Origin of the sequence: Nocardia sp. 852002-20019_SCH5090214 (assembly GCF_001665865.1) — a bacterium.
GTDB classification, from domain to species: domain Bacteria; phylum Actinomycetota; class Actinomycetes; order Mycobacteriales; family Mycobacteriaceae; genus Nocardia; species Nocardia nova.
On the sequence record NZ_LZMK01000045.1, the window covers coordinates 113,998 to 170,339 of the forward strand.

The following is a 56,342-nucleotide window of genomic DNA, read 5'->3' on the forward strand; positions in this document are numbered from 1 at the left end:
GAAGGATAACCAGACGAAGTCGTTGTGCATCCATTGCAACAAGTGCATGCCGACGATCTTCTACGACACGCACTGCGTATTGGCCGTGCCGCAATCGGCCGCGCGATGACCATGCGTCCGCTCGACTGCGAGCAGTGCGGCCAGCGCGTGCTGATCGAGAAATTCAGTGCGGCGCACACGTCTGTCCAGTGGACCGGCGAGGCCGGACGATGCCCGGTGATCGCGGCCCAGGGCCGGGGTGTGGGGCATCAGGAACGCGGCTGCGATGTCCTGCGTCGCCGGATCGACCGCGCGGTGCGCGAACACGCCCTGCCGGAATCCAGAATTCAACTGCCGACCGGTGACGATATCCCGCGGCTGCACTGAGAAACGCGCGCCGGGTGAGCCCGCGACCACGCGGGCGCACCCGGCCTGAGCGCTTACGAGACGGAGTCCGATTCTGCTGCGGGCAGCGCCTGTTTGCACCATGCCAGCTCGGCTTCGCCGAGAGTGCCGAGTTCCATGGCACGTCGGCACCACTCGGGAACGAGCCGGACGAATTCGGCGGGATCGTAGATATCTTCCTCTTTGGAAAACTTTCCATTCCCGGCGTAGGTCAGAATGCTGATGTTGTCGGCGCCCATCTGTGAGCCGTCACCCGGATCGCGCATCAGATTGTTCAGCTTCACCACGATCACACCGTTGACGTCGTCGATCAGATGCCAATAATCGGGAAACGAGGTCATCGCGGAACCCGGAAACTGCGCGAGGGTAGGCTCGGCCCACGCCCAGATGGCGTCGGGTCCTTTCAGAACTCCGACCATTTGCTCGTGATATTCGGCGTCGGGGGTGAACAGGTCGACGAATTCGCGCCAGCTGCCCGTGCCCGAGGCCGCGCGGGTGACCGTCGCATGCCAGGTCTGAAACGCCGATTCCAGTTCTTCTCTGCTCCACGTGTTACTCATGTCCGGACGCTAACCGGGCACCGGACGGTGCGACAGAAGCCGTTTCCGCTCAGCGGAATTCGCGGGCTCTCCCACTGAATGGAAGACCACGTTCGACTGCCGTTCGCGCGAATCTAGGTTGGGGCAATCCGTCCCACCCCTGAGAGTGGAGTTCCGAATCATGGCGAAGAAGCCGATGCCCCCGCTCACGACCGCCCACGAGGTGATTGTCGACCTACTGGTCGTCGGTTCCGGCACCGGTATGGCCGCGGCGCTGGCGGCCCACGAACAGGGGCTGTCGAGTGTGATCGTCGAGAAAACCGCTTATGTGGGTGGTTCGACCGCGCGGTCCGGTGGTGCGTTCTGGATTCCGGGTAACTCCAGCCTGCCCGATTCGGACCCCGATCTGGCCGAGGCGCGCGCATATTTGCGGTCGGTCGTTGGTGATACCGCTCCTGCCGAGCGTGGGCAGGCTTTCCTCGATGCCGGTGCCGCGGCGGTCGAGATGCTCGAGCGGACCACGCCGATGCGATTCTTCTGGGCGAAGGGCTATTCGGACTACCACCCGGAGGAGCCCGGCGGCCGGGCAGAGGGCCGGACGTGCGAGTGCCGCCCGTTCGATGCCTCGATCCTGGGGGAGCAGCGTCCGCGGCTGCGTCCCGGTGTGATGGAGGCACCGGTGCCGATGCCGGTCACCGGCGCGGACTACAAGTGGATGAATCTTGTTGCGCGCAAACCGATCAAGGCGTTCTCGCGCATTCTGCGGCGGGCGGCCCTCGGTATCGGCGGCATGGTGATCGGACGCGAATATCTGGCCGGGGGACAGGCTTTGGCAGCGGGTCTGTTCGCGGGCTTGCTGCGAGCGGGAATTCCGGTGTGGACCGAGACCAGCCTGGTCCGGCTGATTCGTGACGGCGACCGGGTCGCCGGCGCGGTGGTGCGCCAAGGTGATCGTGAGGTCACGGTGACCGCGCGGCGAGGGGTGGTGCTGGCCGCCGGAGGCTTCGATCACGATATGGCCGCGCGGTACAAGTTCCAGTCGCCGCGGCTCGATGCCGACGCCAGTCTAGGATCCGAGGGCAACACCGGTGACGCCATCACTGCGGCCCAGGAACTCGGTGCCGGGACCGCGCTGATGGATCAGGCATGGTGGTTTCCCGCTTTCGCGCCACTGCCCGGCGCGGCGCCGCTGGTCATGCTCGCCGAACGCTCGCTGCCGGGCTCGTTCGTCGTCGACCAGACCGGCCGGCGCTTCGTGAACGAGGCGATGGACTACATGTCGTTCGGACAGGCCCTGCTGTCGCGGGAGCGGCGAGGAGATCCGGCCGAACAGATGTGGCTGGTATTCGATCAGCGCTACCGCAACAATTACATCCTTGCCGGACAGTACTTTCCCCGCCAGCCCCTTCCGCAGGCCTGGTTCGAGTCCGGTATCGCCCACCGTGCCGACGATCCCGCTGCACTCGCGCGGGCTATCGGGGTACCCGAGGACGCGTTCACCGAGACCTTCCAGAATATGAACCGCTACGCCGAGACCGGAACCGATCCGGAATTCGCGCGCGGGGCAAGCGCCTACGACCGTTATTACGGCGATCCCACCGTTTCGCCGAACCCGAATCTGGCACCGCTGCGGAAAGCCCCGTACTACGCGGTCAAGATGATTCTCAGCGATCTGGGCACCTGCGGTGGGGTGGTCGCCGACCAGGACGCGCGGGTCCTGCGTGAAGACGGCGGCGTCATCGAAGGGCTGTACGCGATCGGCAACACCGCCGCGAACGCCTTCGGCGCCAGCTATCCCGGAGCCGGGGCGACCATCGGCCAGGGGCTGGTCTTCGGGTACATCGCCGCGCGCCACGCCGCGCAGGAGACGACCGAGCCGGCCTAGACGACAATGGTGAAAAGCGCTCCACTCCAACGCATATCGATGAAAACGATCGGCGCCGGCAGCCAGCACGGGCCGCCGTCGACCGATCCGGAGGCGGCATGAACGACACGACCGAAGAGTGGCTGGGACTACAAGACAAGGTTGTGCTCATCACCGGAGCGGGCCGCGGCCGAAGTGCCGCACACGCGCACCGATTCTCGATGCCCGGCGCCCGGGTCGTACCGGGCGACACCGGACAGGAGCAGCAGTAATGGCCCGCGCATCGGAAAACAACGGACTGGGGGCCTCGGACTACAAGGCGGTGCTGGGCCATTTCTGCAGCGGGGTCACCGTGATCACAGCGATCTCCGCCGGCAAACCCGTCGGATTTACTTGCCAGTCGTTTTCGTCACTGTCCCTGGATCCGCCGCTGATCTGTTTCTGCCCGGCCCGCACCTCCTCGACCTGGCCACATATCCGGGAATCCGGACAGTTCTGTGTGAACATCCTCGCTGCCGACCAGCAAGGGTTGTGCCGGCAGTTCGCGATGAGCGGCGCCGACAAATTCGCCGGAATCACCTGGCATCCCGCGGCGAACGGCGCCCCCAGGCTGGAGGGAGCGATCGCGTCACTGACCTGCGCGCTGGAGCGTGAGGTCGACGGCGGTGATCACACCATCGTGATCGGCCGGGTGATCGAAGCGGACGTGCAGCATGCGGGCCCTCCGCTGCTGTTTCATCGCTCCGCATTCAAACAGCTGGCCCCCGAACCCGATCCACGGTCCAGCACATGGATGCCACTGGACACCTGGCGGTGGGGGTGAGGCAGCACGGTTTTCGAGGAATCGAACTATGCATGCCTCATCGACGGTGTCGAACACCGGACTCTGCAACGCATCGGTCTGTCCGACGCACACCGCATGCGCACGGTACCGAATTCTTCTGTGCGGCAATCAGGTTCACGTATCCATCACCTCGGATTCGTGGTCGACGACCTCGCGTCGCCTACTCGATGGCCTCTGACGAGGACAACAGCGTCGCGGGGATGGATACGACCGCGCTGATACCGCCGTACTCGGATTCGGTCAGCCGCACCGACAGTCCGTGCTGTCCGGCGAGTGCGGCCACCACGAACAGGCCTAGGCGGAAGTCGCCTGTCAGTGCGGCGATGCCGAAATCCGGTGCCGCCGAGAGAAGCTCGTTGCGCCGCCCCAATTCTGCGGGCTCCATGCCGAGCCCTTGGTCGCACACCGCCAAGCGCACATCGCCACCGATCACACGGCCGTCGACGCGCACCCGCGACTGTGGCGGGGAGAACGCGGTGGCGTTGTCCATCAGTTCCGCCAGCAGGTGAACGACGTCGGCGACCACATGACCGGCGATTCGCACATCGGGCAGTCGGGTGATGTCCACGCGCTGGTAGTCGGTGGTTTCGGCCGCGGCGCTGCGCACGATGTCGAACAGCGACACCGGATTGCGCCAGCGCCGGGCGGGGCGTTCCCCACCGAGGATGATCAGGTTTTCGGCATTGCGTCTGGCGCGGGTCGCCAGGTGGTCCAGTGCGAACAGGGTCTGCAGATAGTTCGGATCGTCGGCGTCACGTTCTGCCTGGTCGAGCACCTCGAGCTGCCGGTGCACCACCAGCTGGCTCCGATGGGCGATGTTGACGAAGACAGCCCGGACGCCGTTACGGGTGGCAGCCTCCGAAGCGGCAGCCGATATCGCCGCGAACTGTGCCTGGTTGAAGGCGGCGGCCACATCCCCGATCTCGTCGGCGCCCGGATCGAGTCGGACGACTTCATTGTCGATCTGCACCTGCTCTCCACGGCGTAAACGGCTCATGATGGCGGGCAGGCGTCGCTCGGCCAGGTCGGTGGTGTCGGTGCGCAGGCGCACCAGCCGGCGAGCCAGCCGGTCCGCGGCGACGAGCGCGGCCGCGACCGCGATCACCGCGATGGCAACCGCCGCGAAAGCGGCGAGCATCGAGCGGTGCGAGATCCGGTCACCGGCCGCTTGCGCCGACACCCCGGCGGCGGCATTCTGCGCGCGCCAGAGTTCGAGTAGTCCGGATGTTGCGTGCGCGGCTGCTTCCGATGCGGCGTCGCCGACGATGCCGGCTCCGGGCGCGGCGACGATCAGCGCATCTTCGGCGGCGATGGTCGTGCGCCAGTCGCCGCTGTCGGACAACGCGCGCAGCCGATCTCGCTGCGGACCGGAAAGCTGCCATGCCAAGTGGTCCAGCGCGATCCGGTAGTAGCCGACCTCACGGGTGAAACGCTGCAGCTGTTCGGCGGTGAATCCGCGGGGTGTGGCCGCTGCGGCCAGCGCATGAGCCCGGGACATCGCCTCTACCGCGCGAAACATGGACAGCCCGGTACTCAATTCCCGCGCGGTGGCCGTATCGGGTGCGCGCTGCGCCGCGACGGCCGATCCGGTGGTGATGACCTCGACTGCTCGGTTGTAGTAATCGTAGGCATCGTCGGCGTTCAGCGTGCCGGCATCGATGCCCGAGCGGGTGGCGGGCAGCTTCGCGAGTACCGTCACGGAGTTGCCGAGGACGTCGCGGAATCCGGTGGGATCGATAGCGGCCAGCGCCTCGCCCATAGGAGTGAGGTCGGCAAGCGCGTGGTCGACGTGCGCGCGTGCCGATGCCAGAGTCGGGACCGGCTGTGCCCGCTGGGCGGCCACCATGGTCAGCTGCCGTTCCTGTTGCATCGCTTCGACCATGGTGACCACCGGCTCGAGTGCGCGACGGTTCTGGGCCGCCCAATCACGGGCGTGCTGGCCGGTTTGCAGGAAGTGACCTGCGGCGCCTACGGCGACGAGCAACAACGACATGCAGGGAATGGCCGCCACCGCGACGACGCGGGTGCGGATGCCGATCCGGGGCCTGAACACGGCCGAACGCTAAGGTGGCCACGTCTGCTCCCGGAGCCGGAATCCCGTTGAGCGGAAGTATTTTCGAAATCGCTTCCGGAATTGCTTCCGACCGCCTGTCACATGTGTGAGCCGCCGTCGATGCGGACTTCGGCGCCGGTGACGAAGTATGCGTCGGCGGAGGCGAGCATCGCGACCACCGCGGCCACCGCGTCCGGCTGGGCGAAAATGGCGCCGTCGGGAAGCGGCAGCATCGGCGCGGTCTTGCCGAACAGGGCGAAGTCGGCGTCGGCGGGTAGGCCAGGGCCCACGCTCTGCTTGGCTTCGCCGGTGCCGTCGGTCATACCCGACGAGATCGAGCCCGGCTGAACGGAATTGAAGCGGATACCCTGCTTGCTGAATTCCATGGCCAGCGCGTGGGTCATCGCCTGGACACCGCCCTTCGAGGCCGCGTAGGCCGACATGTACGGGTGAGCGAACTGCGCCGAGGTGGAGCTGAAGTTCACCACCGCCGGGCCGGTACCCTCGCGCAGCGCCGGCAGGGTTTCCCGGATCACCAGGAAGGTGCCGATGAGATTGATTCGGATCACCTGTTCGAAGTCGGCCACGGTGGTCTGCTCGAAGTGTGCCGAGCGCAGAATCCCTGCCGCGTTCACCAGCGCGTCGAGGCCGCCGAGCTCCCGGACCGCTTCGGCTACACCGGTTTTCACCGACTCCTCGGCACCGATGTCCATGACGACGGTGGTCAGGCGCTCTGCGTCGCCGCCTGCTTTGGCGTGCGTATCCTTCAGACCGGCGGCGCTGATGTCCGCGGCCGCGACCCGGCCGCCCTCGGACAGGATGCGCAGAACCGTCGCCTGTCCGATTCCGGATCCGGCCCCCGTCACCAGGACTCGGCGGTCGGCGTAGCGCTGCAGCGTAGTCATTGTGGTGGTACTCCTTTGTTCGTCACCGATGCGCTCAGCATGCTCAGGCGCAGCGATTGTTCAACAGGGTGATTTCACTGGCCGGGATACTGGTTGCGATGCGCCGCGATCCAGTCGGTGATTGTGCGTATCGTCGCAGCGAAGGCGGGATGGTCCGGCCGGTGTACTCGGTATTGCCGATGCTGTAAGCGACCGAAAGCGTTGAGCTGCGGAGAGGGTCGTCGTCCCGGTCGCAGGCGTATTACTTCCTGCCCCGGAGGACGTGCAGGTCGATAATGGTGACCACGCTTCCGCTGAGCGGGAAATTCGCTCAGCGCCTTCGTATCACGCCGGTAACGTCCGCCGGGCGAACAGATTCGGGAGGTCGCGAAACGCCGCACCCTGTCCGAGAGAAGCGCAGTGGAGCCGGCCGAAGGCCGCGCGGACACCTTGCGAGCCCGACATGTGATTCGCCCTGCCGCGCCGGCCGATGCGCAGCGACAGATGGAAGGAACTCCGATGGGCACGTCGACACAGCGGCACCCCCTGGAGACCGTTTTCGACATGCTGCTTGCCGAGCTGCGTACCCGTGGGATCGCCTGCAGCGAACCGACGGACCCGATCACCGACCCGGCATTCATCGCGCTGCTCACCGAAACCTATGCGATGGCGCCGCACGAGTATCCGGCCGATGCGCCGCTCGACGTCCCCGCCTCCCAGCCGGAATCGCATTACCGCCGGATGCCGCCGAAACTGCGCTGCTGCCGACCTTCCGGATTGGCGTTGCCGAGAGTCCGCTCTTCTCGCCTGACACTCACACCGGACGGAGTCGGACTCCGCTCGCGCAACTGCTGCGCCAGCCGAGATACTTGCGGGCTGGATCTCGCTGTGCCTTGAACGAAGGAGATTGCCGATGAGTATCGTTCAGAAGATTTCCACCCCCGCAACGGCACCGGAAAATCCGGATGCGGGACCGTTGGTGGTCGACGGCCTGGAAGGTCTGCGTGGTGCAGTCGGCGCTGTGCTCGGCCCTACGAATTGGGTCCTGATCGACCAGCAACGGATCGACGGCTTCGCCGAAGTGACGGGCGATCACCAATGGATTCATGTCGACGTCGAACGCGCGAAAAGCTCACCGTTCGGGTCGACGATCGCGCATGGATATCTCACGCTGGCGCTGTGCAATCTCTTTCTGCCGCAACTGATCAACGTTCGGAACGTCTCCATGGGGGTGAACTACGGTGCCGACCGCGTCCGGTTCCCGGCTCCCGTGCCGGCGGGGTCGCGCGTGCGTGGTAGCGGCGAAATCCTGGCGTGCACCGACGTGCCAGGAGGGGTGCAGGCCACTATCCGAGTGACTGTGGAAATCGAAGGATCAGCAAAGCCGGCATGTGTAGTCGACAAACTGAGCCGCTGGATCGAATGACGGCGCGTTGCACAACCGACGACCGCGGCAGCTGCGAGACCGGCGAAAAAGGATTCGGCAAGAAGTGAGGATGTATGCGGCTAGGTGGAAAAGTCGTTGCGGTCACCGGGGCCGGCAACGGGATCGGGCGGCAGGTCGTACTGCGGCTGCTCGCCCGCGGCGCCAGGGTCGCTCTGGTCGATCTGAACGGTGACTGGCTACAGCAGACCCGAGCGCTCGCCGCGGACCACGCCGATCGGATCTCAGTACACATCGTCGATGTCACCGACGTGGCGGCGGTGAACGCGCTGCCGGCGGCTGTCATCGCCGAGCACGGGCAGGTCGACGGGCTGATCAACGTCGCGGGTGTGATCCACCGGTTCGTTCCGGTCTCCGCCCTGGAACGCGGCGAGATCGAGCGCGTCGTACAGGTCAATTTCTGGGGCACGGTGAACATGTGCCTGGCGTTTCTCCCCGAGCTGCGGCAGCGGCCTCAGGCCGGACTGGTCAACGTGGCGAGTTTGGCAGGCCTGCTGCCCTTCGCGGGGCAGACGATTTACAGCGCGACGAAGGGTGCGGTCAAACAATTCAGCGAAGGGCTGTACCAAGAGCTCGCCGACACGGACGTCGCTGTCACCACCGTCTTCCCGGGCAACATCAGCACCGACCTCAGCCGTAATTCGGGAGTCGCGATGATCGACCCGGGTAACCGTAAAGTGCCGGCCACGACTCCCGAGCACACCGCCCGGCGCATCGTCGGCGGCATGGAGAAGGGGAAGTTCCGCGTCGTGGTCGGCCGGGACGCCGGCCTCCTGGACAGGCTGGTACGGCTTTCGCCGCGCTGGACGACGGATCTGATTTCCCGACAGATGAAGACCGTGCTCTGAGCCCAGTACCCGCGATCGACGATCTTCATCCATACGAATAGCGGTAACCCCCGCGGGCAGCCGACATTCCGACGGCGATTACGGTGAGAGACGGGAGGAAGACGGGAGCGCCGCCGCATCCTGCCCCCCGGGAAACCGCCTCTCACCAGGCAATCTACAAGCTACGCCCGATAATCAGCTTCATGATCTCGTTCGTCCCGCCATAGATCTTCTGGATCCGAGCATCCGTGAACACCCGTGAGATCGGGTATTCCGCCATGTACCCATATCCGCCGAACAGCTGGAGGCATTCGTCGGCGACGCGGCATTGTTGTTCTGTCAGCCACCATTTCGCTTTGGCGGCGGTGGGGATGTCGAGCTCGGCGCGGAGGTGTTTGGCGACGCAGTCGTCGAGGAAGGCCCAGGCGACCGAGGCGATGGTGTCGCATTCGGCGAGGGTGAATTGGGTGTTCTGGAAGTTGAAGATGGGTTTGCCGAAGGCCTGGCGTTCCTTGGTGTAGGCGACGGTCATCTCGACGGTCTTCTCGATCGCTGCCGCGGCGGCGACGGCCAGGATCAGACGCTCCTGCGGTAGTTGCTGCATGAGCTGGATGAAGCCGGTGCCCTCGGTGGCGCCGAGGAGGTTGGTCTTCGGGACGCGTACGGCGTCGAAGAACAGTTCGCAGGTGTCCTGGCCGTGCTGGCCGACCTTCTCGAGGTTGCGGCCGCGCCGGAAGCCGTCTCGGTCGGTCTCGACGGCGATCAGCGAAACCGATTCCGCGCCTTTGCCTTCGGAGGTCTTGGCGGCGACGATCACCAGATCGGCGAGCAGGCCGTTGGAGATGAAGGTCTTGGCGCCGTCGATGACGTAGTGGTCACCGTCGGCGACCGCGCGGGTGCGGATGCCCTGCAGGTCGGAACCGGTGCCGGGTTCGGTCATGGCGATGGCGGCGACGATCTCGCCGGAGGCCATCTTCGGCAGCCATGCCTGCTTCTGTTCCTCGGTGCCGTAGGCGTTGATGTAGTGCGCGACGATCGTGGAATGCACCGGGTTGCCGAGGCTGGGCGCCATGGCGCGGGTCTGCTCGATCGCGATCACGGCCTCGTGGGCGAAGGTGCCGCCGCCACCGCCGTACTCCTCGGGGATGGAGATGCACAGCAGACCCAATTCGCCTGCGCGGTTCCAGATTTCGCGGTCGACGTGGTGCTGGCGGCCCCAGCGATCCTCGTTCGGTGCGCACTCCTTCTCGAAGAAGCGGCGCGCCAAATCGGTGAGCGCGTCGAGATCTTCGTCCATCCACGGGGACCGATGCACCGGCACGGGGAAACTCCTCTGGTCGAATACAGTGTTCGTTCGCCAAGGTAGGAGCGCGCCGCGCGGCAGCCAATGACCGCAGCGCTCGATCTTGTGACCGGATCGCTCAGGGCGCGGCGGCGGGACCGCGATAGGAACCGGGGGAGCTGCCGGTCCAGCGCCGGAACGCGCGGGAGAAGGCGCTGGGTTCGGAGAATCCGAGCCGGCGCGATATCGCTGTCACCGTCTCGCCGCGCACCAGCGCCGCGATCGCGGCATCGCGCAGGATCTGTTCGCGGATGCGGCTGGGCGAGGTATGTTCCTCGCTCAATTTGCGCCGCAGTGTCGCGGGGCTGACGGACAGTTCGCCGGCGATCTGTTCGACACCGGGCCAGTGCCGTGGTCCGCCGCGCTCCAGGATCCGGCGCACCTGCGCCGCGGTGGACACCGAATCGTCGCCGCGGCCGATCACGGCCTCGGGGGCGTTGCGCAGGAAGCGCAGCAGATCGTCCTCGTCGCGCACGAGGGGTGCGGTGAGCAGGGCGGCATCGAACACCAGGGCCGGATGGGGCGCCGAAAAGTGCACGGGCGCATCGAAGATCAGGTCGTAGTCGTCGAGATCGTTGGGCGGATAGGGGACTTCGACGCGCAGCAGTCGCAGCGAGCCGCCCACCGACCAGTCCAGGAAGCGGTAGACGACCATCAGCATGGTGTCGATGATCAGGCTGTGTGGATGACGGATATCGCTGAGGTCGAACGCGATTCGCGCCTCGCGGGCGTCGGTGCTCAGCTGTAGCGGCGGAAATCCCGGCAGGGCCTTCTGGAACATCCGGAACCGGAGCAGTGCGGTGGCGAGATCGCGGGAACCGAGCAGGGCGAAGCACACCAGCCGGAAGGTGCCGCGCGGCATCGGGTGACGGCCCAATCCGAGTAGTTCGTCGTCGGTGCTGCGCCACAGTTGCTGCACCAGATGCACGGCTTGCCCGACGGTGACGCGGGCGCGGCCCTGGTTCAGCAGTTGCGGCGCGATGCCGGCTTCGGCGAGCAGTTCCCCGGTGTCCCACCCGCGCCGGCGCGCCAGGTCGACGATCGCGTGCACGCGCCCGATGGGCAGCGTGAAGGCGGTCGACGGCGGGGGCACTCGGCGACGCTATCAACGCCGCGTTCCGGCGCTCGTGACCGCCTCGGCGGCCGGATGTGCCGGGTTCGTCCGCGTGCACGACTACCATCGATCTTCCCGCCGTGGCGCGGGCGTTCCGGTGTCGGAAGGAGTGCGATGAGCCCTGCGACGATGGCCGCCTGGCAGGTGGTGCGGCCCGGTCCGATCGACGAATCCCCGCCGGTCCGCGCCCGGATCCCGATTCCCGAGCCGGCCGCGGGAGAGGTGCTGGTGCGAGTGCTGGCCTGCGGCGTGTGCCGCACCGATCTGCATGTCGCCGAGGGTGATCTGCCGGTGCACCGGCAGCGGGTGGTGCCCGGTCACGAGGTCGTGGGGGAGGTGGTGGCTGCGGGTGCCGGAGCGACGGCTGTCGCGCCCGGTGACCGGGTCGGTATCGCGTGGTTGCGCAGCACGTGCGGGGTGTGCGCGTACTGCCGCCGCGGCGCGGAGAATCTGTGCCCGAATTCGCGCTACACCGGATGGGACGCCGACGGTGGTTACGCCGAATATGCCACGGCGCCTGCCGATTACGTGTATCTGCTGCCTTCCGGGTATGCCGACGCGGAATTGGCCCCCTTGCTCTGCGCGGGCATCATCGGCTACCGGGCGCTGCGACGGGCCTCACTGCCGCCGGGGGGACGGCTCGGTATCTACGGTTTCGGCGGCAGCGCGCATCTGGCCGGCCAGGTCGCCCTGGCTCAGGGCGCCGAGGTGCACGTGATGACCCGCGACGCCGCCGCGCGGGAGTTGGCCCTGGCGCTGGGCGCGGCCTCGGCGCAGGGCGCGGCCGACCCGCCGCCGGTGCCGCTGGATTCGGCGATCCTGTTCGCGCCGGTCGGGGACCTCGTGCTGCCCGCGTTGGAGGGGCTGGACCGCGGTGGTGTGCTGTCGATCGCGGGTATCCACCTCACGGACATCCCGGTGCTGAACTATCAGCGCCATCTGTTCCAGGAGCGCGAGATCCGTTCGGTCACGGCCAACACGCGCGCGGACGGCCGCGAATTCCTGGAATTCTGCGCTCGGCACCGGATGCAGGTTCGCATCAACCCCTATCCGCTCGAATCCGCCGACCGGGCCCTGGCCGACCTGGCACACGGCCGATTCGCCGGGGCGGCTGTGCTGCTGCCCGGAGCCCGCTGACCGCACCCGGTACCATCGAATTGGAACGCGTTCTAATTCATGACCGGGCCGGCGGTGCAGGAGGTTGCGATGGCGGCGGAGCGGCAGACGGCGGGCAATGGTCGCGGGGCGGCCGGCGGGCGCTTCGGTACGCGCGTATCGGGCACGACCTCGGTGCCCGCGGGGCGAATGGTGGATCTGCCCGGGCGCGGGCGGACCTATCTGGTCGATATTCCGGGGCCCGAGGGCGCACCGACGGTGATCCTGTTGCACGGTCTGGTGACCACGGCGATGCTGAACTGGTTTCCGGCCCTGGCGGAGTTGTCCGAGCACTATCGGGTGGTGCTGTTCGACCAACGCTGGCACGGGCACGGAATCCGTTCGCCGCGTTTCGATCTCGACGAACTGGCCGACGACGTCGTCGCTGTCGCGGAGGTGACCGGCGTGGACCGGCCGATCCTGGCGGGGTACTCCATGGGCGGCATCGTCGCCCAAACGGTCGCGCACCGGCGCCCGGACCTCGTCGGCGGCCTGGTGCTGTGCGCGACGACTTACCGTTTCCGGGAGAAATGGCGGGAACGGCTGTTCCACGGCGGGATGGCGCTGCTCGCCGGGGTGATGACCGAGACGGCGGGTCGTAGAGTGGCGGAGGCGGCGACCAAACTGCCGCATGTGCCCGAAATATCCTGGGAGACAGGGCGAATGGATCGCTGGGCGCTGGCGGAGCTGCGCACTACCAGCGGGTGGGCGATGACTCAGGCGATCGCCGAATTGGGGCGCTTCGATTCCTCGCCGTGGCTGTCGAGCCTGCGGGTGCCCACGGGCGTGGTGATCACGACACACGACCGCGCGCTGCCGGTCTATCGGCAGCTGGAGATGGCGACAATGATCGCCGGCGCGGAGATTTTCCTCGTATCGGCCGGACATGCGGCATGTGTACTCGAGGCGGACGCCTTTGTCCCTGTGCTCCTCGAGGCCTGCGCGGCGGTGGCCGCTCGGCGGGAGAGCTGAGGCGCTCAGCGCTGGGTCTGAGCCGCCTTCAGTAGCGCGGAGATGCTGTCGTGTACGGCGTCGGCCATCCGGTCCGGATCGGGAACCAGTTCACGGCAGGCGATGAAGCCGAAATCGAGATCGCCGTTGGCCGACAGCACCGTGACGTTGAGGCCGGCGCCGTGGAAGACCGGGCCGAACGGGAACAGCGCGTCGATGCGGTAGCCGAGGAAGTACAGCGGCTGCTGCGGTCCGGGCACATTGGAGATCACCAGGTTGTGCACCACCGGATGCCGTTCGGCGAGTTTGAACGACGAATAGGCGCGCACCGCGATCCGGAAGGTGTTCGGCGGCGCGTATTCGGCCCAATCCTGCAGGAAGTCCGCGCCCAGGACTTCGTGTTCCTCCTTGGCGCCGACGTTGGCCTCCGCGATGAGCCGCAGCCGTTCCACCGGATCCTCGACGTCGGTGTAGAGCTGGGCGAACAGCGTCGACACCTTATTGACGCCGCGTTCGTGCCGTGTCGTCTCGTGGGTGGAGACGGGCACCGAGGCGATCAGCGAGGTGTCCGGTAATTCGTCGTGTTCGCTCAGGTATTGCCGGAGCGCCCCCGCGATGACGGTGAGGACGACATCGTTGATCTTCACGCCGAACGCCGCCCGGATCTCCTTGATATCGGCGAGCGGGGCGGTGGTGAAGGCGACGCTGCGATGACGGGTGATGGTGCGGTTGAACGGCGTGCGCGGCGCGGTGAACGGAATTGCCATGCCCTGTTTGTCGGCACGCCTGCGCTGCACCATCCCGCCGAGCTTGCCCAGCGTCTTGGGCACCATGCCGACCACGCCGAGTTTCGCCGGCATCCGCACCAGCCCTTCGGCCGCGAGGGCGAGATCGTTGGGTTCGGCGGACTTCGTGTCGGTGTCGGCCGGCGGATCGGGGTAGTGCACACCCGGCTCGGCATCGCACAGATAGGCCATCATGTTGGCGCCGGTGACGCCGTCGACGGCGGCGTGATGGTATTTCGACACCACGGCGACCTTGCCGTCGGCCAGGCCCTCGATCACCCACATCTCCCACAGCGGCCGGGCGCGGTCCATCGGCTGTGCGGCGATGTCGCCGACGAGTTCGGCCAGTTCCTTCGGGCCGCCGGGGGAGGGCAGCCCGAGGCGTCGGACGTGCCGGTCGAGGTCGAAGTCGTTATCGGTGACCCAGACCGGGTGGTCGAGGTCGAACGGGACCCGATGGACGCGGCGGCGCATGGAGGGGATCAGGTGCAGGCGGCGGCCCAGTTCCTCCTTCAGCGCGGTGAATTCGTAGTCGGTCCCGTCGGCGGGCGGGTCGAGAATCAGCAGCGCGCACACGTGCAGTAGTTGGGTGTCGGTCTCCAGGTACAGAAAGCTGGCATCCAGCCCGGTCAGTCGCTCCATACCTACAGACTATTAGAACACGTTCTAGTTTTGGCCGAAACGGCCGGGGAGTTCGGTCACATTCCGGTGGGTTTCGTGCCAGCGATCAGTTGCGAGACGGTCACGAAACCGTAACCGCGCGAACGGAGTTCCGCGACGATGCGCGGAATCGCTGCCGCCGCGGCCGACTGGTACATCGCATGCAACAGAATGATCGAACCCGGCCGGGCGCGGTTCACCGTCTTCGAGACTATGGCATCGGTGCTCGCCCCACCGGCGGAATCGGATTCGACATCCCACATCACGGTGGTGCGGTCGTGGTGCGACAGATACCAGGGGAGTGCGACCAGCTTCTTTCCGTAGGGCGGGCGGAAGGTCACCGGGCCGTGGTATCCGGTGCGCTCGATTTCGGCGTCGGTGCGCTCGACCTCGTCGCGGACCGTGGCCGGGGTGACGAAGACCAGCCGCGGGTGGGTGTAGCTGTGGTTACCGAGCTCGTGCCCGGCCGCCGCGATCTGCGCCCCGTAGTCGCGATGGGCCGCCAGGTCGCGGCCGACGAGGTAGAAGGTGGCCGGAACATGTTCGGCGGCAAGGGTTTCCAGAATCGCGGGGGTGCGGTCGGTGGGGCCGTCGTCGATGGTCAGCGCGACGACCTTTGCGCTGGTGTCGACGCGGTGGACCAAGCGGCCGGCGACCTGGAAGGTCCGCGAATTCATCAGGACGTAGGTGCCGATCGACAGCACTGCCGCGAGGACGACGACGATCGCGCCGCCGAGCAGAAGCCTGCGTTTCACCGGCGAAACCTACCACCGGACACCGGGTCCGGTGGTAGGTGCGGATCACCAGTGCAGGCCGGGCAGCCGGTTGACGATACGAGCCGCGGGGGTGGGCAAACCCATCAGCGGCTGCACCACCGGCGCGAGCGCGAGCAGCGGACTGCGGCCGCCGGTCTCGCCCGTATCGGCGGCGGCGCGGCCGTGCTTGGCCGCGGTGGATTCGCCCGTCCGCCGGAAGCCTTGGTGCAGAATGGCCTTCTTCACCGAGGGCATGACCGTGTCGATGACCTGGGCGAAGGTGCCGATCGGAGTGTCGATGCGCGCGGGCCGCTCCTCGAGTGCGCGCACCACGATCGCCGCCGCCTGTTCAGGGCTGTGCACCGGCAGTGACCGGTACATCTCGGTCGGGGCGATCATCGGCGTGCGCACCAACGGCATCCGCACCGAGGTGAAGGTGATGCCGGCGTCGGCGTTCTCGACCGCCGCGATCTCGCTGAAGGTGTCCAGTGCCGATTTGCTCGCCACGTACGCGGCGAAGCGCGGCAGTTTGGTCTGCACCGCGATCGAGGAGATGTTGACCACGTGGCCGAATCGGCGCTCCCGCATGGCCGGCAGCAGCGCCAGGATCAGCCGCACCGCTCCGAAGTAGTTGACGGCCATCGTCCGCTCGAAGTCGTGCATGCGGTCGGTGGAGTTCAGCACCGAGCGGCGGATCGAACGCCCGGCGTTGTTCACCACGTAGTCGACATGGTGATGGTCGGCGAGCACCTGCTTGACCAGCAGTTCGACCGCCTTCTCGTCGGTGATGTCGCACGAATAGCTGTAGGCGTCGCCGCCCTGCTCGCGCACCTGGGCGGCCGCCGCCTCGAGCTCGTCGACCCCGCGCGCCACCATCAGCACCGTCGCGCCGCGCTGCGCCACCGCGTGCGCGGTCGCCAGGCCGATCCCGGAGGAAGCGCCGGTGATGAGCACGATGCGGTCGCGCAGCCGGTCCCCGCCGCCGTGGCGGCGCGCCCGGTCGGGATCCAGGTGGGCGCGCCAGTACCGCCACAGATTCTCGGCGTAGGTGTCGAAGGCGGGGACCTCGAGATCGGTGCGGCGCAGCAGCGCCCGGGTGGAATCGGAAACGAATTCCGACGCGAACGAGGTGTGCGGGGCGACCTCGGCGGGAATGCCGAACTGGCTCAACAGGAAATCGCGCGCCGCGGTGACACCGGGCAGCCGGTTCAGCGTTGCCATTGCGGTGTGGCTGCCCGGCACCGGGCCCAAGCCGCCGGGTGCGCCGGCTGCTCGCGACAGCGCGCCGTAGATTTCGGTGAACGGCTGCGGACGCGGGTTGACCAGGTGGAAGGTGCGCTTGTTCAGCCCCGGGCGGCCGATGAGCTCGACCATGGCCTGGGCGACGTAGTCGACCGGGACGATATTGGTCGCGCCGAGATCCGGCAGCGGCAGCGGCAGCCCGCCCGGGAGCGCGGCCAGCCGCGCGATCGCGGGGAAGAAGTAGTACGGACCGTCGATCTTGTCCATCTCGCCGGTGCGGGAATCGCCGACCACGATGGCCGGGCGATACACCCGCCAGCGCAGCCCCGCGCTTTCGCGGACCAGTCGCTCGGCGGCGAATTTCGTTCGGTGGTAAGGAGATTCGAGATTCTGGCCGAGGTCGAAATCGTCTTCGAAGAATTTGCCGCGATGGTCACCGGCCACCGCCACCGACGACACGTGGTGCAGCATCGCATCCAGTTCGGTGGCGAGCGCGATCACCGCGCGGGTGCCGTTCACATTCGCCGCGTAGGCGGATTCCTCATCGGCGGTCATGTCGTAGACCGCGCCCAGATGCACCACATGCTGTGCGGCCGGCGGTTCGTCCACCAGCCCCAGCCCCTCGGCCGTCAGGTCTCCGACCAGCGGAAACACCCGGTCGGTGGCATTCCATCGGGCCGCGAGTTCGGCCAGTTTGGCCGCCGAGGCCTCGCGTACGAGCACGTGCACCACGGCATCGGAATCGGAGGTGAGCAATCCCTCCACCACGCGACGTCCCAGAAAACCCGTTCCACCGGTCACGATATAGGTGGCCATAACCCCTCCTTGCATGTCGAACATGTTGTCGCACAACGTTGTTCGTCCGACATGCGTCGGTGGATGCGGACTGAACGAATCGGCCTCTATCAGAATCGAGGTCGCTGTAGGAACCCCTGCGTGCCTAACTGGTGAGTAACTTTAGCTGGCGGCGAGTTGTGCCCGCAACCAAGCGGCGCCCCCTGTGGTGTGGGACTGGTCACCACGTGGGAGCGCCGATCGGTATGTGTAACAACGATTTTGATGTAACTCGGAGACGCATCTGGCTACTTATTGGCAACCTTCCGGTCGATTGTCCAAGAGCGTCGGAGGTCGGTTCAGCCTTCGCGGCGGACCGGGAATTCGCTTGCCAGATCCGCGAATACGGCACTGTTGAGATCGAAGGCGCGCCGGCACTCGCCGAGTACTCGCTGCTTCTCCAGATCGTCGACGGCCAGTTCGTCGAGCAGGGTGCGGTAGCCGCGCTTGAATGCGGCCGGGTTCGCGATCTGATCGAACACGTAGAAGCGCACCCCGTCGCCACGCTTGGGCAGCTGCCACAGCTTCGCCGCGGTGCCGCGAATGACCTGACCGCCGGACAGATCACCCAGATAGCGGGTGTAGTGGTGGGCCACATAGCCCGCGGACCAGGTCAGTGCGCACTCGGTGATGCGGGCGGCGTACTCGGCGGTGGCGGGCAGGGCGTCGATGTCGTCGCGCCACTGCGGCCCGCCCAGATGCGCCAGATCGTCCTCGAGATGCGCCAGGCGCGCGAGTTCGGGCCGGATGAACGGACCGGCGACCGGATCGTCGACGAGGGTGTCCCAGTGCGCCTCGAGCGCCCGGTAGATGTGCCAGAGCTGGCCGGTGTAGCGATAGAACGCCCGGACGTTCAGGGCGCCGCCCAGCATGTCGCTCATGAAGGTGGAGTTCTCGGCGCGTTCGTGCTGTTCGGCGGTGGCGGAGCGGATCTGCGCGGAGAACGGCACGGGCTGCTCGGTGGAGGTGGCGTCCGGCATGATCGGAGATTTCCTCGCTTCGTGGGGCGACAAGTATGGGTAACCTAACTTCGCCTCCGACGATACCGGTCGACAAGCGTGACGGAATCAAACTTTCGGACGAGAAACCCGCGCGCGGCAGTGTGCGCGGCGACGGCGGCCGCCGATGAACTGCCCTTTTGTCGCCGACGGCGGACGAGTGAACAAATCGTGCAAACCTCACCGCCTTTGCGAGTTTTCCGGCATTTTCGCGGAGGTTTGCACGAAAAGTTCGGCACAACCGCCTGCGACCGTGTTCTCCATGCGGATCGACGTTCGGTGCCGGCCGCGGACATAGTTCGTGGGCGCGGTCTTCCCGCCACAGCAGGGCGAGTATGCGATGCCGGTAATGCGGCAGAACCCTTGCGGATCAATCGCTTCGGGGTGGGTGATCATACTTCTCGATCGTGGCTTTCGATGTGGATCGGTCCTGCAGGGCCAGCTCCCACGGCCCGACGTTCACGTCGAAGTTCTTGCCGAAGCCGACCCACTTGCCCGCCAGCCGGGTGGCGGTGAGTTCCGACAGCAGCTGGATCGCCCCGAAATACCGTGCGCCTTTGTAGTAGCCGCTCGGTGCAGTAGTTTCCGACCAGGTGCCCGTCGCGATATGCCCGTCGAGGGTGAGGTCGAGTTCGAGTGTGCCCGCCGCCGACTTCGGCAGGCTGCGTACGGTGAGCCGCTGCTCGTGCTGGAGCACGACCACGTAATGCGAGGACGTAAAGGTCTGTTCGCGGCCGGAGGAGTAGAACTCGTAGCGGGACAACCAGATTCCGGAGTACGTGCCGGAATTGGGCTGCGGTGCGGACTGGCCGGGATGGCGTTCCCGGGGGACGTCACCGATGGCTGAGTGGACTTCGTGGCCGGCCGTGTCGTCGCCGGACAGGCTGCGTCCGGCCATCACGGCGCCGAATCCGAGGCTTTCGATGGGCAGGCGCATCACCTGTTCCAACGCCCGCGCATGCGACGGGCGGGGATTGGCGGTCGCGCCGGATTCCCATCGCTGCACGAGTCGTTTCGTCGCACTGGCGCATCCGGCCTCGCGCAGCATGCGGGCGAGATCATCTTGGCTCAGCAGCCGCGCCGTGCGGGCGGCGCGCAACGCGACGTTCGGCGTTCTCATGCGCCCACCGTAGAGCAATGACGCCTGAATGTCGCCCCGTTTGTGTGCTGATTGACGCCGTTTTCGTCGTCGCCCGGCGGCGGTGGTCCGCGCGAATCTGTCCGTAGTTCCGGCGCCGGGAGCTTCGGTTCCGGGCGCCGGGGGATTCCGAACCGAACAGCGAGGGGTGTGTGCGATGTGGGTCTTGTTCCTGCTCACCGTGGGATTGCTCGTGGTGACTGTCGCGCTGGTGCGCCTTCCGCTGCGCGGCGAGGTGCGTCGCCGGGATCGGCGGTCGTGAGGGATGCGTGCCCGGTCGCGCTGGGGTGGGTGCATCCGGAGTCGCCGTGTCTCGACTGGGATATCGCTCAGGTACGGCGGCTGGCGGTGCGGCTGGGCTATCGGCTGGTGTGGGCGCCGGAGACGAGTCGGATACCGCTCGCTGATCAGGTTCGAGCGGCCGGTGCCGACGTCGTAATTGCGCCGTCGACAGAGCATTTCGACTTTCTCGCCCTGAATTCTGTGATGGCCGTCGCCGACGTCGCAACCGTGAATCCGCGGTTGTCGTTCGCGCGGTGGGCTACCGGTGGGCAACCCAACTGAGAGCCGTTGTGGGGGCGGGGTGACGATAGGGGTGGTGGCGCGTTTCGGACGGTGTGGTCCGGTGCGGCGAAACGAGTGTTTCCGGACGTTCGCCCGCCGCGGGCGAACCGAACTATTCGGGCGAAAGCGACGAGTTCGGACAAGCTCGGACAAGTCGGACGCATGGTAGCGCGCGCGAGACTCCTTGTGTTACAACGGTTTTACGGATAGTTCCCTAAGCTAATTAATTATTGAGAGGCGGCGGAATGTGCGGAATCGCGGGCTGGGTGGCGTTCTCGGACGACCTCACCCGGCAGCAGGGGGTTGTCGACGCGATGACCGAAACCATGGCCTGTCGCGGGCCGGACGGGCGGGGCACCTTCGTTCGTACACACGCGGCACTGGGGCACCGACGGCTGGCCATCATCGACCTGCCGGGCGGGACGCAGCCGATGACCGTACCGACCCCGGCCGGCGACGTAGCGATGGTGTACTCGGGGGAGGCCTACAACTTCCGTGAACTGCGCGAGGAGCTGCGCGGACTCGGGCACCGCTTCGACACCGACAGCGACACCGAGGTGGTATTGCACGGCTATCTGCAATGGGGTGAGTCCGTCGTCGACCACCTCAACGGCATGTACGCCTTCGCGATCTGGGACCAGCGCGACCAGAAGCTGGTGATGGTGCGCGACCGGATGGGGATCAAACCGTTCTACTACTACCCGACCCCCGACGGTGTGCTGTTCGGCTCCGAGCCGAAGGCCATCCTCGCCAACCCGCTGGCGGCCGCGACCGTCGACCTGGACGGTCTGCGCGAGCTGTTCGCCATGACCAAACAGCCCGGCTGGTCGCTGTGGAAGGGGATGGAAGAGGTGCTGCCGGGCACGCTGGTCACGGTGGACCGCAACGGAATTCGCACCCGCACCTACTGGCGGCTGCATGCCGTCGAGCACGCCGATAGCCAGGAACGGACCGTCGCCCGGGTGCGTGAGCTGCTGACCGACATCGTCGATCGCCAGCTCATCTCCGATGTGCCGCGCTGCGTGCTGCTCTCGGGCGGACTGGACTCGAGCGCGATCACCGGCCTGGCCGCGGCCCGGCTCGCCCGCGACGGCGAGCAATTGCGCACGTTCTCGGTGGATTTCGCCAACCAGGAGCAGAACTTCGTTCCCGACGAGATGCGCGACACCCCGGATTCGCCGTTCGTGCGGGAGGTGGCAGCCCTTGTGCGCTCGGCCCATCGCGACGTGATGTTGAATCCGGCGGATCTGGCCGATCCGGCGGCGCGGCGCGCGGTCGTCACCGCCCGCGACATTCCTGTCGGTTTCGGCGATATGGACACCTCGCTGTATCTGCTGTTCGCGGCGATCCGGCAGCAATCGACCGTGGCGCTGTCGGGGGAGTCGGCCGACGAGGTGTTCGGCGGGTATCGCTGGTTCCACGACGAGGTGGCACTGAAGGAGGACAACTTTCCGTGGCTCGCGTTCAACAGCGCCCTGACCGGCGACTCCCGCTGGCAGATCCTGAACCCGGCCCTGCGTGAACGGCTCCGGCTCGAGGAGTTCGTCGCCGACCAGTACAGCGCGGCGGTGGCCGAGGTCGAGCACCTCGACGGCGAATCCGAGGTCGAACACCGGATGCGGACTGTTTGCCACCTGCACCTGACCCGGTTCGTCCGCACGTTGCTCGACCGTAAGGACCGCGCGTCGATGGCGGTCGGCCTCGAGGTGCGGGTGCCGTTCTGCGACCACCGCCTGGTCGAATACGTCTACAACACCCCGTGGTCGCTGAAGACGTTCGACGGCCGGGAGAAGAGCCTGCTGCGGCATGCGGCCGAGCATGTGCTGCCGGAATCGGTCGTGCGGCGCGTCAAGAGCCCGTACCCGTCGACGCAGGATCCGGGCTACGCGGCGGTGCTGCAGCAGCAGGCGAAACATGTTCTCGCCGAGAGTGATTCACGGCTGTTCGACCTCATCGACCGGCAGTGGCTGCAGCGGGCGGTTGCCCTCGACCCGGCGGGCATCGACAGCGCCGAGCGCGCCGGATTGGACCGCATCATCGATCTGCACACCTGGCTGGAGCTGTATTCTCCGCAACTGCAGCTGGATTGAGCGCTCGTCCGGGCCGGCCCCGTCCCCCCTCGGAGCCGGCCCGGACGCTGTCCATGCTAGTCAAATACCTTGCCAGCCGTTTGCTCGCGCGCCGGAACAAGCACGTGAACATTATTTACTAATAGGTGTTCACAAAACGGGTGTGGTGTGGTTCACTTCATAGGAACGTGTTCCAAAGGAGGTACCGTGTCCGCGCCGTCTCTGCCGTCCATCAGTCACGATTTCGATTTCACCGACCCCGATCTGCTGTCGCAGCGCCTGCCCGTGGCCGAATGGGCCGAACTGCGCCGCACCGCCCCGGTGTGGTGGGTCGACCAGCCCAACGGAGTGAGTGGATTCGACGACGGCGGCTACTGGGTGGTGAGCCGGCTCGACGACATCAAGGAGATCTCGAAGAACTCCGAGGTCTTCTCCACCCACGAGAACACCGCGGTGATCCGTTTCAAGGGCGACATCACCCGCGAGGAGATCGAGATCCAGCGGGCCATGCTGGTCAACACCGATCCGCCGGCGCACGACAAGCTGCGCCGCATCATTTCGCGCGGCTTCACCCCGCGTGCGGTGGAGAGCCTGCGGGCCGCGCTGCGCGAGCGGGCCGAGCGGATCGTGCACGAGGCGAAGAAGACCGGCGGCGGCGACTTCGTCCAGCAGGTGGCCTGTGAGCTGCCGCTGCAGGCCATCGCCGAACTGCTCGGCGTGCCGCAGGAGGATCGCGTCAAGCTGTTCGAGTGGTCCAACCAGATGATGGGCTACGACGACCCCGAGTACGCCGACAGCTACAAGATGGCCAACGCCCAGGTCATGGGCTACGCGTGGAACCTCGCCGAGGAGAAGCGCAAATGCCCGGCCGACGACATCGTCTCCCAGCTGCTCAACGCCGATATCGAGGGTGAGGCGCTGGGCTCGGAGGAGTTCGCGTGGTTCGTCATCCTGCTGGCCGTGGCCGGTAACGAGACCACGCGCAACGCCACCACCCACGGCATGAAGGCCTTCGTGGACAACCCGGCGCAGTGGGAGCTCTACAAGGCCGAGCGGCCGCGCACCGCGCCCGACGAGATCGTGCGCTGGGCGACCCCGGTCATCGCGTTCCAGCGAACCGCGTTGTCGGACACCGAAATCGGCGGTCAGGCCATCAAGAAGGGCCAGCGGGTCGGCCTGTTCTACTCCTCGGCGAACTTCGACGAGGAGCGTTTCGACAAGCCGTTCGACTTCGACATCATGCGAAACCCGAACCCGCACGTGGGTTTCGGCGGCACCGGCACCCACTACTGCGTCGGCGCCAACCTGGCCCGGCTGCAGCTGGATCTGATCTTCAACGCCATCGCCGACGTGATGCCCAACCTGCGTGAGGTTTCCGAGCCGGTCCGGCTACGCTCGGGCTGGTTGAACGGAATCAAGAGCTGGCAGGTCGCCTACGAGTGAGCGCCGCGGCCGCCGGGGCAGCGCCCTCGGCGTCCCCGGTCTCCGGCGGCCCAGGACACAGCGTGCGTACCGGCCTCGACGTACCCGTGACGTCGGGGCCGGTGCGCATGCGACGAAGGACGACGCATGACAGCCGCACGACGGGGCCGGATGCCCGCGGTCAGCGACGCCGACATTCGGCGCGTGGCCCGCACGCTCCTGGTGGAGCAGGGACCCGAGGCGGTGACCCTGCGCGCCATCGCGCGTGAGCTGGGTATCACCGCACCCGCGTTGTATCGGTACTACGCCTCCCGCGACGACCTGGTGGGTGCGCTGCGCAGCGATATCTGCGCCGACCTGGCCCAGGAGCTCGCCGAACAGGTGGCCGAGTTGCCCGAGGACGGCATGGTCCAGCTGTTCGCCATCTGCAAGGGTTTCCGGCAGTGGGCCCTGGCTCACGCCCACGAGTTCACGCTCGTCTTCGCCTCGCCGGCCGGGGGGTCGGCCAGCGCCATGCGGCAATTCGACGAACCGTTCGGCCGCATCTTCCTGGAGGCCGCGGGCCGGCTGCTGACCACCTACGACATCGTCACCCCGCCGACCGATGTGATCCCGCACGCGCTGCGCGAAGACCTCATCGGATTCCAGACCGAACTGCTCACCGTGCTCGCCGAATCGGGGCAGAAATTCCCGGCCGAGAAGCTGGACCTGGGTGTCACCTATCTGATGATCCAGTTCTGGGCTCGGCTGTACGGGCATGTCACCCTCGAAGTCTTCGGCAACTACCCGATGCCGGTCGGCAACCCTGATGCGCTGTTCGATGCGACGCTGGCCGATCTGGCCCGCTCCATCGGGTTCGCGGCCTGAGGCATCCCGGGCCGCGAACCCGGCGGTCTCAGGTGAAGTCGTCGGGGCGCACCCCGGTGACCCGCCGCAGGATCCGCGGCCGGCGCAGCCACCGGGCGAACCACTCGCCGAGCGTGATACCGCCGCCGAGGGCACAGCCGACCACCAGCGCGGCGAACATCTGATTCAGCCCGACCAGCAGATCGTCGTTGATCAGGGCGAACAGGCCGCGATAGACCTTGAGACCGGGAAGCAGCGGAGTGATGCCCGCGATGGCGACGACCAGCGGGGGCGTCACCGCGCGGCGGGCCAGCAGACCACCGGCGAGACCGATCGCGGTCGCCGAGACCGCGGCCGCGATCACCGGCCCGAAACCGGCGTGCTGCACGAACAGGTAGCACACGGTGATCCCCGCACCGCTGATGGCGGCGACGGCGAGGGCCCGGCGCTCGGCATAACAGGCGAGCGCGAACGCCGCCGCCGCCACCGCACCGGCGGTGATCTTCAACGGCAGATTGGTGATGTCGTAGGACGGCGACATGTCGATCGGCGGCACCTGGGCGCCGAAGGCTTGCGCTCCGCGCAGTGCCAAACCGACCCCGCCGATGATCGCACCGGTCATGACCAGCACTTCCAGCATGCGGGCGGCGGCCGTGATCGGTGCGCCGGTGATCGCGTCCTCGACCGCACCGACCAGCTGTAAACCACTGAGCAGCACGGTGATCCCGGCCGCGACGATCACGCTGGGATTGGTCTCCAACCCCTCGGCGAAGGTCTGCAGCAGTATTGCGGGCAGGGTCGCGATGATGCCGCCCATCATGTTCTGGAAGAAGAAGGGCAGGCCGCGCTTGTTCAGCTCGCGGTTGCATCGGTCGATCAGCAACGTCGTGGCGAAACTCACGGCCGCGACCAGCACGCCACCACCCAGCAACAGCGCGATGGACGCGGCCAGCAACGACCAGCCGAAGGTGGCGACCCACCGGTTGTAGGGGTGCGGGGCGGTGGTGATCGCGTCGAGGGCGGCGTGCGCCTCCTGAGGCGGCACCACCTCGCGGCGGATCCGCCGGGTGAGGCGGTCGACGGCCGACAGGCGAGTGAAGTCCAGCGAGCGGTACTGCACCACCCGCATGGTGCTGGCGGGCGGCAGCGACGGACCCCGATCGGCGGAGATGCGAATCGAGTTGTAGGTCACATCGATATCGCACTGCGCCAAACCGTATGTCGCGGCGATGAATTCGACCTGTGTGCTGGTGTCGGTCACGGCGGTGCCCGACGCGAGCACCACCTCGCCGACTCGCTCGGCCAGGTCGAGCACCTCGGTTACCGCGGCGTCGTCGGTGAGATCGATCGGCTTCAGCGGGGCCGGTGCCTCGACCACCGAGTCCACCGTGGCGCGCCGCTGGGCGACCAGCCGATCGGTTACCGCTCCCATCGCCCGATGCCACAACGAACTCGGCCGGGTTTCCGGCCCCGTGCGGACGAGTTCGGGCTCCAACTCATCTGTCACACTGCACACGGTAGCCGGAGTCGCCGCGCGGCCCGGGGTCAGCTCCCTCACGCCGCCGGAAGCGGCGAATAGAGCAAACCGCTGGTTATCGTCGGTGCTTCCCAGTCCCGCTACAGTCGATAACCATGGGCACCGATACGGCTACGGGTACTGAAGCAGCAGATTCCGTGAGATCGGACTCCGCGCAGTCGGAGGCCGGGACATCGAGCACCGGGACATCGAAGAACGGGAAGTCGACCGCCGACCATCTGCGGGCCGCGCTCGACGGCCCGTGGCGCGAGGTCCGCGAACAGGCGCGAAGGCAGTTGGTCGACGACCGGTTGTTCGGTGATCCCTACCTCGACTACCGCCAGGCTCGCGCGCGAGTACTGGACCAGATGCGCCTCATCGCCGAATTCGGTTATGCGGAAAAAGGTTTCAGCCTGGAGCACGGTGGCACCGGCGATCCCGGCGGGGCCGTGACCGGCCTGGAGATGCTCGCCTACACCGATCTGTCGCTGTGGGTGAAGGCCGGCGTGCAGTGGGGTCTGTTCGGCGGCGCGGTGGAAAACCTCGGCACCGACCGCCACACCGACATCGTCAAACGGCTGCTGTCGCTGGATCTGCTCGGCTGTTTCGCGATGACCGAATCCGGGCACGGCAGCGACGTGGCGAATCTGGAGACCACCGCCACCTACGACCCGGCGACCGGTGAGTTCGTGGTGCACAGCCCGACCGCCTCCGCCCGCAAGGACTACATCGGCGGCGCCGCCGAACACGCCCGGATGGCGGCCGTCTTCGCCCAGCTGATCACCGGCGGCGAGAGCAAGGGCGTGCACTGCTTCCTCGTCCCGATCCGCGACGAGGAGGGCAACGACCTGCCCGGGGTCACCACCTCGGACTGCGGTCTCAAGGGCGGTCTGCCCGGCGTCGACAACGGTCGCATCGAATTCGACCACGTCCGGATCCCGCGGGAGAACCTGCTCAACCGCTACGCCGACGTCGAACCCGACGGGACCTACCGCTCCGATATCGAGAACCCGAGCCGCCGGTTCTTCACCACGCTGGGCACACTGGTGCGCGGACGGATCAGTGTCGGCGGCGCGGCCGCCGCCGGTGCGCGGGTGGCGTTGAGTATCGCGCTGCGCTACGGCGACAAGCGCCGCCAGTTCTCCGATCCGGACGACGGCAGCGAAATCCTGCTGCTGGACTATCGCAGCCATCAGCGCCGACTGTTCCCGCATGTCGCGCGGGCGTTCGCGCTGGCGTTCGCCCAGAACGATCTGGTGCGGCGCATGCACCTGGTGCAGACCGGGCAGAATCTGGACCCGGAGGCGCAGCGCGCGCTGGAGAAGCGGGCCGCCGGCCTGAAGGTCGCCCAGACCCGCCACGCCACCCGATCCATCCAGGAATGTCGCGAATGCTGCGGCGGCGCAGGCTATCTCACCGAGAACCGGCTGGTCACCCTGAAGGCCGACACCGACGTGTTCACCACCTTCGAAGGTGACAACGTGGTGCTGACCCAGCTGGTGGCCAAGGAGCTGCTCACCGCCTACTCGGACGAGGTGCGCGATCTCGACGCGCTCGGCTGGGTGAAATTCGCGGCCACCATGGCCCGCGACGTGGTGCGTGAGACCTCGGGTGTGCGCCAGCTCATCCAGCGCCTGCGCGACCGCTCCGACGACGGCGTCGACGAGGGCGATCTGTCCCGGCGTTCGGTGCAGCTGCAGCTGTTCGCCGACCGCGAGGACTATCTGACCCGCACCGCCGCGCACCGGCTGCGCGCGCGGGCCGAGGAGACCGGGCCGTTCGAGGCGTTCAACAACGCACAGGACCACATCCTCGCCGCCGGTGAGGCGCATATCGACCGGCTGGTGCTGGAGGCGTTCATCGAGGGCATCGCCGATATCGAGGATCCCGACGCGCGAGCGCTGGCCGACACCGTCTGCGATCTGTTCGTGTACTCCACCATCGAACAGAATCAGGCCTGGTACATCATGCACCGCTTCATGTCGGTGGATCGGGCCAAGTCGGTGCGCCGCGGTGTCAACGAACTCGTGGACCGGTTGCGGCCGGAGTCGGTCACACTCGTCGAAGCGCTCGGCGTGCCCGAGGCCATGCTGCGCGCGGCGATGCTCGACGACGCGAGCGTGCATCAGGGCGCGTGAATCCACGCTCGATATCGGCGGCCGGTGACGGTGGGGCGGTAGCCGGACGCGGCTATGGTCGACAGGTGCCCGCTCCACCGCCGGTCGCTCGAAATCGAGCGTATGTCGTTGCCGCCGCCGTCACCCTGATCGGCCTGCTGATCACCGTGACGGTTCCGCTGAGCTTCCCCGCCGGCGGGGGGCCGACGGCGTTCGATCGCGCGATCGGCGATCGCGTGCACGAGGGGTTGGACGCGCATCGTGGCGTCTACGATGCGCTGGTGGTGCCGAGCGACGCCTATATCGTGTTGCCGCTGTTGCTGATCGGTGTGCTCTACTGCGCCCGCCGGCGCGACTGGTGGGGTGCCGGATTTCTGGTGCTCGTCCCGGAGCTGGTGGTCGCGATCAACACCTGGGCTTTGAAACCGCTGTGGGACAGGCATTTACAGCACTATCTCGCCTACCCGAGTGGGCACACGGTCCAATTCGTCGCCATCGCAACGGGTTTGCTGCTCGTCGCCGCCACCGTGCGCTTGCGCCTCGTCCTCGGCATGGTCGCCGCACTCGCGCTGGCGGCCGTGGCGGTGGGCATGGTGGGTCTCGGCTATCACTATCCGACCGATGTCGTCGGCGGCACCGCGTTCGCCGTCGGAGCGGTGACCGCCTGCTGGGCGGTGACGACGGCACTGCGCATGCGGTTGGAGACCCGGCCGCTTCGGGCGGAGGCCGCCGGCGAGTCCGGCGCCGGCGCACCGGCGGAGTCGGGCGAGGATGCCGCAGGGGACAGCGATCGTACGGCGGGCACGCCCGCGGCCTGAGGGATGCCCGCGGCGGGCGCCGCCGGTCCGGCTCAGCCGGGGCCGAAGTTCAGGACCAGCGAGATCACGAACCAGACCACCCAGGCGGCGCCGACGAGCATGCCGATCGCGAGCAGGATGCGCAGCACCGCCCGGCCGGGATCGATGCGGTCCGCCTCCTTCGGATACAGGTTCCACGGGCTGTACCAGGGCATCGTGATCGCGACGGGGCGCCCGTAGGACTGATCGGCGTGGGCCTGTTCCTCCAGAAACGCTTCCGCCTGCGCCTGTTGCGGGCCGCCGTACCACAGCGTGGTGTCCACCGGTCCGCCGAAACCCTCGGCGACGAGATCCTGCGGGGCGGGCAGATACGGCAGAATGCCCAATCCGCGGAAGGTCAGCGCGACCTCGTTGACCGTCCACTGCGCCCGGCCCTGCGAGGTGAGCGCGGTCAGGCAATCGGCCAGCCGCCGGGGATCGTCGCCGAGCACCACCTGGAAGCCGGGATCGTTCCACAACTGGCGGATCGTCGGCTGGGCCCCGTGTGGCGGCACCACCACGACCACGCCCTGCACCACGCGCTGGCCCAGGCCGCGTTCGGCCAGCCAGTTCTGCAGGGCGTGGGTGTGCTCGCGGGAGCGGTCCAGCGGTGTGCCGCGATCGCCGCCCTCGAAACTCACCACGTGCCCGCCGACCCGCCACGGCCCGTTCAACGGGACCTCGAGGTCGCCGCTCACCCGCTCGACCAAGGCCTCGGCCTCGATCACCACGCAGGTGGTCGGCGTCCAGATCACCGCATCGAACTGATGCAGCCGGTCGGCGTAGAACAGACTGCAGTTGACCGTTGCCACACCCTGCGGGTCACCCGGCCCCTTCCAGGTACGCAACCAGTCGATGAGGACCCGCTCGGCCAGGGTCCCGGCCGCGTTCTGCACTCGCACGAGCATTGGCGACCGCCCTTCCGTCGACACTCGATACCGGAAAGCATAAGGGGCACTACGGGTCCGGGGGAGACTTCGACGCGCCGGTGTCGGCATATCGTGTGCCTTCGCCGCCCGTCGGGGCAGTGGCGAAGGCGCCCGGTATGCAGACCGTCAGCGCTGGGCGGGCGCGGGATCGATCGGCGCGATGGGCAGCCGCAGCGCTCCGGGCGCGGTATCGGGCACGGTGGCGTAGTGGGGGGCGACCGGGTCGATGCGGCGGTAGCCCGCGCCCAGTTCCGGCCGCGGATCGGGTTCACCCTTGTTGGGCCAGAACGCCATCGCGCGTTCGGCCTGCGCGGTGATCGTCAGCGACGGGTTCACCCCGAGGTTCGCGGTGACCGCGGATCCGTCGGCGATATGCAGTCCGGGATGGCCGAATACCCGCTGATACGGGTCCACCACACCGCTTTCGGGTCCTTCGCCGATCACGCAGCCGCCGATGTAGTGCGCGGTGGCGGGGATGTTGAACACGTCCATGACCAGGCCGTGCACGTCGCCGTCGACCTTCTCCCCGAACCGGCGGCCGACCTCGTGGGCCAGCGGAATCCAGGTCGGATTCGGTTGTCCGGTGCCCTGTCTGGTCTTCAGCTGCCCCCAGCGGCGGAACGAGGTCAGCGAATTGTCCAGCGACTGCATCACCAGCAGGATCACCGACTTCTCCGAGGCGTGACGGGCGTTGAGGCTGCGCGCGAACACCAGCGGGTGCAGCACGATGGCCAGCAGGAAGCGCAGGAACCGGAACGCGCCGCCGTCGACGATCGGCACCGACATCGGGAACAGCGCGTTCTGCCCCTTGCCGTAGTGGCAGACCTCGACGTGGGTGTCGGGTTCGGGATGGATCGAGGACGTGATGGCGATGCCCTCGGCGAAATCGCTGCGCTGCCGGCTGACCACATTGAGAATGGCCTCGGAGTTGCTGCGGGTCAGCTCGCCCAGCCGGGGCGACAGGTTCGGCAGCACCTTGTCGTCGCGCATCTTGTGCAACAGCTTCTGCGTGCCCAGCGCCGCGGCGGCGAAGACGACCTGTTCGGCGGTGAAAGTCTTGCGGCCCTTGCGAACCCAGCGATCCGAGCGCTGCGTCTCGATGGCGTAGCCGCCGCCCACCATCGGACGCACGCGCGTCGCCGTGGTCAGCTCGAACACCTTCGCACCGGCCTGTTCGGCGAGGTACAGGTAGTTGGTGGGGGTGGTGTTCTTGGCGTTGTGCGGGCAGCCGGTGAAGCAGCGCGCGCAGTGGATGCAGCCGCTGCGGCACGGGCCGGCGCCGCCGAAGTAGGGGTCGTCGACCTCGACGCCGGGCTGCTCCTCGTTGAAGAACACGCCGACGTTGGTGGGGTGATAGGTATCACCCACGCCGAGATCGTCTGCGATGGAACGGATCACCTCGTCGGCGGGCGTGACGCGCGGGTTGGGCGCCACGCCCAGCATCCGCTTGGCCTGGTCGTAGTAGGGGGACAGTTCACTGCGCCAGTCGGCGATATGGGCCCACTGCTTGTCGGTGTAGAAGTTCGGCAGCGGTTCGTAGAGGGTGTTGCCGTAGATCAGCGAGCCACCGCCCACACCGGCGGCGGAGAACACCGCGCACTTGCCGAGCACGCTGATCCGCTGCGGCCCGGTCAGGCCCAGGCGCGGCGCCCAGATCGACTTGCGCACATTCCAATTCGAATTCGGAATGGCCTCCGCGGGCCAGCGCCGGCCGGATTCCAGAACGGCCACCCGATAGCCCTTCTCGGTGAGGCGCAGCGCACTGACGCTGCCACCGAAGCCGGAGCCGATCACCACCACGTCGTAGTCGAAGTCGGGCATGTCTTCCTCTCGTCACCGCGTTCACAATGAAACGGTTTACGACTCATTGTGTCACTCGCTAGTGTGCCATCCGGGCGGATGCGACCGGTAAACCTATCGTGCCGCCGTACCCGTCGCGGCGTGCCCGAATGGCGCGGCGGGATCGGTTCGGGTAAGCAACAGGCGTGAGCAACCGACCGGCCGGCGGGTCCGGCCCCGACCATCAGGCCTCCGAGCCCCCGGAGCCCGCGCGCGAGTCCGCGGACGCCGCGGTCGGCACGGAGACCGACCGCATTCTCACCGTGCCGAACGTGCTGAGTGTGCTGCGGCTGATCGGCGTGCCGGTCTTCCTCTGGCTGCTGCTGGTCCTGCATGCCGACGGCTGGGCGTTCGCGCTGTTGGTCGCCAGTGGCGTCACCGACTACCTCGACGGAAAGCTGGCGCGGCTGCTCGATCAGTACTCGCGGCTGGGCGCGCTGCTGGACCCGTTGGTGGATCGGTTGTATCTCATCGCCACCGTGCTCGGCCTGCTGGTGCGCGGAATCCTGCCGTGGCCGTTCGTCGTCGTATTGATCGGCCGCGACCTGATCCTGAGCGCGACGCTGCCGATCTATCGCCGCCGCAACCTCGATCCGCCGGAGGTCATCTACCTCGGCAAGGCGGCCACCTTCGCGCTGATGTCGGCGCTGCCGTGGCTGCTGGCCGGCCAGATGGATTGGGCGGCGGCCGGTTTCGGCCGGGCCTTCGGCTGGGCGCTGCTGTGGTGGGGTACGGCGGTCTACGTGTGGACGGGTCTGCTGTATCTGCGCAAGGCCTTCGCCGTCGCCCGGACCATACCTGTTGCGCCGCGAGCAACTTCGTAGCGGGTGTGGCGATCCGACGTGTCGGCACGGGTCGATAGAGTTGTGCCGAACGCCGGTCGGCCGACACCCGTGAAAGGACGCCCCGTGAGAGGAATCAGCCTGTGACCAACCTTCCCGAGGACCTTCGCTACACCGAGGAACACGAGTGGGTGCAGCGGATCGCGCCGAACCGCGTGCGGGTCGGTATCACCGATTTCGCGCAGTCGCAGCTCGGTGATGTGGTGTTCGTGCAGCTGCCGGCAGTCGACACCGTGGTGTCGGCCGGCGAGGCGATCGCCGAGGTCGAATCGACCAAGAGCGTCTCGGAGATCTACGCTCCGCTGAACGCGAAAGTCGTTGCGGCGAACGAAGATCTCGACTCCGAGCCGGAATCGCTGAACACCGATCCCTACGGCGACGGATGGATGTTCGAGCTGCAGATCGACGACGCCGAGGCACTCGATACCGCCCTCGGTGCATTGCTCGATGCCGCAGGTTACCAAGGAGTTATCGAGGGCTGAGTCAGCCTTCCCAGTTCTACCTGCACGGGTGCGGCCCAGCAGGGTACGGTCAATGCCAACAGATGTGCCGGCGGCCGGTGCCGGGAACTCTGCCGGAACTTGCCGGTGACACCTGACAGCGCGACAGCCGGTCGCGATGGGTGGCGACGGTGAGGGCAGTGCGCTCGGAATTGGCGCCGGATACCGGTACGGAAAATCGGTTCGAGGAGGAGAGCAAGGGTGAGCGAGAACAAAGACCCGGGATACGGGGAGAGCGCGGCCGAAACGACTTCGGTGTTCCGCGCTGACTTCCTCAACGAGGTCGACGCGTCGCGCTCCGGTGAGCAGACCGGCGAGCAGCCGGTGCAAGGGGTCGAGGGGCTGCCCGCGGGTGCTGCCCTGCTGGTGGTCAAGCGCGGTCCCAACGCGGGGTCGCGGTTCCTGTTGGATCAGCCCACCACGTCGGCGGGCCGTCACCCCGACAGCGACATCTTTCTCGACGATGTCACCGTGTCCCGTCGGCACGCGGAGTTCCGGCAGGACGAGGACACCTTCCAGGTCGTCGACGTGGGCAGCCTGAACGGCACCTACGTCAACCGGGAGCCGGTGGATTCCTCGGAGCTGCAGAACGGTGACGAAGTGCAGATCGGCAAGTTCCGGCTGGTCTTCCTGACCGGACCGCGACCGCAGGTCAACGAGCCGAGCGCATAACGGCCGAGGCGGATTCCACTGATGACTGGCGCAGCGCAATGGACACGCGGAGGAATGTCGATCGGCTCCGTGCTGGACCTGCTGCGTCCGGATTTTCCGGACATCACCATTTCCAAGATCCGCTTCCTCGAATCGGAGGGGCTGATCCGCCCGGAGCGCACGCCTTCGGGATATCGCAGATTCTCGGTCGCCGATGTCGAGCGGCTGAAGTTCGTGCTGACCGCGCAGCGGGATCAGTATCTGCCGCTGAAGGTGATCAAGGAGCAGCTCGAAGCGATCGACCGCGGCGCGGCGACCCTGGGTGTGCGTGAAGCGCGGGCCCGGGCCGACGGCGCCGGTGTGGACGGCTCGGGGCGTGCGCCCGAGTCCACCCGCACGGTGGGCGCCCCCGCGGCGCCCCGGCGGCTGGGTGTGGTGCCCGGCGAGGTGTCGCCGGACGAATTGCGTCTCGATCACGAAATGCGCGTCACGCGTGCCGATCTGCTGGAGCAGGCCGGGATAGATGAGAAATTTCTCACCGAACTGATACGCGCCGGGCTCATCACGCCCGGCGCTGCCGGATTCTTCGACGCCGAGGCCGTCACCTTGGCCCGCACCGCCCAGGCGATGAGCGAATTCGGTTTGGAGGCACGGCATCTGCGGGCGTTCAAGCTGGCAGCGGACCGGGAGGCGGCCATGATCGCCCAGATCGCCGCGCCGATAGCCAAGAGTCGCGACGCCGATGCCCGGGCCCGCGCCGAGGAGACCGTACGCGAGTTGGCGGCGTTGTCGCTGACGCTGCATACCAGCTTGGTGAAGACGTCGGTGCGGGCTTCCCTCGGCGGCTGAATTCTTCGCCTAGACTCGGTGATACGGCCTGCCCAGCTGGGCTCGTGCGGGCGGCCGGCGAGTATGGGAGGCCAGTGCGATGAGTGAAATGCGTGTGATCGGCATCCGGGTCGAGCAGCCCCAGAACCAGCCCGTGTTGCTGCTGCGTGAAGAGTCGGGCGACCGTTATCTGCCCATTTGGATCGGTCAGGCCGAGGCGACCGCCATCGTGCTCGAGCAGGAGGGGGTGACCCCGATCCGGCCCCTGACCCACGACCTGATCAAGACCCTGATCCACGACCTCGGCCACACCTTGAAAGAGGTGCGAATCGTGGATTTGCAGGAGGGAACCTTCTACGCCGACCTCGTCTTCGACAACGACGTGCGGATCTCCGCACGTCCGTCGGATTCGATAGCTATCGCCTTGCGGGTCGGTTGCCCGATCTACGCGGAGGAGCCGGTCCTCGAGGAAGCCGGGCTAGTGATGCCCGACGAACGCGAGGACGAGGTGGAGAAGTTCAAGGAGTTCCTGGAGTCGGTGTCACCGGACGATTTCAAGGCCACCGACAGTTGAGCTGTCTTGGAAGACACCGACAGCTGAGCTTCTCGCCCGGGTTACCGGCGACCGCGTATGGCGGTCAGGTGCTCTATACCTCACGTAGAGGGTGAGAAACACGCCGCACGCGGAGTTTGGCTCCATGCCCGTGCTGCCGAGACAATCGACAGAGTAGCCTCGACAGTTAGGCCGTTGTTCTTCTTCGGCGATGCAGTGAGGGAGTAGCAGTGGGAGACCGACCGCAGCAACCAGCACCCGACCCGCGGCCCACCGCGGTCGTGCAGCCAGGGCTGTTCCCTGACGACACGGTGCCCGACGAGCTGGTCGGTTACCGCGTTCCCAGCGCCTGCCAGGTGGCCGGTATCACCTACCGGCAGCTCGACTACTGGGCCCGCACCGGGCTCGTCGTCCCCTCGATTCGCAGCGCCACCGGTTCCGGCAGTCAGCGCCTGTACTCCTTCAAGGACATCCTGGTTCTCAAGATCGTCAAGCGGCTGCTCGACGCCGGGATCTCACTGCAGAACATCCGCATCGCCGTCGATCATCTGCGCAGCCGCGGGGTCGAGGATCTGGCCGGGATCACGCTGTTCTCCGACGGCACCACCGTCTACGAATGTTCCTCGCCGGAAGAGGTCGTCGATTTACTGCAGGGCGGTCAGGGCGTCTTCGGTATCGCCGTCAGCGGGGCCATGCGCGAGCTCACCGGCGCGATCGCCAACTTCCCGGCCGAACGCGCCGAAACTCACGAGGCGAGCGACCGGCCCGAGGACGAATTGGCCTACCGGCGCAAGGCGCGCGAGAACCGCAAGACCGGATAGTCGTCGCTCGTCGAATGTGATGCAGCCGACTGCGTGCTGAGCTGGGTCGGAAACATGGCGTTTACCGCGCACCGCTTAGACTGAGGGTGCGTCGCCGCCGTGCGGGAGAGTTCCGGGTTTCGTCCCGGACGCCGAAGGAGCAGCACCTCCCCGTCAATCTCTCAGGCATCAGGGACCGTACGGAGTTCGACGCCTCTGGAAAGCGGCGGCCGCACACAATGCGGGCCGCCCGCCCATGGGGAAAGGGATCGCGCGCGACCCCGAATCTCTCAGGCGCCACGACAGAGGGGGAGGGCCGACAGTCGTCGACGGTGGCACCCGGGGTGCCGGTCGACCCGCCCGAGCCTTGGAGCTGCCGTGACCCGTAGTTTCGCCGACCGCCACATCGGACCCGACACCACCGAACTGGATCGGATCCTCGATACCGTCGGCGTCGGGTCGATGGACGAACTCGCCGCACGTGCCGTGCCCGCGAGCATTCTGGACGCCGCCGGGGAGACCGGCCTGGACGCGCTGCCGACCGCGATCTCCGAACACGACGCTCTCACCGAACTTGCGGCGCTGGCACATTCGAACACCGTCGCCACGTCGATGATCGGCCTCGGTTACTACGACACCCTGACCCCGCCGGTGCTGGTCCGCAACCTGCTGGAAAACCCCGCTTGGTACACCGCGTACACGCCGTATCAGCCCGAGATCAGCCAGGGCCGGCTCGAAGCGCTGCTGAACTTCCAGACCATGGTCTCCGATCTGACCGGGATGGAGGTGGCCAACGCCTCCATGCTGGACGAGGCCACCGCGGCCGCCGAGGCGATGACGCTGCTGCAACGCGCCAACCGCAAGAGCACCTCCCAGCGGCTGCTCATCGATGCCGACCTGTTCCCGCAGACCCGAACCGTGCTGACCACCCGGGCCGAACCGCTCGGCATCACGCTGGTCGAGGCGGATCTGAGTTCCGGCGAACTGCCCGAGGGCGACTTCTTCGGCGTGGTCCTGCAGACGCCGGGCGCCTCCGGCCGGATCGCGGACCCGACCGCGGTGATCGCCGCGGCGCACGCGCGGGGTGCGCTGGTCGCGGTCGGCGCCGATCTGCTGGCGCTGACGCTCATCGCCCCGCCCGGGGAGCAGGGCGCCGACGTATGCTTCGGCACCACCCAGCGGTTCGGTGTCCCACTCGGCTTCGGCGGTCCGCACGCCGGATATCTCGCGGTGCGCACCGCACACGCGCGGCAACTGCCCGGCCGGCTGGTCGGCGTTTCGGTCGACGCCGACCGGGACCGCGCCTACCGGCTCGCGCTGCAGACCCGCGAACAGCACATTCGCCGCGAGAAGGCGACCTCGAACATCTGCACCGCGCAGGTGCTGCTCGCGATCGTGGCCGCGATGTATGCCTCCTACCACGGCGCCGACGGGCTGCGCGCGATCGCGCGGCGGGTGCACGGTCACGCCGAGCGGCTCGCCACCGGGCTCGGCGACGCGGTCGTGCACGAACGCTTCTTCGACACCGTCCTGGTGTCGGTGCCCGGTGGCGCCGAGGCCGTGGTCGCCAAGGCGAAGGGGCGCGGTATCAACCTGCGTCTCGTCGACGCCGACCATGTGGCGGTGGCCTGTGACGAGGCGACCACCGCGGCCCAAGTGGCGATCGTGCTGGAATGCTTCGGCGCCGACGGAGTGCCGGAGACGGCCACGCTGCCCTCGATCGAAACCCGGACCTCGGCCTATCTGACGCATCCGGCGTTCGCCCGCTATCACACCGAAACCGCGATGCTGCGGTATCTGCGGCAGCTGTCGGACAAGGATATCGCCTTGGACCGCAGCATGATTCCGCTCGGTTCGTGCACCATGAAGCTCAACGCCACCGCCGAGATGGAGCCCATCACCTGGCCCGGTTTCGCGCGCCTGCACCCGTACGCGCCGCTGGAGGACGCGCCCGGCATGCTGCGGGTGATCGAGGATCTCGAGCACTGGCTGGCCGCGGTCACCGGGTACGACCGGGTGAGCCTGCAGCCCAATGCCGGTAGTCAGGGCGAGTACGCGGGATTGCTCGCGATCCGCCGCTATCACCTCGACCGCGGCGACACCCACCGCGACACCTGCCTGATTCCCTCCAGTGCGCACGGCACCAACGCCGCGTCGGCGGCGATGGCCGGGCTGCGGGTGGAGGTCGTGAAATGCCGGGACAACGGCGACGTCGATCTGGACGATCTGCGCGCCAAGATCGCCGATCACGCCGACCGGCTGGCCTGCATCATGATCACCTATCCGTCCACTCACGGCGTGTACGAACACGAGGTGGCCGAGTTGTGCGCACTCGTCCACGATGCGGGCGGACAGGTGTACGTCGACGGCGCGAATCTGAATGCCCTTGTGGGACTTGCCCGTCCGGGTCGCTTCGGCGGCGACGTCTCGCATCTGAACCTGCACAAGACCTTCTGCATTCCGCACGGCGGTGGCGGTCCCGGCGTGGGCCCGGTCGCGGTGCGCGAACATCTGGCGCCCTACCTGCCGGGCGATCCGCTGCAGCCGGATTCGCACGCGGTGTCCGCGGCGCGGTACGGGTCGGCCTCGATCCTGCCGATCACCTGGGCCTATATCCGGATGATGGGCGCCGACGGCCTGCGCCGGGCCACCCTGACCGCGATCGCCTCGGCCAATTACCTTGCGCGGCGGCTGGATTCGCATTTCCCGGTGCTCTACACCGGCGAGAACGGCATGGTCGCCCACGAGTGCATCCTGGATCTGCGCGAGATCACCAAGCGCACCGGCGTGACCGTCGACGATGTGGCGAAACGCCTGGCCGACTACGGATTCCACGCCCCGACCATGAGTTTCCCGGTCGCAGGGACGCTGATGGTCGAGCCCACCGAAAGTGAGAACCTCGAAGAGCTCGACGCCTTCGCCGACGCGATGATCGCGATCAAGGGCGAGATCGACGAGGTTGCCGCCGGCACCTGGCCGGTCGAGCAGAGCCCGCTGCGCGGCGCCCCGCATACCGCCGCTTCGCTCGTCGGCGACTGGAACTATCCCTACAGCCGCGAGACCGCCGTCTACCCGCTGGGTGTGCACTCCGGCCGGGCCAAGGTATGGCCTGCGGTCCGGCGCATCGACGGAGCCTTCGGTGACCGCAATCTGGTGTGCTCGTGCCCGCCGCTCGAGGCCTACACCGACTGAGTTCTCGGCCGAGCGCGGGCGGTCACGCTTCGGCGGCGACCGCCTGCGCGTAGGCCTCGGCGAGGCGTTCGGTGGCGGTCGGCTTGCCGGTATCCGGGCGCGCGATGCCGAGGTGGCGTTCGCGCAGCTCGTCCATGAATTCCGCCCACAGTTGCGGGCCGCCGGCCTCGAGCAGTTCCGCGCGGACGCGCAATCCGGGGGTTGTCGGACGGTGTCGCAGGCCCCAGGAGGAGAGGGCGGCCAAGACCGGAACCAGCTGGATCGCGGGTTCGGTGAGGCTGTAGGTGGCGCGCTGTCCGCGGCGGACCTCGTCGCGGGTCAGCAGTCCGGCGTCGACGAGGGTTTTGAGCCGGTCGGCGAGGATATTGGAGGCGATGCCCTCCTCCGACCGGGACTGCAGCTGCCGGAAATGACGGCGGTCGCCGAACATGATGTCGCGCAGCACCAGCATCGTCCACCGATCGCCGACCACCTCGACGGCGGCGTTGATCGGGCAGCCCGACCGCTGTTCCGAAAGCTGTTCCTCGGACACCACACCTCCTTCGCCAACTGCTTGCATCTTACTAGCACTAGCGGCTGTGACGGTGCCCGAGATCCGCTGGCTGGTGAAGCCGGCGGCGAACGGCCCTACGGCGTGGTCAGCGCGTGGTTGACCGCGGTGCCGAAGGTCATGTCGTCGGAGGTGCTGACCTTGGTGTAGGTGCCGCCGGTCTTCTGAGCCAGATTCTGCAGGGTCTGCGCCCCCTGGCCGCCCACGACGATCACATCCACCCGCACCGGATGCGCGGCATCGGCGACGCCGGTGATATCGGTGATCAGCTGATCCCCGGTCACCGAGGAATTGTCGTTGGGGCCGCCGGTGATGAGCAGCACCGAATTCGTCTTACCCGGGGAATAGTTCTTCACCGCGCTGCGGTAGGCGGCCTCGAGCGACGGGTAAGTGCGGTCGGTGCTCGAACCGGCCAGCGTGACGTTGCCCAGGGCCGTGGACAATTCGGAGCGGTGTTGCGGTGTGAGCGCTTGGGTGGGCGCGACCATTCGATAGGGATTGCCGTCGGTCAATTGATTGGCGTAGATCCAGGCGCCGGCACCGAAATCCGGCGGCATCGTGTCGAGGGTCGACTGGACCGCGGCGAGAGCGTTGTTCAACCGCGACATCGAACCGTCGCTGGGTGCCATCGACGCCGAGGTGTCGATGAGAATGGTGGCCTGCACGCCCAGGACCGGATGGGCGAGCACCGACTGCACCCGATCGAGGACCGACTTCGCCGGCACCGCGGTGGGTGTGGCGGCCGCGGCGCCGAATCCGTTGTCGGTGAACAGCTTCTGTTGTTCGGGAGCGCGCAGGAAGTCGGCGAACATGCCGGCCGCCAGGTTCTGGGTCTTGTCGACCCAGCTTCCGGTGAGCATCGCGGCGGGATGATCGGCGACCGGCGCGGCACCGGTCGGATGGAACAGCGCGACGCTCGGCCGGGTCTTGGCTTGCTGCTCGGTAACTGCTACCGCGTGGATTGGGGAGTTGGGGCCTTGCGCGGAATCGGCGACCGCCGCCAGCGCGGAGGCGGTGTCCCCGGATTCCGGTGCGTCGGCGGCCAATCCGGAGATGGCGGCGATGACCTGACCGGACGCGGCGGATTCGTCGGTCAGCGGATCGGAGCCGGAGACGGCCGACCCGACCGCGACCGCGGCGGCCAGCGAATCGTCACCCGGTGGCATCGCCATCCGCAGCGGACCCCAGCTGCCGAGGCCGATATCGCCGAGCGACCCGCGCTGCAGGCGCGCCAGATCCGACCAGCTGAGGTTGGCCTTCTCCATCGCTTGCGCCAGGGTGCCGGGGGCGGCCACCGCGATCGGGCTGACGGCGATCGAGGCGGGCGTGCCCTGCACCAGTCCCGGAACCCGCATCTGCTCGACCGCCCGCGAAGAACTCGGAATCCAGAGACCGGGTTGTGGGCCGAGCTTGGCGTCCCAGTTCGGGGCGGTGAGCCCGGTCACCATCGCGGCGGTGGTCCGTTCGGTGACGGAGACCTTCGCGCAGTGATCGCGGACCTGGGGGTGGGTGGCGTTGTAGCGGTCGGCGGCGGCGCGCACGGGAGCGGCGATATCGGGATCGACGGTGACCGCGAGCGTCACCGGGCCCTCGATGCACTGGCCGGCGGCGCTGCGGTTCTCCGATGCCGAACGATTGCTGAGCCAGAACCAACCGGCGACCGCCACGATCAGCAGCAGGACCGCCACCACGGTGATAACCAAACCTTTGCTGACGCCCCGTGATCCGTCCGCGCTGCGATGTGTGCCCACGATTTTCCAGTGTATGGTCACGCGAAAACCGGCGCTCGACCAGGATCGGTCGAGCGCCGGGCTCGGATCGTGCGAGTGACGCGGACCACTCGCACGTGTCGTTCTCAGTCGCGGATCAGCTTGCCGCGGTCGAATTCGTGACCGCCCCACACACCGGACTGGCCGGTGCCGGCCGCGAACTCCGCGCACTGCCGGCGAATGGGGCAGCCGGCGCAGATTCCGCGCGCGTAGTCGAAGTCCTGCGACGGGTACGGGAACCAGGCATCGTGGTTCGGGTCACCCTTGCATGCGGCCTGGTCCCAGCTCTGTGTATCCGAGACCGGGAGCAGATCCACCAGGGTGAGTGCCGGAGTCGTAGTTGTCATATCGGATCCCTCCTTCCTCGGGATGTGCGGGTGTTCACTGTGCGCCGGTGGCTGTTCACTGTGCGCCCGTGGCGACGAGGTCCTTCCAGATCCGCCGTTGCCGCCGCTGCATGTCGGTGGGCGCCTTGGGTTCCCAGAGCAGTCGCATCCCGGCCTCGTCCGGGGTGCGGTCGGCCTTGCGGGTGTTGCACGGTCCGCAGGCGGCGACCAGGTTGTTCCAGGTATTGGGTCCGCCCCGGCTGCGCGGGCGGATGTGGTCGACGGTGCGGGCCCAGCCGGCGCAGTATCCGCACCGGTGACGGTCCCGCCGCAGCACACCCGCGAGGGTGGCCCGGCTCTCGTCGTGCACGAGCACGCTGTGCTCGAGATAGACGTAGCGCAGCAACCGGATCGTCTGCGGCAGAGCGATTTCCAGATGCTTGGAGCGAATCGGGAAATGCGGTTGCCGCTCGGCCACGGTCTCGGCGGTCCCGCTGATCACCAGCACGACCGCGCGATCCGCGCCGATATCGGTCAGCGCCTCGTAGGACGCGTTGAGGACCAGTACCTGGGCGTGTATCCAGTTGTCGGGAGCGAGAGTTCTTTCGGCGTGACGAGACAGCATGGGGGTCACCATGTTTCGTGAAAAAGTGGAACGAGGAGAGGAGGGGGAGCCGATCAGGCCTGCCGGAAGAGGCGACCGGATTCCCGCTCGGCTTGCCGCAGAATGCTCTGCGACTGCTCGACGCCGGTCGAATGTCGCTGCCCGGCAAGATCGTTCATCTCGTCGCGCATACTCTTCGGATACATCGGCCACCTCCTCCTTCCCGTTACTCGTCGAATGGCCCCGCTGTGCGGCGGGACCGGTTGATCATCGTTGTCATGGTGACACAGCGTTACCGCCGTTGTCGGGTCATTTTTTCGTCGCCGCAACCGATCCGGCGGGCGACGCGAACCCCCCGTTGCCGCAGTTACAGCGCTGGGGGTGTTCGAACTATTCCCTGACCTCGCGGAGTCGTGTGTGTGTTCGGCCACGCCGCGACCGGCGTAGGGCGATCGGATCTGTGGGTCCGGTCTTCAGCCTGGTGCGCATCTCAGCCTGCGCGGTGCAGCCCGAATCCGGTCGCGTCGCAGCCCAAGCCGTCCCGCAGTCGCAGGCTGCGGTCGTAATCGCCGCCGGCCTGGGTGCGGTACGGGATCGGCTCGATCGCGTCGATCCGCGACAATCGCGCCCGCAGGTCGTCGGCGATGGCGGAGAAACGTTCGGAGTCGACCCGGATGGTGCCGTGGACGAGGAACGGGGGCAGCACATCCATGCCGGGGTAGTAGAGGATGCCGTGGTGGATGGGAAAGAGCAGGTCGTCGATGTGGCCGTTGATGCCACGTTCGGAGTAGGCCGGCTCCCGTCCGCCGATGGAGACCACCAGCATGGCTCGCCGCCCACTCAGCGCGCCCGCACCGTATCGGGGCAGCGCCGTGCTGCCGGATCCGTAGGCGAAGCCGTTGGTGAACACCCGGTCCACCCAGCCCTTGAGGATGGCGGGCATCGAGTACCACCACAGCGGAAAGTGCAGCAGCACCGCGTCGGCCCACCGCAGTTTGTCCTGTTCAGCCGTGATATCGGCGGTCAGCGTGCCGTTGCTGTACGCCTCGCCGGAGGCCTGCATGAAGGTGCCCGTACCGGACTCACCGAAATCGGCGGCATCGGCCTGCGCCTTCCAGCCCATCGCATACAGATCGCTGACCACGACCTCATGTCCTGCGCCGCGAAGGTGTTCCACCGCAACATCTTTGAGAGCTCCGGTGAGCGAATCGGGTTCGGGATGCGCATACACGATCAGAATTCGCATATGTGGCGACAACGGTTCGATACCGCCGCGCATTCCCGCGCCCGAGCGCCCGGATGTGTCGCCGACAGGACCGGAATGTGAGATTTGCGTGACAAACTGGTTGAAAAATATTGCGCGGCAATCGAATTGTGGGAGCGGGCGTGCTGATACTCTGTGGCCAGGGGTCGCCGCAGATCTCCGTCACGACATCTTGGGGGAGTGATATGTCGACAGATCGACGAGTGCTCGAAAACTTGGAGACCGCCACCGTGACGGGCGGGGAGGGCGCATTCGCGCCTTCCAGCGCGGTCGCCGGCAAGCTGGAGGCCATTCGTGCCGAGGCGGGTCTTCCCGCGCTCGCGGCGGCGGTGTGGCGCGGGGGCACCCTGATCGGCTCATGGGCGAGCGGGGTGCGGAAACTGGGAGATCCGACGCCGGTGACGACGGCCGACGAATGGCATCTGGGGTCCGACACCAAGGCGATGACCGCGACGTTGATCGGTCTCCTCGTCGATCGCGGACAACTCGCTTTCTCCGATCGCCTCGACACCGTGCTCGCCGGTGAGACGATCGACCCCGGTTATCGCGCCACCACCATCGAACAGCTGCTCCAGCATCGCGGCGGCGCCCCGGCCGCCATGCCCGCCGACATCAAGCAGCGGATGTGGTCCGACGGCGATGACCCCGGCGCCCGGATCCGAGCCGTGCGGTCGCTGCTGAGCCGCCCGCCCGCACAGGCACCCGGCACGTACGCCTATGCGAATGCCGGCTATCTGATCCTCGGCATCGTGCTGGAGCGGATCGCGAAGACGCCGTGGGAGAACATGATTCGGACCGAGCTGTTCGCGAAGCTCGGCATGACGTCGGCCGGCTTCGGACCGCCCGGCAACGGCACCGCCGTCGATCAGCCGTGGGGGCATACGAATGCTGGGAACGCGCTCGAACCCGGTGCGGGGAACACGCTCGAACCCATTGCACCCGCGGATCCGCGCGCGGACAACCCACCGGCCTACGGACCGGCGGGACGGGTCCATGTCGGTCTCGCGGACTGGGGGAAATTCCTCACCATGCACGTCCGGGGTGCTCGCGGTGAGCCGACCTTGCTGTCCGCGGCGACGATGGCGCGTCTGCATCAACCGCCGCCGGGTGGCGACTACGCCGCCGGTTGGCGCGTCACGACCAGGGACTGGGCCGGCGGTGTCGCGCTGACCCATACCGGTAGCAATTTGCTGTGGCTGGCGACCACCTGGTTGGGGCCGGCGCGCGATGTGGCCTTCGCGACGGCGACCAACTGCTGTGCCGACTCCGCCGACAAGGCGCTGGACGACGCGACCTGCGTGCTGATAGAGGCCTTCGTCGGCGGGTGATCGTCGGCGCGTGCGATCGACGGGACCTCCGCGGCGAAGCCGCACGGACGCCGGCCGCCAAAGAGTGTTCCGAGCGCGAAGCAGCCCCGGTCGTTCGATACGACCGGGGCTGCGACGTCACGGTTCGCCGCGACAGGGTCACGACGAGTTTCGGATCAGCCCTTCGCGGCGAGCGCCTTGGCCTCGCGGCGGCGGCGGTGCAGGATGGGCTCGGTGTAGCCGTTGGGCTGGCAGGCACCTTCGAGGATCAGTTCCTTGGCGGCCTGGAAGGCGACGCTGCCGGCGAAGTCGGGGGCCATCGGCTTGTAGGCGGCGTCACCGGCGTTCTGCCGGTCGACGACGGGCGCCATCCGCTCCAGGCTCTCGACGATCTGCGCCTCGGTGACGATGCCGTGGCGCAGCCAGTTCGCCATCAGCTGGCTCGAAATGCGCAGGGTCGCACGGTCTTCCATGAGCGCGACATCGTTGATGTCGGGCACCTTGGAGCAGCCGACGCCCTGATCGATCCAGCGGACCACGTAGCCCAGGATGGACTGCGAGTTGTTGTCCAGCTCGTTGCGGATCTCCTCGGCCGACCAGTTGGTGTCGGCGGCCAGCGGGATCTCCAGGATCTGGTCGACGGTGGCGCGCGGGCCGCCCTTGGCGATCTCGGCCTGCCGCTTGAACACGTCCACCAGGTGGTAGTGGGTGGCGTGCAGGGTGGCGGCGGTCGGGGAGGGCACCCAGGCGGTGGTGGCGCCGGCGCGCGGGTGGCCGATCTTCTGCTCGAGCATGTCGTGCATCAGATCCGGCATGGCCCACATGCCCTTACCGATCTGCGCCTTGTGCTGCAGGCCGGTGGCCAGGCCCTTGTCGACGTTCCAGTCCTCGTAGGCCAGGATCCACTGCTGCTTCTTCATCTCGGCCTTGCGGATCATCGCGCCGGCCTCCATGGAGGTGTGGATCTCGTCGCCGGTGCGGTCCAGGAAGCCGGTGTTGATGAACACCACGCGGTCCTTCGCGGCCGCGATGCAGGCCTTGAGGTTGACCGTGGTGCGGCGCTCCTCGTCCATGATGCCGACCTTGAGGGTGTTGCGGGGCAGGCCCAGCACATCCTCGACCCGGCCGAACAGCTCGTTGGCGAAGGCGACCTCGTCGGGGCCGTGCATCTTCGGCTTCACGATGTACACCGAACCGGTGCGCGAGTTGCTGACCTTGGCGTTGCCGTTGAGCGAGTGCACCGCGATCAGCGAGGTGATCAGGCCGTCGAGGATGCCCTCGGGCACCTCGTTGCCCTGCGCGTCGAGGATCGCGTCGGAGGTCATCAGGTGGCCCACGTTGCGGACGAACAGCAGCGAGCGGCCGTGCAGGACCACGTCGTTGCCGTCGAGACCGGTGTACACCCGGTCCGGGTTCATGGTGCGGGTGAAGGTCTTGCCGCCCTTGCTGACCTCTTCGGCCAGATCGCCCTTCATCAGGCCCAGCCAGTTGTGGTAGCAGAGCACCTTGTCCTCGGCGTCGACCGCGGCGACCGAGTCCTCGAAGTCCATGATCGTGGTGACCGCGGACTCGAGCACGACGTCCTTGACGCCCGCGTCGTCGGTCTTGCCGATCGGCGATTCCGGGTCGATTTGGATGTCGATGTGCAAACCGTTGTGGCGCAGCAGGATCGAGCTCGGCGCGGACGGATCGCCCAGGTAGCCGACCAGGGCCGAGGAATCGGCCAGCCCGATGTCGGTGCCGTCCTCGAGGGTGACCTCGAGTTCACCGTCGACGATCTTGTAGGCCTTGGAGCCGACGTGCGAGCCGGTGATCAGCGGCACGGCGTCGTCGAGGAAGTTGCGCGCCCATTCGATGACCTTGTCGCCGCGGACCTTGTTGTAGCTGGTGCCCTTCTCCGCGCCGTTGGCCTCGGAGATGGCGTCGGTGCCGTAGAGCGCGTCGTAGAGCGAGCCCCAGCGCGCGTTGGCGGCGTTGATGGCGAAGCGCGCGTTGCTCACCGGCACGACCAGCTGCGGGCCGGCGGTGGTCGCGATCTCGTCGTCGACGTTCTGGGTGCCGATGGCGAAATCGGCGGGCTCTTCGCGCAGGTAGCCGATCTCGGCGAGGAACTTCTTGTAGGCGGCCTTGTCGTAGCCCTTGCCCGGGTTCTCGGCGTGCCAGGCGTCGAGTTTGCCCTGGATCTCGTCGCGTTCGGCCAGCAGGGCGCGGTTGCGGGGAGCGAGGTCGTTGATGACGCTCTCCGCACCGGTCCAGAACGCGGCGGAATCTACGCCGGAGCCGGGGAGCGCCTCGTTCTCCACGAAGTCGTGAAGAACCTTGGCCACCTGGAGCCCGCCGACCTGAATCCGCTCTGTCATCTACTGCCTCATTTCGAGAAAGCCGGATGGAAAAAGTACGCCTGTCATGTTACCCATGGGTAGTTGCGTGGTCGCGGTCGGCATCGATTGAGCAGGCCCGATTGTATCGTGGGCCACAACTGGGGTCGGCTGCCCCGGGTCGTCTCCGGGGCGATCAGGCCGTCCGGGCGAGCTGTGCGGTTTCGGTGTCGTGCGCCGGCTCGGGAAGGTGGCGGGTGCGCTGGGGGACAGTCGCCAGCAACAAGCCGCCCACGGCCCAGCAGCTCAGCACCGCCAGTGCCGCTGCCGAGCCCGCACCGCCGAAATAGGCGGTCGAGCGCAGCGCGGTGGCGGCCGCGCCGGGCGGGAGCAGTGTTCCCAGGGTGCCCCAGCCGGTCGGCAGCAGTTCCGGTGCGGACATGGCGCCGGAGAGTGGAATGCCCAGTGCGACAAAGGTTGCCGCGCCCACACCGAGTCCGGCGAGGCCGAGCACGGCACGCAGGCCGAGGAGTGCGAGTGCGATCGCGCCGATGGCCAGGGCGACCACTCCCGCGTTGGCGAGGTAATTTCCGGTCAGCACGTCGAGCCAGGTGTGCAGAACGGCGGTGACGGCGAATCCGGCGATGAGCGCGACGGCTACGGCCGCGCCGATCCGGGCGGTGCGGCCCAGCGCCAGCAGCGACAGGGCGGCGCCGGTCAACAGGCCGCCGATGACCATGGGGACCAGGGTGAGGCCGAATACCGCGCCGTGCGGGTCGGCGGCAGGCGTGGCGACGACATCGGTGACCACCGGCGCCGGCGAAAGCTGTTGCGGCATCGGGGTGCTGGGTGCGGGTTGGCCCGCGGCAGGACTACCGGGCTGCGGCGACTGCCCGGAATTCGTCTGCGGCGCAGCGGATCGGCTCATGCGCCGGGCGGCTTCGGTCAGGGCTTGGGCGACGGCCGGGCCGGCGGCGGAGGCGGTCAACACCTCCGGTCCGTTCGCGCCGATCACGATGGCGCCGTAGATATCGCGATCCTCGATGGCCTGAACGGCCGTCGTGCGGTCGGGATATGTCGTCGTGTCGATCGCCGAATCGCCGAGCGCGCCGAGGCCCTGGCGCACCTGTTCGACGGCGGGGGCCGGGCCGGCCAGCCCGACCGGGAGGTGACGTGGGGCCAGGTCGGAGGTCGGCCAGGCGAAGGCGGTGACCAGCACAGTGATCAGGGCGGACAGGGCCAGAACCGGTCCGAGAACGGTGGCGGGCGACGGTCGCATCGCAACTCCAAAGAGAAGGAACGTTCTTTTTGCATTTCGAGCATGCGCCCGCGGCCGGGAGATTGTCAAGAACGAACGTTCTTTTTATGATTCGGACATGCCGCGACTGACCGAACAGCGTCGCACCGCCCGGCGAGACCAGCTGATCGCTGCCGCCGTGCGCTGTGTGGCCCGGGAGGGATTCCACAAGACGACGATGTCGGCGGTGATCGCCGAATCGGGGATGTCGGCGGGGGCGGTCTACGGCTATTTCGCATCCAAGAACGACATCATCCGCGCGATCGCCGACTCCGTGCTCGGCCGGATGACGGCGAATCTGGCTCGGCTCACCGAGGGGGCGACGCCGGTGGCGCCGATCGATGCGCTGGAGTCGGTGCTCGGGCAGATCGCGGATCTGGCTCGCGACGGCGATATTCCGCGCGTCGCGGTGCAGGCGTGGGCGGAGGCCGGGCGGGACGAGGTGGTGGCCGGGATCGTCCGTGAACGCCTGGCTCAAGTCCGGAACGCCTGGCGGGAATTGCTCCTGCGCGCCCGTGAGGCCGGATTGCTCTCCGCCGCAGCCGATATCGACGCGCTCGCCCAGGTCATGCTCGGCGCGATGATGGGCTTCCTGCAGCAGTACCTGTTGATGGGCGACGTACGCCCGGATTCCTACGCTGCCGCCTATCGCAGTCTGGCGGGCGTCGGAGAGTAGGCGAACCGATCGCGAGATTCGTCGGCACGGTGCCGGGAGCTCGCGGTATGCCATCGTGAGCCGCCGGGTTTCGGGTCAGGCGGGAAGCTGACCACTGCCGTCGTGCAGCCAGGAGTTGCCGGACTGACCGGCAGGGAGATTACCGCCGGGGCTCGACCCACAGCGCTTCGGCCAGGACCCGCAGATCGCCCTTCGGCGTCGAAATGGCCACGCCGACAGTGCGTTTGCGCCCGGAGGCGGCGATCGGCCAGGACCAGACCAGGTACTTCTCCCCGGCGCGAACCGGTCCGATGCGACGGGTGGTGAGGGCGGCCGTGACGCCCCCGGGCCGCATTCCGGACAGTTCGATGGCTGCCCAGCCGCCGGGGCAGTCGACGGCCGACCAGATGTTCTCCGTGGTCAGATGCCCTCCGGGCCCGGCCAATTCGGCATCGGGAACCCAGGCGGCCGCGACGAGATCGTGGTCGCGCATCCGCCAGGGATACAGTCGCAGGCCCCGGCCCGGTGCATTCGCGGTGCCGCAGCCGTAGCAGTCGGGAATGGGCCGGCCCGCGGCGAACGAGTCGCGAGACGCGACCACCGCCTCTTCCCATGCGGGTGGCGGGGTGACGGCTAATTCCACCGAACCCGGGCTCGCCTCGGCGAGGATTGTGCCGTCGGAATCGGTGAGCACACTGCCGGATTCGGAATCGGTGATCAGGACCGGGGTGCGCACCGGAACACCGCGCCGGAAGTCGACGCGAACCTCACCGCCGACGCGATCGGCGAGCATGCCCGCCACGTAGCCGCCGAACGCCAGATCCGGATAACCGTGGATATGCGTGGGAATGGTGATCGCCGTACCGACAGTCATCCGCGTCCGAACCTCTCGATTGTGTGCCGACCCAGGGACCATAGCGGCACCCACCGACATCCTCGGGTCCGCCGGACGATCCGCACCGGACCGGCCCTCTCGCCGCGGCCGCCGAACCTGCGGACAAGGAAGTATCGACCATGGCCGCCGGAATCGGCCTAGGGGAGTGGTTGCGCGCCGCGCTGGTTCAGCATCAGCGCGATCAACCCGGTCTCCTGGCTCTGGGCGACGAGCATGGCCCGGGCCTGCTCCTTCACCGGGCCGGAGGCGATCTGCCGGTCGGCGGCGCGAGCCATCGCGATACCGCCCTCGTGATGGCGGTACATCAGTTGCAGGAAAAGGATTTCCGCGTCACGCCCCCGGGCGGCCGAGAGTCGGTCCAGTTCGGCCGTGCTCGCCATTCCCGGCATGCCGGCCGCCGACGCGGTGGTGGCGGGCCCGCTCGCCGCGTGATGGTGTGCGGAAACCGTATCCGCGCTCATCCATGCCATCGGGTGATCCGACATCGGGGCGGCGTTCGCCAGGCGCAGCCATCCGAGCATCGTGCCGATCTCCACCCGCTGCGACTGGTCGATCTGCTGTGCCAGCCGCAGTACCTGTGGGTCGACCCCGGGGTCGAGACGCTGCACCATCTGGATCGCCTGCTGATGGTGAGCGGTCATATCCTGGGCGAATCCGATTTCGGTGGCGTCGAGAACCGGTGCGGCGGTGTGGTTCTCGGGCAGGACGACCGGCCGCAGCGCAGCGCCGATCACCAACAGGATCAACGCCGCCGCCGCAGAGGAGCCCCAGCGCAGCCATCGCGACATCTAGGACCCCACGATCGAATGCTGGTCGGCCGGTGGTGAATACACGTCGTTGTCCAGCTGCAACACCATGAATCCGTTGTCGTTGCAGGAGGTCCACAGCTGGCTGCCGTGCCATTCCGGAGGCGCGAAACACCAGTCGGAGGACACGTCACCGAAGGCCAGCATCCCGGTGCGCGGTGACAGGGCCTGGGCCGGATCGAATTTCCCGTCCAGAATGGCGCGCGCCACCGAAAAGCCTTCCAGCGCCGGTGGTCCGATCAGCGAACCCAGTGCGTGCGGCGAGTTCCACAGTTGCAGATTCTGTCCGGTGCGGGCGGGCGGATTGAAGTAGGCGATCTCGTGCACCTGGAACGGATCGCGCACATCGAACACCCGGATGCCGGACGATTCCCACCCGCAGGCCAGTGCCGTCGGATTCTCGGGACGGTCGGCCGCGCAGTAGTGCGGGTCGTAGGAGAACACCGAACCGCCCATCGAGGAGGCGAGCATGCTGTCCTGATTCTCCGGCAGATCGATCCGCAACTTGATCTTCTCGACCACCTTGGGGTTGTTCTCGTCGGAGATGTCGACCAGTTTCACCCCGCCGGCTCCCGCCTCGTCGACGGTGAACAGATACGGTGTGCCGTCGTAGCTCACCGGCACGCTGTGCTGGGTTGCCCAGCCGTCGGTCCAGAACACCCGGCCGATGTGGTTGACCTGCGGATTCGGATCGCGCCGCTGAACCGCGCTGATATCGAGCACCGTGAATCCGCCCAGCGCCGACAGATACATGCGGTTGCCGTCGGGACTGATGCCGAAGCCGTGCGCCTCGATGCCGGTGAGCCCCTGCCAGATCACGTGCGGATTCGCCGGATCGGTGAGGTCGACCGCGCTGACGAAGCCGGGTGCGATGCCCGAGGCCCAATAGGTCCGGCCGTCGGGGGAGAAGCCGCCCTCGTGGGTGGTGATGGGCAGGGGCATGGCCAGGTTGGTGCCCGGCCCCGGATTGAGCAGCCGCGGATGCGCGCAGTCGGAGATGTCGTAGACCGACAGGTAGCCGGTACCCTCCAGGAACGGAACTCCGGTGCCCACCAGCAGTTTTCGCGCGGTGTTGACCTTCAGGCTCTCCCAGGTTCCGGCCATCATCGCCGGTTCGGTGAGGGTGGTGCTCAACACCGGATGCGCCGGATCGGAGGCGTCGATCACCTGCACGCCCTGGGCGGGACCGAGCAGATCCCCGGGGAAGAACGAGCCGGTGTAGGAGCAGTGGTCGTAGGTGGTCGAGGTGATGCCGGCGCCGTGGCCGGCATATCCGCCGACGAACGACATATTGCAGCTGTAGCCCTGTGTGCTGCGGCCGGAGGCGCGGTCGGCGGCCGGAACATCGCCCTGCATACCGGTTTCCGGTCGCGAGCCCGGGCCGCAGTCGGCCGGGGGCACCGCGACCTTGCCGATATCGAGGAATTGCTGCACCTGGGTGGCGATATCGGATTGCAGATCCGCCGACGCGCCGCCGACCGGCAGAATCGCGGCCGCGAGTAGGGCCGCGGCCGCGGCGATGAGTGGTTTGGGCGTGCGCCTGCTCGACCTCCGCGCCATTGCGGGACCCCCACCTTCCACAGTGAAACGGGTTAAGCGTCCCGCGCGCGGAGGTAGTCGGTACCGCCGGTTGCGGGCAATGCATCGAAACGGTAACCCACCCACCTTCTCATCGGGTCTGTTTTCGGGGAAAGCCGTCCGGGGCCACCGAGCTGTTGCGCCACAGCAACACGTGAGACAAACTCTGCGAATGGGAATGAAACACGTTGCAGTCATATCGGGTGCGGTGGCTGCCGCGTTGAACGCCGGAGTGGGAATGGCTGCGGCAGCACCGAATCCGGCCGATACGCCCCGGCAGGCCGTCGCCCGCGCGTATATCGATGCGCTGGTCTCACACGATGCGAGCGCGGTGCCGTTCGCGCCGGACGCCACCCGTGTCGAAGCCGGGTTGAAGACGGGCTATTCGGGCCCGCAATTGACACAGGAACTGAATCACGGCGTCCAATATTCGGTGATTCAGGACATTCGCGATCTGCGGATGACCGAATGCGGTGATGTGGTGACCGCGCGCTATCTGCTCGACTCCGGTGTCGCCGGGGTGCGGTTGATGACCGTCGACATCACCGAAACCTTCGTCATTCCCGACGGCACCATTCACACCATCAACGCCACCATCGACCCGGTGGTGTAACCGCGCCCGGCGCGGGACCGGAAAGCAACCGGAAATCCGGAGAGCGAGGAAAAGGTATGTCCGACAACGATGATCCGCGCGCGGTCGTGCGGCGGCTGTGGGCGGCGCTGGCCCGGCGCGACTGGGACGCAGTGGCCGCATCGCTCACCGAGGACTGCATCTACCTCGACGTGCCGACCGGTCCCACGCTGGCCGCGAAGGGGCCGGCCGATACCGTCAAACGCCTGCGCATCGGACTGGCCGGGCTGTCCGAATACACCAATCACGACGGGCTGCTGGTCGCCGACGGCCCGGACGTGATCTACGAGCACTCCGAAACCTGGGTGTGGCCGACGGGCGAGCGCGCCGAGCTGCCGTTCGTCTCCGTGCACCGGGTCCGCGACGGGCGCGTCTCGCTGTGGAAGGACTACTGGAACTTCGAAACCCTTACCGCGGCAGCGCCGCCCACGTGGCTGGCGGATTTCGCGGCGGCGGATATGTCGTGGATCTACGACGCCACGGCGGAATTGAGTATCCGCCGCGCGAACTGAGCCGCTCGGCGCCGTCCGCTCAGGACGGCCCGAGCAGTGCCCGGCAACGGCCGAGCAGTTCGGTGCGCAACGGCTCCGCCCGCCGGGCCAGCTCGGACTGGGCGCGAACGTATTCGGCACGGCCGCCGGGGGTTTCGATGGCGATCGGCCGGTAGCCGTAGTCGGTGAGGTCGTACGGGCTGGCGCGCATATCGATTTCGCGGGCGGCGCAGGCCAGGGCGAAGCAGTCCAGCAGCAGATCCGAATCGATCAGCGGGACCAGCTTGAATGCCCACTTGTACAGATCCATTCCCGCGTGCAGGCAGCCGGGCTGTTCCCGGCGGATCTGGTCGTCGCGGGTGAGTTGTTCGATATTATGCGGCGCCGCCTCGGGGGTGAAGAAGCGGAAGGCGTCGAAGTGCGTGCAGCGCAACGACATCGAATCGACCACGGCGTCGGTGCCGGCACGGCCGAGCCGCAGCGGGACCTGCCGGTGGCGCACGTCCTCGCTGCGATAGACCATCGCCCATTCGTGTAATCCGAAGCAGGACAGTTGCGCCGGCCGTGCTGCGGTGGCTGCCAGCAGGGCCGCGACGAATTCGACGGTGTCGCGGCGGCGGTCGAGAAAGGCCGGGTCGGCGGTATGGACCGGGCCGGCGGCCGTCTCGACGCGGTGATAGCCGCGGCGCTGCGCGTACTCCTCGGCATCGGCCAGAGCCACGCCGAAACCCGGATGCCAGCGGCGCAACTGGGCCGGTTTGTGCCCGTAATAGGTGAACAGGAAGTCGATCACCGGGTGTTTGCGGCCGTCGGCGCGTTGCCGCAGGTACGGGCCGACCATCTCGTCGACCCGGTCCCGATGCGCCTGCGCCCGGTTCCGCCACTGCGCCGGCGGCAGCACCCGAAGGTGCTGCGCCGCAGCCGGTGTCGCGTCCACGGTCATTCCGCCACCCGGTGGGTGGCATCGCGCACGGTGCCCACGAACTCTTCCACCAGATCCTCGAGGGCGACGATGCCAACGGTATTGCCGCGGGTGTCGATGACCCGGCCCAGATGGCTGTTGGTGCGGCGCAACCGGGCCAGCGCCTCGTAGAGCGTGGTGCCCATGCTCAGCGTCGGCAGCGGCCGGATATCGGTGCGCGGGATCGGGGTCGACGGCCCGGCCGAATCGTCGGCCACCTTGTCCAGCACGTCCTTGACGTGCAGATAGCCAACCAGGGAGCCGTCGCCGGCGCGCACCGGATAGCGGGAGAAGCCGGTCTCGGCGACCGCGGATTCGATATCGCCCAGGGTGGTGCCGTCGCCGCGCAGCGGCACGCAGCGCGTCGTGGCCAGCGGCACCATCACATCGGCGACGATGCGGTCGGTGGTGCCCAGCGCCTGGGTGAGACGGCGATGCTCTTCCTCGTCTATGAGACCTTCCGAGCGGGATTCGCCGATCATCTCCGCCAGCTCCACCGACGACACGGTCGCGTCGAGCTCGTCCTTGGGCTCGATGCGCAGCGCGCGCAGGGTGAGATTGGCCGCCAGGTTGTACAGGCCGATCAGGGGACGGGCCAGGCGCAACCACCACAGCATGATCGGCACCAGCAGCAACGCCACCCGCTCCGGCCCGGCCAGGGCGATGTTCTTCGGAATCATCTCGCCCATCAGCATGTGCAGGATCACCACGAGGCCCAGGGCCAGCGCGAATCCCACCGGATGCAGCAGCTGATCCGGCACGCCGACCAGGTCGAACGGGCGCTCGAGCAGATGGGCGATCGCCGGTTCGCCGATGCGGCCCAGCAGCAGCGAACAGATGGTGATGCCCAGCTGGGCGGCGGCCAGCATCATCGACAGATGCTCGGCCGCGCCGATCACCGTGCCGGCTCCCCGTTTACCTTGGGCGGCAAGGGTTTCCAGCCGGTCACGGCGGGCGGAGATGAGCGCGAACTCCGCGCCGACGAAGAAGGCGTTGGCGCCGAGCAGAACGACGGTGAGCAACAGTCCGAACAGATCACCCATGGCTGAGCTCCCACGTCGTCACCGCATCGGCGTCCACCGGCTGCAGCAGCACCCGGTCGATGCGTCGTCCGTCCATGCGTTCCACCCGGGCCAGCCAGCCGCCGTGGGTGTGCGGCTGCATCGCGTGCCCGTTGGTCGCGCTCGGGGTGGGCAGCAGCACCTCGTCGCCGGCCAGCGGAATGCGGCCCAGGGTGGTCAGGACCAGTCCGCCGAGGGTGTCGTATTCGCCCTCGGGCGCGTCGTAGCCGGTGGCCCGGGACACCTCGTCGATGCGCAGCAGCCCGGAACAGTTCCAGCCCAGGGCGGTGCGGCGCACGTCGAGTTCCTCCTCGTCGTGCTCGTCGCGGACGTCGCCGAGGATCTCCTCGATGATGTCCTCCATGGTCACCAGGCCCGCGGTGCCGCCGTATTCGTCGACGACCAGCGCGAGCTGCATCCCGTCCGCGCGCACCCGTTCCAGCACGGTGTCGCCGTCGAGGCTGGCGGGCACGATCGGCACCGGCCGCGCGATCGAGGACAGCGCGATGGTG

General features: G+C 67.4%; 54 protein-coding genes and 1 riboswitch (2 of these 55 only partly in view). Of the genes, 27 read left to right on the plus strand and 27 right to left on the minus strand.

Features of this window, described 5'->3' with window-relative positions:
* Both A5780_RS05830 and A5780_RS05835 read left to right on the plus strand, forming a co-directional pair.
* Positions 1–109, plus strand: partial view of an NADH:flavin oxidoreductase gene (locus A5780_RS05830; RefSeq protein ID WP_064907933.1) — the 3' end only. It extends 1,085 nt beyond the left edge of the window; the window shows 109 of its 1,194 coding nt (coding positions 1,086–1,194); its start codon lies beyond the left edge, outside the window; the stop codon is at positions 107–109.
* Positions 106–366, plus strand: coding sequence for a hypothetical protein (locus A5780_RS05835; RefSeq protein WP_039778610.1), 261 nt, complete (start codon positions 106–108; stop codon positions 364–366). The genes A5780_RS05830 and A5780_RS05835 overlap by 4 nt, the downstream gene beginning before the upstream one ends.
* A gap of 53 nt (positions 367–419) precedes the next feature.
* On the opposite strand, the gene A5780_RS05840 is transcribed toward A5780_RS05835, so the two are convergent.
* A complete protein-coding gene (locus tag A5780_RS05840) occupies positions 420–944 on the minus strand; it encodes a nuclear transport factor 2 family protein (RefSeq protein ID WP_063013172.1) in 525 nt (174 codons plus the stop codon).
* A gap of 160 nt (positions 945–1,104) precedes the next feature.
* Here A5780_RS05840 and A5780_RS05845 point away from each other — a divergent pair, with 160 nt between their 5' ends.
* The 3 genes from A5780_RS05845 to A5780_RS05850 all read left to right on the plus strand — a co-directional run bounded on the left by A5780_RS05845 (position 1,105) and on the right by A5780_RS05850 (position 3,610).
* The gene (locus A5780_RS05845; protein WP_064907934.1) at positions 1,105–2,808 is read left to right on the plus strand and encodes a 3-ketosteroid-delta-1-dehydrogenase; all 1,704 of its coding nucleotides are present in this window, start codon (positions 1,105–1,107) and stop codon (positions 2,806–2,808) included.
* A 98-nt stretch (positions 2,809–2,906) separates the two neighbouring features.
* A complete protein-coding gene (locus A5780_RS39775; RefSeq protein ID WP_156511315.1) occupies positions 2,907–3,059 on the plus strand; it encodes a hypothetical protein in 153 nt (50 codons plus the stop codon).
* Positions 3,059–3,610 carry a flavin reductase family protein gene (locus A5780_RS05850; protein WP_063013168.1) on the plus strand — a complete coding sequence of 184 codons (552 nt, stop codon included), beginning with the start codon at positions 3,059–3,061 and terminating at the stop codon, positions 3,608–3,610. The genes A5780_RS39775 and A5780_RS05850 overlap by 1 nt, the downstream gene beginning before the upstream one ends.
* A 181-nt stretch (positions 3,611–3,791) precedes the next feature.
* On the opposite strand, the gene A5780_RS05855 is transcribed toward A5780_RS05850, so the two are convergent.
* The gene (locus tag A5780_RS05855) at positions 3,792–5,684 is read right to left on the minus strand and encodes an ATP-binding protein (RefSeq protein WP_064907935.1); all 1,893 of its coding nucleotides are present in this window, start codon (positions 5,682–5,684) and stop codon (positions 3,792–3,794) included.
* Between the two features lie 98 nt (positions 5,685–5,782).
* The gene (locus tag A5780_RS05860) at positions 5,783–6,589 is read right to left on the minus strand and encodes an SDR family NAD(P)-dependent oxidoreductase (RefSeq protein WP_064907937.1); all 807 of its coding nucleotides are present in this window, start codon (positions 6,587–6,589) and stop codon (positions 5,783–5,785) included.
* A gap of 498 nt (positions 6,590–7,087) precedes the next feature.
* Between A5780_RS05860 and A5780_RS05865 the strand changes: the two genes are divergently transcribed.
* From A5780_RS05865 to A5780_RS05875, 3 genes are all read left to right on the plus strand, one after another.
* Positions 7,088–7,465 (plus strand): hypothetical protein, encoded by a 378-nt coding sequence (locus A5780_RS05865; RefSeq protein ID WP_156769372.1) that lies wholly within the window; start codon positions 7,088–7,090, stop codon positions 7,463–7,465.
* Between the two features lie 16 nt (positions 7,466–7,481).
* Positions 7,482–7,994, plus strand: coding sequence for a MaoC family dehydratase (locus A5780_RS05870; protein WP_082976299.1), 513 nt, complete (start codon positions 7,482–7,484; stop codon positions 7,992–7,994).
* Positions 7,995–8,068: 74 nt separating this feature from the next.
* Positions 8,069–8,860: an SDR family oxidoreductase gene (locus A5780_RS05875; RefSeq protein ID WP_064907939.1), complete on the plus strand. Its 792-nt coding sequence runs from the start codon at positions 8,069–8,071 to the stop codon at positions 8,858–8,860.
* 154 nt (positions 8,861–9,014) lie between these two features.
* On the opposite strand, the gene A5780_RS05880 is transcribed toward A5780_RS05875, so the two are convergent.
* Together A5780_RS05880 and A5780_RS05885 are read right to left on the minus strand one after the other, a co-directional pair.
* Positions 9,015–10,136 carry an acyl-CoA dehydrogenase family protein gene (locus A5780_RS05880; protein ID WP_063028198.1) on the minus strand — a complete coding sequence of 374 codons (1,122 nt, stop codon included), beginning with the start codon at positions 10,134–10,136 and terminating at the stop codon, positions 9,015–9,017.
* Positions 10,137–10,260: 124 nt separating this feature from the next.
* Entirely contained in the window at positions 10,261–11,274 is a 1,014-nt protein-coding gene (locus A5780_RS05885) for an AraC family transcriptional regulator (RefSeq protein WP_064907941.1), read from the minus strand.
* A gap of 150 nt (positions 11,275–11,424) precedes the next feature.
* Here A5780_RS05885 and A5780_RS05890 point away from each other — a divergent pair, with 150 nt between their 5' ends.
* Positions 11,425–12,432, plus strand: coding sequence for a zinc-binding alcohol dehydrogenase family protein (locus tag A5780_RS05890; RefSeq protein WP_064907942.1), 1,008 nt, complete (start codon positions 11,425–11,427; stop codon positions 12,430–12,432).
* Positions 12,433–12,501: 69 nt separating this feature from the next.
* Positions 12,502–13,422, plus strand: a complete 921-nt coding sequence (locus A5780_RS05895; protein WP_082856940.1) for an alpha/beta fold hydrolase — start codon at positions 12,502–12,504, stop codon at positions 13,420–13,422.
* Between the two features lie 5 nt (positions 13,423–13,427).
* Here the strand turns inward: A5780_RS05895 and A5780_RS05900 are convergent, their stop codons facing one another.
* The 5 genes from A5780_RS05900 to A5780_RS05920 form a co-directional block, all read right to left on the minus strand.
* Positions 13,428–14,828, minus strand: a complete 1,401-nt coding sequence (locus tag A5780_RS05900; protein ID WP_064907944.1) for a wax ester/triacylglycerol synthase family O-acyltransferase — start codon at positions 14,826–14,828, stop codon at positions 13,428–13,430.
* Between the two features lie 56 nt (positions 14,829–14,884).
* On the minus strand, positions 14,885–15,601 hold the full coding sequence (locus A5780_RS05905; RefSeq protein ID WP_064907946.1) for a polysaccharide deacetylase family protein: 717 nt from the start codon (positions 15,599–15,601) through the stop codon (positions 14,885–14,887).
* A gap of 45 nt (positions 15,602–15,646) precedes the next feature.
* Entirely contained in the window at positions 15,647–17,659 is a 2,013-nt protein-coding gene (locus tag A5780_RS05910) for an SDR family oxidoreductase (RefSeq protein ID WP_064905483.1), read from the minus strand.
* 317 nt (positions 17,660–17,976) lie between these two features.
* Positions 17,977–18,657, minus strand: a complete 681-nt coding sequence (locus tag A5780_RS05915; RefSeq protein ID WP_064907947.1) for a heme oxygenase (biliverdin-producing) — start codon at positions 18,655–18,657, stop codon at positions 17,977–17,979.
* Between the two features lie 388 nt (positions 18,658–19,045).
* Positions 19,046–19,795: a helix-turn-helix transcriptional regulator gene (locus A5780_RS05920; RefSeq protein WP_064907948.1), complete on the minus strand. Its 750-nt coding sequence runs from the start codon at positions 19,793–19,795 to the stop codon at positions 19,046–19,048.
* Positions 19,796–20,071: 276 nt separating this feature from the next.
* Between A5780_RS05920 and A5780_RS05925 the strand changes: the two genes are divergently transcribed.
* The 4 genes from A5780_RS05925 to A5780_RS05940 all read left to right on the plus strand — a co-directional run bounded on the left by A5780_RS05925 (position 20,072) and on the right by A5780_RS05940 (position 24,735).
* Entirely contained in the window at positions 20,072–20,377 is a 306-nt protein-coding gene (locus A5780_RS05925; RefSeq protein ID WP_231982860.1) for a hypothetical protein, read from the plus strand.
* 245 nt (positions 20,378–20,622) lie between these two features.
* Positions 20,623–22,467, plus strand: a complete 1,845-nt coding sequence (gene asnB / locus A5780_RS05930; protein ID WP_064907949.1) for an asparagine synthase (glutamine-hydrolyzing) — start codon at positions 20,623–20,625, stop codon at positions 22,465–22,467.
* Between the two features lie 186 nt (positions 22,468–22,653).
* Positions 22,654–23,889 carry a cytochrome P450 gene (locus A5780_RS05935; protein ID WP_063013140.1) on the plus strand — a complete coding sequence of 412 codons (1,236 nt, stop codon included), beginning with the start codon at positions 22,654–22,656 and terminating at the stop codon, positions 23,887–23,889.
* A gap of 126 nt (positions 23,890–24,015) precedes the next feature.
* Entirely contained in the window at positions 24,016–24,735 is a 720-nt protein-coding gene (locus A5780_RS05940; RefSeq protein ID WP_030517733.1) for a TetR/AcrR family transcriptional regulator, read from the plus strand.
* Positions 24,736–24,763: 28 nt separating this feature from the next.
* Here A5780_RS05940 and A5780_RS05945 read toward each other — a convergent pair whose 3' ends face one another.
* Positions 24,764–26,146 carry a threonine/serine exporter ThrE family protein gene (locus A5780_RS05945; protein ID WP_063013138.1) on the minus strand — a complete coding sequence of 461 codons (1,383 nt, stop codon included), beginning with the start codon at positions 26,144–26,146 and terminating at the stop codon, positions 24,764–24,766.
* Between the two features lie 200 nt (positions 26,147–26,346).
* Between A5780_RS05945 and A5780_RS05950 the strand changes: the two genes are divergently transcribed.
* Together A5780_RS05950 and A5780_RS05955 are read left to right on the plus strand one after the other, a co-directional pair.
* Positions 26,347–28,368: an acyl-CoA dehydrogenase gene (locus A5780_RS05950; RefSeq protein ID WP_082976300.1), complete on the plus strand. Its 2,022-nt coding sequence runs from the start codon at positions 26,347–26,349 to the stop codon at positions 28,366–28,368.
* Positions 28,369–28,433: 65 nt separating this feature from the next.
* Positions 28,434–29,165: a phosphatase PAP2 family protein gene (locus A5780_RS05955; protein WP_064907950.1), complete on the plus strand. Its 732-nt coding sequence runs from the start codon at positions 28,434–28,436 to the stop codon at positions 29,163–29,165.
* Positions 29,166–29,197: 32 nt separating this feature from the next.
* Here the strand turns inward: A5780_RS05955 and A5780_RS05960 are convergent, their stop codons facing one another.
* Both A5780_RS05960 and A5780_RS05965 read right to left on the minus strand, forming a co-directional pair.
* Positions 29,198–30,091: a nuclease-related domain-containing protein gene (locus tag A5780_RS05960; protein WP_030517729.1), complete on the minus strand. Its 894-nt coding sequence runs from the start codon at positions 30,089–30,091 to the stop codon at positions 29,198–29,200.
* A 147-nt stretch (positions 30,092–30,238) separates the two neighbouring features.
* On the minus strand, positions 30,239–31,933 hold the full coding sequence (locus A5780_RS05965) for a GMC oxidoreductase (protein WP_064907951.1): 1,695 nt from the start codon (positions 31,931–31,933) through the stop codon (positions 30,239–30,241).
* A gap of 272 nt (positions 31,934–32,205) precedes the next feature.
* On the opposite strand from A5780_RS05965, the gene A5780_RS05970 reads away from it, so the two are divergent.
* The 7 genes from A5780_RS05970 to gcvP all read left to right on the plus strand — a co-directional run bounded on the left by A5780_RS05970 (position 32,206) and on the right by gcvP (position 39,317).
* Complete coding sequence (locus A5780_RS05970; protein ID WP_036500985.1) at positions 32,206–32,775, plus strand: CDP-alcohol phosphatidyltransferase family protein; 570 nt, start codon at positions 32,206–32,208, stop codon at positions 32,773–32,775.
* Between the two features lie 101 nt (positions 32,776–32,876).
* On the plus strand, positions 32,877–33,275 hold the full coding sequence (gene gcvH, locus A5780_RS05975; RefSeq protein WP_063013135.1) for a glycine cleavage system protein GcvH: 399 nt from the start codon (positions 32,877–32,879) through the stop codon (positions 33,273–33,275).
* 219 nt (positions 33,276–33,494) lie between these two features.
* The gene (locus tag A5780_RS05980) at positions 33,495–33,965 is read left to right on the plus strand and encodes an FHA domain-containing protein (RefSeq protein ID WP_036500944.1); all 471 of its coding nucleotides are present in this window, start codon (positions 33,495–33,497) and stop codon (positions 33,963–33,965) included.
* A gap of 54 nt (positions 33,966–34,019) precedes the next feature.
* Positions 34,020–34,793 carry a MerR family transcriptional regulator gene (locus A5780_RS05985; RefSeq protein ID WP_104363541.1) on the plus strand — a complete coding sequence of 258 codons (774 nt, stop codon included), beginning with the start codon at positions 34,020–34,022 and terminating at the stop codon, positions 34,791–34,793.
* Positions 34,794–34,872: 79 nt separating this feature from the next.
* Positions 34,873–35,346: a bifunctional nuclease family protein gene (locus A5780_RS05990; protein WP_064907952.1), complete on the plus strand. Its 474-nt coding sequence runs from the start codon at positions 34,873–34,875 to the stop codon at positions 35,344–35,346.
* A gap of 209 nt (positions 35,347–35,555) precedes the next feature.
* Positions 35,556–36,146: a MerR family transcriptional regulator gene (locus A5780_RS05995; protein ID WP_051024556.1), complete on the plus strand. Its 591-nt coding sequence runs from the start codon at positions 35,556–35,558 to the stop codon at positions 36,144–36,146.
* Positions 36,147–36,238: 92 nt separating this feature from the next.
* Positions 36,239–36,334, plus strand: a riboswitch (glycine riboswitch).
* 169 nt (positions 36,335–36,503) lie between these two features.
* A complete protein-coding gene (gene gcvP, locus A5780_RS06000; protein WP_064907953.1) occupies positions 36,504–39,317 on the plus strand; it encodes an aminomethyl-transferring glycine dehydrogenase in 2,814 nt (937 codons plus the stop codon).
* Between the two features lie 22 nt (positions 39,318–39,339).
* On the opposite strand, the gene A5780_RS06005 is transcribed toward gcvP, so the two are convergent.
* From A5780_RS06005 to A5780_RS06025, 6 genes are all read right to left on the minus strand, one after another.
* Entirely contained in the window at positions 39,340–39,849 is a 510-nt protein-coding gene (locus A5780_RS06005) for a helix-turn-helix domain-containing protein (protein ID WP_227463143.1), read from the minus strand.
* A 95-nt stretch (positions 39,850–39,944) separates the two neighbouring features.
* A complete protein-coding gene (locus A5780_RS06010) occupies positions 39,945–41,618 on the minus strand; it encodes a substrate-binding domain-containing protein (protein ID WP_181063972.1) in 1,674 nt (557 codons plus the stop codon).
* Between the two features lie 104 nt (positions 41,619–41,722).
* A complete protein-coding gene (locus A5780_RS06015; RefSeq protein WP_030517719.1) occupies positions 41,723–41,983 on the minus strand; it encodes a WhiB family transcriptional regulator in 261 nt (86 codons plus the stop codon).
* Between the two features lie 55 nt (positions 41,984–42,038).
* Positions 42,039–42,587 (minus strand): HNH endonuclease, encoded by a 549-nt coding sequence (locus tag A5780_RS06020; RefSeq protein WP_063013127.1) that lies wholly within the window; start codon positions 42,585–42,587, stop codon positions 42,039–42,041.
* 53 nt (positions 42,588–42,640) lie between these two features.
* On the minus strand, positions 42,641–42,772 hold the full coding sequence (locus A5780_RS42425) for a hypothetical protein (RefSeq protein WP_255401986.1): 132 nt from the start codon (positions 42,770–42,772) through the stop codon (positions 42,641–42,643).
* Between the two features lie 284 nt (positions 42,773–43,056).
* Positions 43,057–43,812 carry an NAD(P)H-dependent oxidoreductase gene (locus A5780_RS06025; protein ID WP_064907954.1) on the minus strand — a complete coding sequence of 252 codons (756 nt, stop codon included), beginning with the start codon at positions 43,810–43,812 and terminating at the stop codon, positions 43,057–43,059.
* 203 nt (positions 43,813–44,015) lie between these two features.
* Here A5780_RS06025 and A5780_RS06030 point away from each other — a divergent pair, with 203 nt between their 5' ends.
* Positions 44,016–45,158 carry a serine hydrolase gene (locus A5780_RS06030; RefSeq protein WP_082856933.1) on the plus strand — a complete coding sequence of 381 codons (1,143 nt, stop codon included), beginning with the start codon at positions 44,016–44,018 and terminating at the stop codon, positions 45,156–45,158.
* Positions 45,159–45,313: 155 nt separating this feature from the next.
* On the opposite strand, the gene A5780_RS06035 is transcribed toward A5780_RS06030, so the two are convergent.
* Positions 45,314–47,497 carry a malate synthase G gene (locus A5780_RS06035; RefSeq protein WP_063013121.1) on the minus strand — a complete coding sequence of 728 codons (2,184 nt, stop codon included), beginning with the start codon at positions 47,495–47,497 and terminating at the stop codon, positions 45,314–45,316.
* Positions 47,498–47,651: 154 nt separating this feature from the next.
* On the minus strand, positions 47,652–48,734 hold the full coding sequence (locus A5780_RS06040; protein WP_064907955.1) for a hypothetical protein: 1,083 nt from the start codon (positions 48,732–48,734) through the stop codon (positions 47,652–47,654).
* Between the two features lie 97 nt (positions 48,735–48,831).
* Here A5780_RS06040 and A5780_RS06045 point away from each other — a divergent pair, with 97 nt between their 5' ends.
* Complete coding sequence (locus A5780_RS06045) at positions 48,832–49,428, plus strand: TetR/AcrR family transcriptional regulator (protein WP_064907956.1); 597 nt, start codon at positions 48,832–48,834, stop codon at positions 49,426–49,428.
* A gap of 139 nt (positions 49,429–49,567) precedes the next feature.
* Here A5780_RS06045 and A5780_RS06050 read toward each other — a convergent pair whose 3' ends face one another.
* The 3 genes from A5780_RS06050 to A5780_RS06060 all read right to left on the minus strand — a co-directional run bounded on the left by A5780_RS06050 (position 49,568) and on the right by A5780_RS06060 (position 52,668).
* Positions 49,568–50,281: a hypothetical protein gene (locus tag A5780_RS06050; RefSeq protein ID WP_064907957.1), complete on the minus strand. Its 714-nt coding sequence runs from the start codon at positions 50,279–50,281 to the stop codon at positions 49,568–49,570.
* 158 nt (positions 50,282–50,439) lie between these two features.
* Entirely contained in the window at positions 50,440–51,090 is a 651-nt protein-coding gene (locus A5780_RS06055; RefSeq protein WP_064907958.1) for a DUF305 domain-containing protein, read from the minus strand.
* The gene (locus A5780_RS06060) at positions 51,091–52,668 is read right to left on the minus strand and encodes an LVIVD repeat-containing protein (RefSeq protein ID WP_030517711.1); all 1,578 of its coding nucleotides are present in this window, start codon (positions 52,666–52,668) and stop codon (positions 51,091–51,093) included. It abuts the gene before it with no gap.
* Between the two features lie 256 nt (positions 52,669–52,924).
* On the opposite strand from A5780_RS06060, the gene A5780_RS06065 reads away from it, so the two are divergent.
* Both A5780_RS06065 and A5780_RS06070 read left to right on the plus strand, forming a co-directional pair.
* Positions 52,925–53,299: a hypothetical protein gene (locus A5780_RS06065; protein ID WP_227463122.1), complete on the plus strand. Its 375-nt coding sequence runs from the start codon at positions 52,925–52,927 to the stop codon at positions 53,297–53,299.
* A gap of 56 nt (positions 53,300–53,355) precedes the next feature.
* Positions 53,356–53,829, plus strand: a complete 474-nt coding sequence (locus A5780_RS06070) for a nuclear transport factor 2 family protein (RefSeq protein WP_030517709.1) — start codon at positions 53,356–53,358, stop codon at positions 53,827–53,829.
* 19 nt (positions 53,830–53,848) lie between these two features.
* On the opposite strand, the gene A5780_RS06075 is transcribed toward A5780_RS06070, so the two are convergent.
* The 3 genes in view from A5780_RS06075 to A5780_RS06085 are tightly spaced (each overlapping or abutting the next) and all read right to left on the minus strand, a layout consistent with a single transcriptional unit that may run on beyond the window.
* The gene (locus A5780_RS06075) at positions 53,849–54,751 is read right to left on the minus strand and encodes a hypothetical protein (protein ID WP_064907959.1); all 903 of its coding nucleotides are present in this window, start codon (positions 54,749–54,751) and stop codon (positions 53,849–53,851) included.
* Positions 54,748–55,812 carry a hemolysin family protein gene (locus A5780_RS06080; RefSeq protein ID WP_030517707.1) on the minus strand — a complete coding sequence of 355 codons (1,065 nt, stop codon included), beginning with the start codon at positions 55,810–55,812 and terminating at the stop codon, positions 54,748–54,750. The genes A5780_RS06075 and A5780_RS06080 overlap by 4 nt, the downstream gene beginning before the upstream one ends.
* Positions 55,805–56,342, minus strand: the end of a protein-coding gene (locus tag A5780_RS06085) for a hemolysin family protein (RefSeq protein ID WP_064906822.1). 845 nt of this gene lie beyond the right edge of the window; the window shows 538 of its 1,383 coding nt (coding positions 846–1,383); the start codon falls outside the window, past its right edge; the stop codon is at positions 55,805–55,807. The genes A5780_RS06080 and A5780_RS06085 overlap by 8 nt, the downstream gene beginning before the upstream one ends.

Excerpts from the sequence above, each read along its gene's own strand:
- A5780_RS05840 (WP_063013172.1), bottom strand. The coding sequence starts at position 944 with ATGAGTAACACGTGGAGCAGAGAAGAACTGGAATCGGCGTTTCAGACC.
- A5780_RS05910 (WP_064905483.1), bottom strand. The coding sequence starts at position 17,659 with ATGGCCACCTATATCGTGACCGGTGGAACGGGTTTTCTGGGACGTCGC.
- A5780_RS06050 (WP_064907957.1), bottom strand. The coding sequence starts at position 50,281 with ATGACTGTCGGTACGGCGATCACCATTCCCACGCATATCCACGGTTAT.
- A5780_RS06030 (WP_082856933.1), top strand. The coding sequence starts at position 44,016 with ATGTCGACAGATCGACGAGTGCTCGAAAACTTGGAGACCGCCACCGTG.
- A5780_RS05920 (WP_064907948.1), bottom strand. The coding sequence starts at position 19,795 with ATGAGAACGCCGAACGTCGCGTTGCGCGCCGCCCGCACGGCGCGGCTG.
- A5780_RS05875 (WP_064907939.1), top strand. The coding sequence starts at position 8,069 with ATGCGGCTAGGTGGAAAAGTCGTTGCGGTCACCGGGGCCGGCAACGGG.
- A5780_RS05880 (WP_063028198.1), bottom strand. The coding sequence starts at position 10,136 with ATGGACGAAGATCTCGACGCGCTCACCGATTTGGCGCGCCGCTTCTTC.
- A5780_RS05965 (WP_064907951.1), bottom strand. The coding sequence starts at position 31,933 with ATGCCCGACTTCGACTACGACGTGGTGGTGATCGGCTCCGGCTTCGGT.
- A5780_RS05945 (WP_063013138.1), bottom strand. The coding sequence starts at position 26,146 with ATGGGAGCGGTAACCGATCGGCTGGTCGCCCAGCGGCGCGCCACGGTG.
- A5780_RS39775 (WP_156511315.1), top strand. The coding sequence starts at position 2,907 with ATGAACGACACGACCGAAGAGTGGCTGGGACTACAAGACAAGGTTGTG.
- A5780_RS05870 (WP_082976299.1), top strand. The coding sequence starts at position 7,482 with ATGAGTATCGTTCAGAAGATTTCCACCCCCGCAACGGCACCGGAAAAT.
- A5780_RS05850 (WP_063013168.1), top strand. The coding sequence starts at position 3,059 with ATGGCCCGCGCATCGGAAAACAACGGACTGGGGGCCTCGGACTACAAG.
- A5780_RS05990 (WP_064907952.1), top strand. The coding sequence starts at position 34,873 with ATGAGTGAAATGCGTGTGATCGGCATCCGGGTCGAGCAGCCCCAGAAC.
- A5780_RS05960 (WP_030517729.1), bottom strand. The coding sequence starts at position 30,091 with ATGCTCGTGCGAGTGCAGAACGCGGCCGGGACCCTGGCCGAGCGGGTC.
- A5780_RS06040 (WP_064907955.1), bottom strand. The coding sequence starts at position 48,734 with ATGCGACCGTCGCCCGCCACCGTTCTCGGACCGGTTCTGGCCCTGTCC.
- A5780_RS06035 (WP_063013121.1), bottom strand. The coding sequence starts at position 47,497 with ATGACAGAGCGGATTCAGGTCGGCGGGCTCCAGGTGGCCAAGGTTCTT.
- A5780_RS05860 (WP_064907937.1), bottom strand. The coding sequence starts at position 6,589 with ATGACTACGCTGCAGCGCTACGCCGACCGCCGAGTCCTGGTGACGGGG.
- A5780_RS05895 (WP_082856940.1), top strand. The coding sequence starts at position 12,502 with ATGGCGGCGGAGCGGCAGACGGCGGGCAATGGTCGCGGGGCGGCCGGC.
- A5780_RS05985 (WP_104363541.1), top strand. The coding sequence starts at position 34,020 with ATGTCGATCGGCTCCGTGCTGGACCTGCTGCGTCCGGATTTTCCGGAC.
- A5780_RS06020 (WP_063013127.1), bottom strand. The coding sequence starts at position 42,587 with ATGCTGTCTCGTCACGCCGAAAGAACTCTCGCTCCCGACAACTGGATA.
- A5780_RS42425 (WP_255401986.1), bottom strand. The coding sequence starts at position 42,772 with ATGTATCCGAAGAGTATGCGCGACGAGATGAACGATCTTGCCGGGCAG.
- A5780_RS06070 (WP_030517709.1), top strand. The coding sequence starts at position 53,356 with ATGTCCGACAACGATGATCCGCGCGCGGTCGTGCGGCGGCTGTGGGCG.
- A5780_RS06025 (WP_064907954.1), bottom strand. The coding sequence starts at position 43,812 with ATGCGAATTCTGATCGTGTATGCGCATCCCGAACCCGATTCGCTCACC.
- A5780_RS05890 (WP_064907942.1), top strand. The coding sequence starts at position 11,425 with ATGGCCGCCTGGCAGGTGGTGCGGCCCGGTCCGATCGACGAATCCCCG.
- asnB (WP_064907949.1), top strand. The coding sequence starts at position 20,623 with ATGTGCGGAATCGCGGGCTGGGTGGCGTTCTCGGACGACCTCACCCGG.
- A5780_RS05940 (WP_030517733.1), top strand. The coding sequence starts at position 24,016 with ATGACAGCCGCACGACGGGGCCGGATGCCCGCGGTCAGCGACGCCGAC.
- A5780_RS06055 (WP_064907958.1), bottom strand. The coding sequence starts at position 51,090 with ATGTCGCGATGGCTGCGCTGGGGCTCCTCTGCGGCGGCGGCGTTGATC.
- A5780_RS06015 (WP_030517719.1), bottom strand. The coding sequence starts at position 41,983 with ATGACAACTACGACTCCGGCACTCACCCTGGTGGATCTGCTCCCGGTC.
- A5780_RS06075 (WP_064907959.1), bottom strand. The coding sequence starts at position 54,751 with ATGACCGTGGACGCGACACCGGCTGCGGCGCAGCACCTTCGGGTGCTG.
- A5780_RS06080 (WP_030517707.1), bottom strand. The coding sequence starts at position 55,812 with ATGGGTGATCTGTTCGGACTGTTGCTCACCGTCGTTCTGCTCGGCGCC.
- A5780_RS05835 (WP_039778610.1), top strand. The coding sequence starts at position 106 with ATGACCATGCGTCCGCTCGACTGCGAGCAGTGCGGCCAGCGCGTGCTG.
- A5780_RS06060 (WP_030517711.1), bottom strand. The coding sequence starts at position 52,668 with ATGGCGCGGAGGTCGAGCAGGCGCACGCCCAAACCACTCATCGCCGCG.
- A5780_RS06045 (WP_064907956.1), top strand. The coding sequence starts at position 48,832 with ATGCCGCGACTGACCGAACAGCGTCGCACCGCCCGGCGAGACCAGCTG.
- A5780_RS05950 (WP_082976300.1), top strand. The coding sequence starts at position 26,347 with ATGGGCACCGATACGGCTACGGGTACTGAAGCAGCAGATTCCGTGAGA.
- A5780_RS06065 (WP_227463122.1), top strand. The coding sequence starts at position 52,925 with ATGGCTGCGGCAGCACCGAATCCGGCCGATACGCCCCGGCAGGCCGTC.
- A5780_RS05845 (WP_064907934.1), top strand. The coding sequence starts at position 1,105 with ATGGCGAAGAAGCCGATGCCCCCGCTCACGACCGCCCACGAGGTGATT.
- A5780_RS05915 (WP_064907947.1), bottom strand. The coding sequence starts at position 18,657 with ATGCCGGACGCCACCTCCACCGAGCAGCCCGTGCCGTTCTCCGCGCAG.
- A5780_RS05865 (WP_156769372.1), top strand. The coding sequence starts at position 7,088 with ATGGGCACGTCGACACAGCGGCACCCCCTGGAGACCGTTTTCGACATG.
- A5780_RS05900 (WP_064907944.1), bottom strand. The coding sequence starts at position 14,828 with ATGGAGCGACTGACCGGGCTGGATGCCAGCTTTCTGTACCTGGAGACC.